Below are 57196 nucleotides of genomic sequence, written 5' to 3' on the forward strand. Positions count from 1 at the left end.
GCAAATGGCGAAGCGTTCAACTGGAGGCGGTCTGTGGCTGGTCTTCGGGGCAGTGATTCTAATCGCCATGGTACCCAAGGGGGTCTGGATTGGGCTTGGCGTGATGGCCAGCATTGCCCTTGTCGCTTATTTAGTCATTAAGCATTTGGGCCAAAAGGCGAGTAATCCCAAGTCTTCCCTGAACGACGATTCCTACCGACACGAACCCACCCTAGCCGAACTGATCGCCACGAATCAGCTGGAACGACCTATCCACAAGCACGTGCGCCCCACCACTCAACCCAAGGGTGCCCTCCCGCCCCAGATGATGAGTCAGGGACCGTCACAATCAGCGGCGCCCAGCCATACGGTACCGCTACCGCCTAAGACGACAGCCTCTGACCGCACAGACCCCCCTGTCGATGCAGACAAGTTCTATGTCTCTCCTGCCTCGCCCCAAAGTCACGCCCCGTCGCACGTCATCCCGAAAGCACCTAGTGGTTTCGGCGATGCGCGCTGGGTTCTCCCTGGCGAGAGCATCGAAGTCGCAGGTGTATGGTTGCCTGGCGGGATGCTCTATGTTGGCGGAAGGCTGAAAGCGCTCAATGGTGACATCGAACCGTGCCTGATAAGTGGCCAGCACACCGTAGCGCGCGTAGGTAACTACCGCGTACGTCAGATGGGCTATTGGCCCAGCTATGCAGAGGCTTCCCCAGAGGAACGGCGTGCCTATCTGAATTGGTTGTCGGAAGGGCGATCGGATCCCGACTGCGACATCGGATACGTGTTCTTGTTCTTCTATGGGCTCGAACGTCGAGTCATCGTGGACGCTCGCGCTGACCCGATGGCGCGAAGTGATTGGCCAGCCATCATCGTCGAGCTCCGACGACTGCTTGCGATCTATGGCGAAAAATCCGGATCGTTCAAACGATACGCCGGTGAACTCTTAAGTTGGGTCGAGTTGGACGGAAAGTCTGGTGAACTCTACAAACAGCCTATTCCGGATTTTCCGAAAACCTATGAGCTACCACCGTATCTTCGACTAGCTCTCGGCCAGGCCGCCGTCAATCGGGCTCCGCTTTCCGCACCGCTCGCGCTGGCCTGGGTCCGCTTGAGTCCAGAATGCTACCTGCGCACCGCAGCCACTCGGTGCCACAGTGAGTTCGGGCGTCTATTCGCTCAGCGCTATCATAAAGTCCTTGGCCAAGGACTGGTGCTTCCGAAAAACCGCACCAAGCTCAAGTTCGTCTACCAGGCCGCCTCGGCGGGACTGCGCGGCGCCAACATCACGATGGCTTTTGGGGATGTTCCGGACGTCACTGCCTTGACCGCTCCAATCAAGAAGCTGATGGAGATTGCGAACGAATGCACGGATGAGCTTGGACCCTATAGCCGCCTCGTCGGAAAGGATCCTGCAGCAGCTGGAGCGCTGGAAGGGCTTTTGCTTCTGCCCATCACTCTCTGGCCCGATGCCACTCAGGAAAAATTGAGCGTACTGAAGGCCCAATTGCGCGAAGGTCGACTCTCATTGTCTCTGAAAGAACTCCTGGCCACATTGGGGGGTGCCAATCAAGTGATGAATCGGGATCACATAAAAGGCCTAGCGCGGGCGCTTGAAAGTGTTGAGATTGGGATGGAGCCGCATATCCTTGCTGGCGCAAGAGTCCCTGGCGAGCAGGACACGGTCGTATTGTTTGCTCAGTCGCAAGCGGATTCGAATATGAGCTCACGTGCCGAATATCAAACGGCGGCGCTGACTCTGCAGCTGGCCTCGGCCGTGGCACAGGCCGATGGAGTTTTCCATGACCGAGAGGTCGCATATCTACGTGCGGAAATCGAAGGATGGTTACACCTCACCCTCGCGGAGCGCCGTAGACTGCACGCGCATCTTCAATGGTTGACCGCATCGCCAATGAATTTGGCGTCGCTGAAAAAGAAGTTGGAGCCCTTGCCCACCTCGGCACGCGAAACGCTCGCCGCCTTCATGGCAACGCTCGCGCAAGCTGATGGCTTTGTCTCTCCCGATGAAGTGAAGTTTCTGGAAAAGGTCTACAAAGCTCTCGGCGTAGAAGCCAGGCGCGTCTTCAGTGATATCCATAGCGCTGGTTCCGGCGGCGTGCCTGTGCCCGCTGCTCGAGCCGAGAACCAGGGCTTCCGCCTGGATGCTGGGCGCATCGCAGCATTGCAAGAAGACACGGTACGAGTCTCGGCATTGCTGTCTAAGATATTTGTTGAGGAGGTTGACTGTACGCCCGCGCCGTCGACATCCGATCCGCAACCGGATCTTGAAGACCGTAAAGATGAACCGCTGGGCTTGGACGAAGATCACTCTGCCCTGCTTCGCCTGCTGCTATCACGACCCGAGTGGAGGCGCGCAGAACTGGAGGACGCGGCTTCCGACTTGAGCTTGATGCTCGACGGTGCAATGGAACAGATCAATGAGGCTGCTTTCGAGGCATTCGACGAGCCATTGTTCGAAGGCGAAGACCCCATTTCCGTGAACACCAAACTACTTGAGAAGATCGAAGCATGAACGCTGCCATTCGCCCGAAGGATCGCGACGCCGTTATCCAATCTCTGCGTGCCGGCGTAGTGCCCCGCGCGGGACAACACTTGATTCAGGTCGCCCGAGGGCGGGAGATCGAAGCGATGGTCGCGGACATCGACCGCGTTGCCGATGATGGCTCATCATTTCGCTTCGTCATCGGCGAGTACGGTGCAGGCAAGACCTTCTTTCTGAACCTGATCCGCGCCATTGCGATGGAGCGCAAGCTTGTCGTGGCGAACGCCGACCTCAATCCCGATCGACGCCTGCATGCGTCTGGTGGGCAGGCGCGATCGCTTTATGCCGAGCTCATGCGCAACTTAGCCACTCGAACCAAACCGGAGGGCGGCGCCTTGTCCGGCGTCGTTGAGAAGTTCATCGCCACCGCCAAGTCCGAAGCCAAAGCGCAGAACCTGCCGACCGAGAATGTCATTCGGTCAAAGCTGGAGCAGCTGACCGAACTCGTCAACGGCTATGACTTTGCCGATGTCATCGCGGCCTATTGCCGTGGCGTTGAGGAAGGAAACGAGCAGCTAAAATCAGGCGCCGCCCGCTGGATGCGGGGCGAATTCGTAACTCGGACCGACGCGCGCACGGCATTAGGTGTTCGTACGATCGTCGATGACGCATCGGTCTACGACCAACTAAAGCTTATGGCCAGGTTCGTGCGCTTGGCCGGATATGCCGGGTTGTTCGTGTGCCTGGATGAAATGGTCAATCTTTACAAACTTCCGAATTCGCAAGCACGCAGTTCCAACTACGAGCAAATTCTGCGTATGCTCAACGACTCTTTGCAGGGCACAGCCGTAGGCCTAGGGTTCGTATTAGGCGGCACGCCGGAGTTCCTGATGGATACGCGTCGAGGGATTTACAGTTACTCGGCGCTCCAAAGCAGGCTTGCTCAAAACGCTTTCGCGACCAATGAGCTTGTCGACTTCTCGGGCCCCGTGCTGCGCCTTTCGAGCTTGACGGTGGAAGACTTCTACCTGCTTCTTGGGAAGATACGCCACGTATACGCTACCGGAGACGCCGCCCGGTATCTACTTCCCGACCAGGCGATCGCGACCTTCATGGAGCACTGCGCCAATCGTATCGGCGACAGCTTCTTCCGCACGCCACGCACGACGATTACCTCTTTCATCAATCTCTTGGCCATCCTGGAACAGAATCCCGGCACCGACTGGAGAAGTCTGATCGGCGAGATACAAGTGGAAATTGATGAAGGCGGCAAGAGTGATATGGCCGTGGATCCGGAAGACGAACTGGCTTCCTTCAGACTCTGATGGCAGCCTCCCAAGCTTTCCTGCAGCTCGATCCGAGGATACAGCGTTATCTGTGGGCTGAAGGTTGGGGCGCGCTTCGTGACGTTCAGGAACAGGCCATTCCGTTGATCCTTCCAGGCAATCAAGACGTCATCTTGGCAGCCAGTACCGCCTCAGGAAAAACTGAAGCTGCCTTCCTTCCTGCCCTGACCCATCTGCTCGGCCGACCAGACGATGGCTTGATCGTGTATATCAGCCCGCTGAAAGCGCTGATCAACGACCAGTTTGAACGCCTGGGCCGCCTTTGCGAGAACTTGGAAGTGCCCGTCTGGCCATGGCACGGGGATATCACCTCAACCGCCAAGCGGAAGTTTGTACAAAAACCCACTGGCGTGCTCTTGATCACGCCGGAGTCTCTAGAGGCCACGTTGTGCAATCGTGGCACGGGCATCGCCGCCCTATTCAAGCAGATGACCTTCTTCGTCATTGATGAACTTCACGCTTTCATCGGCACTGAACGCGGGAAGCAGCTGCAGGCACTGATGCACCGCATTGAAGTGGCACTGGGGCACACGGTGCCTCGTATTGGCCTTTCTGCGACATTGGGCGACATGAGCTTGGCGGCCCAATTTCTGCGGCCCGGCCATGCCGTGGCCATGGTCGATGCATCAACCGAAGGGCAATTGCTGATCTTGGTTAAAGGTTATGAAGAGCTCGCTGCAGTCAACGGAATGAGCGGCAAGAACGATCCGGAAACGGAACGTGCACCACTAGCGATTGCTCAGCATATATTCAAGGCTTTGCGTGGCTCTAATAACCTCATCTTCCCAAATAGTCGCCGAGAGGTCGAGCGCTACACACATCTTTTAAATGAATTGTGTGAGCAGGCCAAAGTCCCCAGCGAATTTTGGCCGCATCACGGCAATCTATCGAAGGAAATCCGCTACGAAACCGAGACTGCACTGAAACAGCGTGACCGCGCGGCAACTGCCATTTGTACAAGCACCTTGGAATTGGGCATTGATATTGGTGCGGTCAAAAGCGTAGTGCAAATCGGTACGCCACCTTCCGTTGCGAGCCTCCGACAAAGACTCGGACGCTCTGGCCGACGCGAGGGTGAGCCCGCAATTTTGCGCAGCTATGTCATTGAGGATGCCTTAGACGGGGGAGCTAGCTTAAAAGCGCAGCTTCGACTAGATACCGTGCAAACCTCGGCCGTCATCACGCTTTTGCTGGAAAACTGGTTCGAGCCGCCCGCTGTCCATGGGACGCATTATTCCACGCTCGTGCAGCAACTCTTATCTTCCATCGCGCAGTATGGCGGCCTTCAAGCCGCCCAGCTGTTCCGCCTCCTTTGCACGCCGCCCGGTCCGTTCGAGCAAATTTCCAAAGACGCCTTTGCCGAACTGCTACGTGCCCTCGGAGAAAGCAAGATTCTGACGCAGGATCACTCAGGCCTACTGCTCCATGGCCCCATTGGCGACAAGATCGTCAATCACTATTCCTTCTATGCGGCGTTCACCAGCGATGAGGAGTTCCGCATCATCTCGGGTGGCAAAACATTAGGGACACTGCCCGTCTCGCAAATAATGACACCCGGCCAGCGAATTGTATTTGGGGGGCGCACTTGGCTAATTGAAGGCATCGACGAAGAACATAAGACAATCCATGTCGCCCCCGCCAAGGGCGGCGCGCCGCCGCTTTTCAATGGAGGTGGCGGGCGTGTACATACTCGCGTGCGGCAGCGCATGCGCGATATATATCTCAAGCAAGACGAGCCGCCCTTTCTCGACCCTACGGCGCGACGTTTCTTGAGAGAGGGGCGCGAAGCGTTCGCCACATTGGCCTTGGACGAGCGCTTGCTGCTGGATCAGGGAAGCCATGCGATCTTATTGACTTGGCTGGGCGATGCGATCAACGAGGCCATCGCTTGTCTTCTGATGCTGCATGGGGTGCAGGCATTCACAGGCCAATTGGGAGTCGAGATCCAACGTGCTGGCCGTAGTATCGAAGAGATAAAAGGGTTGCTTGCGCTGATCGCCACGAAGCCGGCCGTTCCTGTGGACGAGTTGCTCGCGAAAGCAGGCAATCTCGTTCGCCAAAAATGGGACGGATTGCTTTCGCCGAACCTGCTACGGCAGAGCTATGCGAGCTCTAATTTGAATCTTGATGAGGCCCTGTTCTGGTTACGCACAAAGTTTGGATCGCGATCGCAACAAAGTAGCAGTGGCCCCTAGGCTGTCCGGACAAACACGGGGAACAACAGATGATTACCCTCACCACCGACAAAGGGCTGGTGCGCCTAGAGTCATGGGATGACGTGCTGTCCCGGCCAGGCTTCGTCACCGACCTCAACCCGCGGAAGGTCAAACTCGAACGCATCATCGGCAGTTATGCTCTTTTCCCGTTCCTTCCTTGCGGTCTCTCTAGTTGCCACAGGTCCCACGGAAAGGGATACCTAGTCGCCACCAGCGACGGGCGCGAGACCAACATCGGGAAGGACTGCGGCAAGAGGCATTTCGACGTCGTCTTCGAGCGTCTGTCCAAGGCGTTTGATCGAGACCTGCGGAATAAGGAACGCCGGGAAACCCTAGTCGCTCTCCAACACCGCATTCCTGCGATCGAAGAACGTATTGCCGCGCTCATGGATGGGACCTGCGGAGCCAGGTGGATCAACAAATATGCCGGTCGCCTGCGCGACCCTGTGAAAGGGCCACCTACTACGGTCATTGCTATCGTCGACGGCCTGGTGCGACGTCGCAGCGGCGCCCTCACCCGATCGCGGGTCGCGACAGCGGAAGACCTGGATCACATGCGCGCCGTGGGCCAGCGCATCCAGCCAGGCGACAACTACATCGAGGAAGTCGTCGGCCAACTGGACGGCGTGGCAACCCTATACAAGGAAAACGACCTGCGTCGGCTGCTGGTGCTCGGCATGGCCAACCTGGCCACCGTGAAGGCGCTGGACGTTGATGGCGCGAAGGAGAAGACGCTACGGGACCTCGCTAAATGGAACGAGAGCATTGAACCAACCTTGGCTCAGGCCGCGGAAGTCATCGCGCTTGGACGGCGGCTGTTGACTCAAGAGAACCTGCGCCGCCTGCTTCCAATGCTATCGAACAAAGAGGACCGGCAGGGCTTCAATGCGTTTCTGGCTGAACTCCCCGAAGGGGAGATGCTAGAGGCTTGAGCAACGCTAAGCATTACAGGGTTTTGGTTTGGCTTTGAGCGTCGTGTTGGAACAATACTAAGACGCGCACTTCGCTTCATGCTGTGGCTCTGCTTTGCCCGCGTACGCCTTACACCGAACGAATGAGATCATCGACCGACGCGCGCAAGACTTCCCAAGAGGTGCGGCACGTTGCCTCATCAAAATTCGCCTGCATCGACACCTCTACCCAGGGATGCACAGCATTCCTGGACTCCCGCAAGGCATGACTGAACTTCCCGCGATCACTCTTGAGCCAGCCCACATCCACGGCTACGTCCACCAAAGCATTCAACGTCCAGTCCTGGATGGCCGGTGATTTGCCGCCCTTATCCTTAGGGGCTTTCGCCGACTGATAGGCCACGGACGGGTGCAACAGAAAGCGCGCAAGCAGAAGCGCTTCAAGCACGCTGCCCATCATGATGATGCCCGAGGTGAAGCAACCGATGTGCACGCACTTCTGCGCTTCGCGCCATCGACGTTCGACCGACTCTTTGAGTAACGGGACCGTGACGGTCAGCTTGGACACATCGGGCGGCGCGATGATTTGCTTCTTGGCCGGCACAGCGGGCGCCGCGTTCAGAAATCGTTGCGCGCTTTTGATGTGGGTGGCCAGTGCCTCAAGCCGCACCCGCCGACTCGATATTTCGAAGTTAGGGTCGTTGTCGAACTGAGCCAGCATGTTGGGTGGCAACCCATCCACGCCTTCGATGACATGCCGGACCTCCCTAACTTTAGCGTCGACTTCACGCAGGCCGAGGAATGCGTCGGTCGCGGCCCTCCCATCCGGAAGGGTAATGTCGTTCAAGATGGCCGCCAGCAGCACAAGCGCAGTCGTTCGATCCATGCTCCCCCTCCCGGTGACGTGCGGGGATTCGGAGCCGGCCCTACCTCCCCTCGCACACACTACCTCACCAAGTACCCCTTGATGGAATGAGTACCGCATCGCTCTCACCCACGGCCTCAACCGCGATCGGCGCGATGCCCGGCTCGGACACCACCATCACGCCTGCGTCGACGCGCCCATCGGCCATCAGCAATCCCTTAGCCAGTGATAGCCAGCCCACGGCATGGCCTGTGGGCGATTCTGCTCGCCAGCGGGCAGAGCGACGAGCAGGCAATTGATGCCTTCCGGTGCGGGCACGGGGCTTTGTACACCGTCGTGCTGTCCGACGATCACATACGCAGGCCCAGCCTGAGGCATGTCCTTCGCCTCGATATAGCGACTGACGGGCTCGCCGTTTTCCAGCTCGGCAGACAAAGACAGCCAAAGCTGGAAGCCCCGGATGCGCGGCACGTCGTCTGGCGTCATTTCCTTACCGTGCCACACGTCGGCGCGCATCCATTCGACGCCGCCGTAGTCGATCGCGCCCGTGCCACTAGCCGGTTCGTTGAAGTGCATGCGCCCTTCGGTAAAGACCGTGGCAGTGGCATCTCTTTCATCAGCCGCAGCGTCACGCCGCTTGCACTAGAGATGTCGAGGAACACGAACGGCTTCAACAGCCGCCCCAGATCGGAGGGGCTCATTAAGCGGGGCGGCCACGGCTCTTGCTTGCCGTCGATCTCATACAAGAAACCCCATCGTGTCTTGGCCGATGTCCAGCCATCTAGCAGATACCCCCGCGCGAGCGCCAGCATGCCCCCCTGAGATGCGCGGTTACCCCCGCCGCACCCGCGCACCCTTTGGAGGTCGATTTCGACGAAGCTGCCCACCGAGGGCGGAAGGCCCTACGACGCCTACGATGCCCCTTAACCTGTGCGACGCGCGACGCGATATGACGCAACTAAGGGGACGTAGTCATCAAAAGTGAGCGTGGCGGGGCTGACCACTCGACACCACATGCTTTTGTCTCGATTTCGCACTATCTCGAACGCCAAGCAGATGCCCAGGGGATCATACAGAGCTTGCCCAGGCTTAGCTGTCGAGCACGCGAAGCTCACATGTAGGCTCGTAGTGTGAGCGTCTGTGCGGCCTCAAGTGATGAGGGGGTGGACTCTTCGAGACCTCGGCCTATGTGGGCGCATGTCATGTCGGAGGCGTTCGCCGCCGGAGTAGCCCATGAACGAAATGCCCCTGCGCCACCCGGTCGGCATCCCCTGGTTCACCAGCGACGACTACGACGCATTCCGCCTGCTTGTTCCCCAGCGCAGTTGGCACGCGACGTTCGACCATTGGGAGATAGCTGCCACCAAGGTTCTAGATCAGCAGCGGCGTGCCGGTGTCATCGTATTCAAGGTGGAGGTGCAGTCCGGCGCCTTCGCCCTTTGGTGCTTGAATACTGGGCGCGAGGCCGATCGCCAGGCACTCTCAGCGTACGCTAGCGAGTTCGCGCACAGGCTGCTTGCTTCGAATGACAGCGACTGAAACGTCATCTCAGCCCCCCCTTCCATGTGCAACCGCTGCTCGCCTGAGGCAGGCAGCATTTATCGCGACCATCCGCGAGGCATGTGGACCAGCTAGACAGCAATCGAGCACCTGGCCGACATGAGTCATCAATTCAAGACATAGTGGATAAGGCGCAACTGCACGCCATCAACCTCACTGGCCTCCGGAGTTACTTCATGCCTACTAGGGCCAGCTCGATCGAGATCATTGATGAGTGGGGGCTTCGGGACGTCGCTTGGTCGCTCACACTGATGATTCGCGTCGGAACCGTTGCCGATCCGGATGCCATGGAAGAAGGTCCCGTCGGATACCAGCTCTCGGACGGCACCGTGCTTAATGTCATCGACGGCGGTTTCGAGGCCCCTGATGGCAAACGCCGCTTCAAACGCGCATAGCGATCGAAGCCTCAGTTACCGCACACCTGCCTATCGGTAGCGTAAAGCGGTATCCATCGATACCTATCGCGAGACCTCACCCTGTCCAATGAATGCCTTGCCAGCAGCCCACGCCTCCGCTTTGGACAGAAACCCGCGCGCGTGATCGCCGATCTCGCTGTTGAAGCGACCGCCACCAAGGGACATACGAGCGCCAAATCGATATGTAGTAACTCTCGGACTGGTGGAATGCCTGATCTCAGTAAGAGATAGCTCCCAGTCTCCAATCATCTCGCGACGAATAACGCCGTTCATAGCGTCGCCCAGTAAGCTGGACTATGACCCAAGTCACGGCCGCTGAACGAAACTGTCTATGAAAGTTGCGCCTCACACCTTCGGTGCAACTCGCTACCCCTCAATGACGACGTATGGGCAAGCATATGCCGCCATCCGAACCTAACTTCTGAGTTCAACCCGTAGCCGGAGCAAGATCGCTCGAAGCCAGGAACCGGCATGACAGCAGGCTCGGTCGGCAATGACGCCATTCATACCCCTTCAACACGAAGGCGTATTCACTGAATCACTTATGCAAGAGCCTAAGACCCTGCCGCAGGGCAGCCTCTGTACTCAAACTAACCAACTGCCTGCGCGTATATTCACCCCGCGTGTCGGCGCGATGCATCAACGCTGCAAGTTCTTGGCACGCAAAATCCAATGCGATACGTAGCGAACTGCATTCGGTGACCAGTGCCGCGTACTCGGCGTTATCCATTAGCCTTCCAATCTCCGCTCGCACCTTATCTGGGTCGTCTCGGTTCATGGGCAGCCACCCCTGGTAGTTGATCGCCTGATGATCGTAGCACTCCACCAGGAGCATCAGCGCAACCGGTGAATCAAAGACAACTCGCGGAATCAATCTGCGACCTGCGCGTTAGGAAATCAACTTCCATTCTTCCACGCCGGTTCACGCCCCATCAGTTGAAGGACTGGTACGCCCCCGATTCCGTAGACACCTGATAGTGCTTATTGAAGATCGGAGGATCTACGGCCAGCAACGCGCTACAAATGACGCTGATGCCGCGCCAGCCAAGCGAGGAACTGATGACCAAGACATGCATGCAGGCCTGCCAGTAGCAACTGGGCGGAGCTGGCCTTCTGGCCAGCATGCGCCGCAAGGGCATGCCCCCTGCGCAGCCCCCACCCTTGGCGATCGGCCTGTGGTCCGGGAGTGGGGGCGCCCAACCGTATCGACATCACCGTGCTAGCACCTGCGCCAAATGACGCAGGTGCTAAGCGGAGATTTCCGCTCGCCGCCCCTAAACAAGATTTTCACTTTCTAAGCCGCGATCGTGGACAAGACTCCCTTGTGACAGTTTTCTAGAGCCCTGCCCGGGACCTAAAATCGCACTGCCGAACCGCAGTGGAGGAACCTATGCCCTCGGCTAATGACCCGCGACAGAATCGGCTACTCGCCGCATTACCAGAAGCAGAATTGGCGCATTGGCTGCCGCATCTTGAGGCGGTGGAAATGCCACTCGGCAAAGTGCTCTATGAATCTGGTAGCCGATTGACTCATGTGTACTTTCCAACCACCTCGATTGTGTCGTTGCTATACGTGATGGAAGACGGAGCCTCGGCGGAGATTGCTGTCGTCGGCAACGAGGGCATTGTCGGCATTTCGCTCTTCATGGGAGGGGAGTCGACACCGAGTCGCGCCTTAGTACAAAGCGCTGGTCAGGGATATCGGCTTAAGGCTGCTCTCATGCTGCAGGAATTCAGTCGAGCCGGTGCTGTCATGCATCTCCTGCTTCGCTACACCCAGGCCCTTATAACGCAGATGGCGCAGACGGCAGTATGCAATCGCCATCACTCCCTGGATCAACAGCTGTGCCGATGGCTCCTTCTGAGTCTAGACCGACTGCACTCCAAAGAGCTGGTGATGACGCAGGAACTGATTGCCAATATGCTGGGCGTTCGTCGTGAAGGTGTCACGGAGGCCGCTGGCAACCTGCAGCAAGCTGGGCTGATCCAGTATCAGCGCGGCCATATCACGGTGCTCGATCGCGAAAAACTGGAGCGGCGAACCTGTGAATGCTATGCCGTGGTCAAGAAGGAGTACGACCGCCTTCTCCCTCCTCCGATAGCGATGTAAGTGATGCTACGGAATCAACTTCTCGTGCACAGGCAGATCGTGGCGCTACTCAATAGTGGGCGCGCAGTGATCCCGCAAACGTCATGGCGGTAGGCGGCGCGCCAGGCAGCAAAGGCCAGGGGGGCATGACACCGATCATGGCCGCCTCAAACGATCGCAACCTCCAGATATCACGCCGCGCTTCGGCATGCGATGCAATCAGCGAGCCGCAGCAAGGATGACAAAGAGCGCAGAACGATCCATGACAACCAAGCGTAAGCTTTGCCTCATTTGCTGAGGCCTTTCCAAGGCAGCTCACCGGCGACTGACAATCCCATGTGATTCTATGGAATCGATTTGCCGATAAGCTCGCCCCAAAGAGCGTTCCACGGATCGAATCTGCAAGGCACCGGACGGATGCTGTAACAACTCACGCCTCAGTAGCTCGTTCTCTTGCATGATGCGCTGGTTCTGGTCAAGAAGGGTATCAAAACGCTTCTCCAGGCCAGTGAAACCAGCTTCTTTGGAGATCGTCATAGCTGTCCTCGGCGGATTCGATCGACGAACCAACTTGAGCGCCAGCACAGGCTGGCTCACCCAAGGGCCGTACTCTGCGGCGCCGCGGCGATAATGTCGGTGCGCTAGCGTACCTTGCATGTGGGAGCCAGTCTGCGATCGTGCCACTCTTAGCGATGCCGCACCGATCGCGAATGACTGAAATCCACATGGCTCTGCTGATCGCGATCTTTGCCTCTATCCTGTCTGTCGTTACGACGCCCCTCTTCTCAATGTTCGAAGCCGCACATTGCCACTCTGATGTGCGCTGGCGCACCGATGCGAAGCTCTCGGCGCGCTTACTGTTCCCGCGTCGGGAGGAAAAGGGACTTTCCTTCCGGCCTGCGATCATTGCGATTGTCAAGGCGCCCACCGGAGAGATGCTGTATGGCGTTGCCAGTGCCATCAAAAGCCGGCTCTACGCCTGCGCTGAGACGCCTTATCTACTGCAAGAGTTGTCATCGTGCTTTACTACGCACTCATATTCTTTGCTGTTGCACTGGTATCCGGAACCCTTGGCTTCACCGGCATCGCCGGCGCCACCGCTGGTGTCGCCCAGTTCATCTTCTTCGGATCCTTGGCTTTGTGCGTCACTTTATTCATTTTCAATAGGCACGGGCATTCCGTTACGGTCAGCTGGCATGACACTGACGACAAGTCATAGCCCCCATCTACTTCTCGCGGATAGCACTCATGGGGCTGACCAGTAAGTCTCGCTCTATAAATGGCACGACGCCAGGCGATGATGTGATCGCCGAACAAAGGCGGCAATGCCATGCCCACCCCGGGAAGCCGCTTAGAGCTAGCGCTTGAAAGTACGCAACTAGGCAGCTCAGGCACGCCGTGCAAGCGATGAAAAGTGCGTCGATAGCTACTGCATCAAGCCTTGCTGACCCAGGCACACTCAATGCTGTCCTTGATGACCTGCTGCAGATCAGCTATCGACAGTTCAGAGACGTCGAAGACTCTCCCATGCCGTGCCCCCCTATAGTCACCGTCAAGGCGAAACGTCGCCGCCCAGACAACGCTGTTCAAGACAGCTGCGACATACATGGCTGTGTAGTCGAAACCGTCGCTCGTCACCCCTGCAATATCAGACATGGTTGCAACCTCTCCGGGTGAGATGCTGATAGGTAGCCTTGCCGCCTTACAGGCTTGGCTCACTAACTGCGATGCTGGCTTAAGGCATCGATTCCCAAACCTCCGCGTGCGTAGCAGCCTGGGCGCCGATCCGCTTTCGTGTAATGCCTGCCCCGTGGTTCTTCATGCCGATCGACCTGGGATCATCGAGTGTGCCGAGCAGCTCAAATGGCGGCCTGACCAGGCTGCGCACATCATTCGATCTGCCCTCGCCGTGAACACGTTGGTTAGCTTGCCCAGGCTAGTATGCCGAGCTGAACTTTGTTGGCCAGCATCGTCGCGCAGCACACCCCGAAAGTAATGCTTTGGCTAGGCACGGTGTGTGGTTGCGAGATACGTTGGCCGGCGAAAGACAGAGCGTCTTCCAGTCATTGTCGCTATGGCAAGCTGGGCGCCGAAGCAGGCTGCTTGCCAGCCATACGTACCGTGCATATCAGGGCCGCTTGGAAGAAGTCGCTATCCTTGTTTAGTGGGCATCTGGCTTGGCGTGGACGGTGTTACTTCATCATCAGAAGCAAGCGCATGGCCACCCTCTGACACGAGGTCATTCAACGCATGGGCCAAGCTCCACTCCGCCGCCTTAACAGGGCTACGGTTATCTTCGGTCCCGGTGCCGGCAGGGCCATGGATTAAAGTCGATTCGCCGGCGTCGCCATGGCTCTCATCCACATGTACGGTTGCGCCACGCGCGCCTAGCGCCCATGCGAGCGCTGATACCGGGTTCATGCTATCGACCATTGAACTAGGAATGAGGATGGTGGTACCGCGCTCCTTAGTCGTCTCATAGATGATATTCATAGCGCGCAACTGGAGTGCCGTCGGCTGATCGGAATAGACCTTCGCCGCGCTGACGAACTTGCTCGCAATCTCGGCCTCGGCTGACCCAAGGATAATGCGAGCCTGCTTCTCTCGTTCGGCTTGAGCCTGCCTCGACATAGCGTCTTGCAGCGCCACAGGAATAGCTACGTCGCGTATTTCCACTGAGCGCACCGTCACCCCCCATTCGGTGGTCTTGTTCCCGATTTCAGTGCATAGCGCCAGATCGGCGGATTGGCGGTCCGAAAGCAGTGATGCCAGCATCGATGAACCAATCATCTCGCGCAGTGACGTTTGAGCCACACGGGCGATGGCCTTCTGATAATCCGTAATGGCTAACGCGGCTTTTCTGGCGTCATGCACGTGCCAGAAGATGATGGCATCCACGTTTACAGGTACCGTGTCGCGCGTGAGCGCCTGCTCAGCGTTGAAGGCCGTCGTCTGGATGCGCTCATCAATGACCGCTACCACCCGATCGATCACTGGGATGATTAGGAATAAGCCAGGCCCACGCACCCCCAGTAGTTTTCCTGCTCGCAGAACGACAAACTTCTCCCAAGTGTTGGCCATCTTTAGCGATTGCGAAACGATTGCGGCGAAGCCCCAGAAACCAATAGCCATGCCCACATTGCCGCGATACATGAACAGGCCGCCCATGGCGGTCAAGACGGCAACGATGAATAGGGTAATGGTGTTCACGACGTCACCTCGCTTGCCAGTGGCGAGTGAATGGCAGTGACTTACGTTGCCGTCGAAGTGGTCGCCTGTCGGTGCGCTGGCGCACGCACACGCTCTTCCTTACATCGATTCAAATGAATCGGGTCATGGCCTCGGGCCATCGCGCCCTCCCGGTCGTTGCGATTATCCGATGCGTCGAGCCCGACGACTGCATCGACCGCCCAGGGTGAGGCATCGCTCAGACCACGTTGACAGATACGTGGTTCTTTAAGGGGCGCTGAGTGCCTCGCTATAAACCACACTCATTCGGCCAGCCCATGCAGCTGAGGACGCGAACGTCCACATTAACCGCTGAGGAGAGTCAATAACGTTCGATGGGTAGGATCGTACAATCGACGCACCGCGTGGCTTTGTGCTTCGCCTAGCTGGATCGTTCCCAGACAAGCTCAATGTCGTCCATAACGGCTTCTCGAAGCTCGCTAAGCGATATCCCTAGAAGTTCATTGATGCCACCATGTCGCATGCCAAAGAAGATTCCATCACGCCGGTAGGTGGCGCTCCACCTGACACGATCCGAGTGGGTGAGCTCGTATTCGCCGTCGTACGTAAAGCCATTCGTAGTTTTGCCAGATACATTGGTCATGACGACTTCCTTCGACAGTGATCATCCCTGCACCCAGGGTCTCTCGACAGACACGGGCGCAAAGATCAACCATCGTATAGCGACGCGGGCGCCCATCGATCACGATGAGCCACGGGTTGTACTGGGTGCTCCATCGTCGTCCATGCGATCCGAATCGATACGATCTCGGGCCCTGGCCGATGCCAACTGGTCGAGCTTGGGTGCGCCGCCATCTTGTTGGCGCGGCGGCAGAGGTGTCGCCGGGAAGGGTGCCGTCCACACTGAATGGCCCGAAAATCGCTGTGTGCGGCGATCATTATTCGCAACGTCCATGATCGGCGAGAAGTGCATCTTGTGAGGGTAAAAGTAGAGCAAATTAAGTTGATTGAGGATGTACATGGAAAGGCCTCGAGTGCGGACCTGCGTCCTGCAGGGCGTGCGCATGCATCAGCCACAACTCCGATCAGGGCGGAGGAGGCTCAGAGACCTTGGAAGAAAAATCCCGGGCAGTCTGAGGTGCCGGAGGCATGACAGCCTGAGCCGTGGCGCGTCTTCAACATGCGCTTTCTTTCGTTACGCCGCCGTAACGTGTCGTCAAGCCCCTTGCGCCCGGGCTTCGACAGGCATGCAAGGCGATCGCGTCAGATATCACGTCTGCCTCGCCCCTCGCGTTACCCCCACCTAACAACGACAGGAGCATGCTGCGTTGGCGCCAGGTAGACAGCCTCCTCCTTGGCAGGCGCCTCAGTCACGCGGTCCTATCCCTAACGCCACCTGAGTACTTCTCCGATCCTTATCGGAGTTGCGGTTTCGGCCGCTCCAGATCCGCCACTCGGATCACCACTCAAGGCACATGTATGTCCAACCCTGACTTCAATACCGCTCAAGCCCCTGGCAAGAACATCGTCGAGACAGCTGCCGCAAATGGATCCTTCCATACGCTGGGCAAAGCTCTCGAAGCTGCGGAACTCACCCAGACCCTGAAGGAATCAGGCCCCTATACCTTTTTTGCGCCAACGGATGCGGCGTTCAAGAAGCTGCCGGAAGGCACCCTGGAGAACTGGCTAAAGCCAGAGAACAAGGCGGAGCTTATCTCCGTGCTGAAGTACCACGTACTACCTGGAAGGGTATCGTCTACCGACGTCGAGAAACTGACCACACCGAAGATGATGCAAGGCCAGACGGCAGCGATCACGAAAGACGGCGATAAGCTCCGCATCGGTGGTGCGACCATCACTGGGCGAGACATCACCTCAAGCAACGGCATCATCCATGCCATCGATGCGGTGAACGTACCCGCCAAGAAGTAACCACCAGGAACTGGTGGTGGGGCCAGCCTCACTACCAGTTTCATCACGCATCGGCCCACTACCTGACTCCGACTGCTGTTTCGACTTGTAGAGGTTCATCCATTGAGGCGACCGCCATGACCACTCATATTTCACGCACCGCCCATCGTCCCATGTCACTGCTTGGCAAATGGGTCACACACCTGGGTGATCTGTTCGATCATCTGACCAAGACACCTCCTTTGAAACCTTTGCCGGTGATGTCTCGAAGGCAAAAGCTCGCTGCAGTGATAGACGCCGCGAAGCGGATCAAACGAGGCAGCCATCGATGATTCTGGGCACATTTGCGAGATTCACCTACTTCTTCCGCCCTTTCCGACGGGGCGCATACCGTCACGCGCCATCGATTGAAGAGTTGGCCAGGATGCGCCAAAAGCACACAGGATGGATGCGGCAGGCAATTCGCCTGTATCAATCGCCATGGCGCCGGTCAACCTTAGAGCCCGCGCGCGTCGTGAAGTCGCGTCGCGAATAGGAACAAAAGAAGGTCTCGTTCGGCTGAAGGCGCTTCAAGGGTAAGGACGTCGCGACGGCGACTCATTTCTACTCAATGCCACCCAACCGAATTGTCATAGTTCTTCCGGCCGATGTCTGCACTTGACCGGCCTGTCATGCGCCATCTTTTATGATACTCGGGTGTCCAGGTCGTTAGCCGACTCGCCCCCGAGTCACGACGGATGGAGGCCTCTATGAATGGCAATCCACTGATTGATTGGTGTGAAAAAGTGGCAGCACCGGCCCTGGAGGCGGCGGCGGCCGGGCAGCCGATCAGCTTTGCAGCGAAGCAAGCACTTCTTCGCCTATCGGACATACTGGCATCGCAAGATATAAGCGAAGGCGGATCATCCGCCGAAAGCGGTCGTCACCCGCTTGATCAGTTCGGCGTTCTAGAACGGTTATCTGGCACCCGCAAAAGCTGAGTGCCCACTGGAATTAACGCGCTACACATGTCGATAGGACTACACCAAGGAAGGCCTTGGTGCTTATAGGCCACCTGTCACGTGTATGGTCAACGATTGGTATGCCTGACTCGCCTTTGCTTCAGTCGCTGGAGATCTCGATCATGACAGGCATTCAAGGCTCATACCGAGGCTTGATCTACATCGCCATCTACCGCCGAAAGAGGGACGCCGTGAGCTGGTCGGCGAGTCTTGAAGACGACGACGGGGAAGTGACGTTTGTCGCAAACCGCTTCCTCTGCAGCCTTGGAACAGTCGACTGCGAAAGTGCAGTTCGCCAGCGAATTCTGACCAGCATCGACGACTACCATCGCCGCCACGAGACACCGATTCTCCACTAATGCCAGGAGAAGAAGGCCGTCAACGCTTCGGGGCGGCGGCGACATCACCAGCCCGATTCTCGCGGACGACATGACAGACAACGCCTTGCCTCAAGGTAGCCACTAGGTCATCCATCTTCCGACGGACACCACAACCTCCAGTGGTGTCATTTCCAGTACGAGAACGCTCATCGTCGAATCGCGCAGCCGCCTCCATTCTTGCGGAGCCATAGCGCGTCCACGATGGGGTTCGTGGCACCGCCCCCGAAATGAAGCTCCGTGCAGACAAGGCCCACGCCCCGCTGAGCATCAGACTCGAAGCGGCGCGTCAGGAGGGCGCGGATAGAGCAGTTGGGAGGGCGCTTCGACGCTCGCAGGAGAACATGCTCCTGGCCTGCGCGGTTACCCCCGCCGCACCCGCGCACCCTTTAGAGGTCGATTTCGACGAAGCTATCCACAGCCCGCCGGAACCGGCCTGCTGCGGCATGTAGGGTATGAAGTGCGAGACCGTGGCGACGCACTTTGACGCACGCGATAGACGCCGATGCCACCGCACGATCATTCCTGACGGTGAATGCGCAGGTTAGGCACGTGCCAACGAAAACGATCCGCGTCGAGGGGAGTTCCGACAACCCGAGGATCCCGCAGCGGCCGCCTTCTGCCCTGCTTCGGCGAGGCTTTCTAGGCCATCCGTCGCAACGCTTTCCCGTGGGGACCCTGGCTGCACCGGAAACAGGTAATCGAGGTAATCCGCCGCTTTTTGGCGCTCAAACCATTGATTCCACGCAGATCAATGATTACCTCCAAGAGGTAATTCGAGGTGACCCCAAAGGTAATCACTTTCTAAGTGATTGATCTTTCGTGGCCAGCCCCATCTGCATGATTACCTTTTAAGGAGGTAATCCATCACCTTCTAATTACCTCAAAGATTACCGTTCAGACCCGCCTTTATCGCATTGATCTCACGCGAAAAACCTATCTACGAAAAAGCATGATCACCTTGATTACCTTTTTCCGATGGAGTCACACATTTTCCAACTCATGAAAGAGCGACGCGTCCCCATCCATCGTGATCGACGACAATCTCCACGAGCGCGCAGTCGCACGCCGCCGGTGGTACTCGGGTGGCACTCATCAGAACGCCACCGCCCTTTGTCCCATAGCACGCTCCTACCGACAGCGTCGCGTCGTCGCCTCCCTCGCCGCGCCATCGCTTGTGTACACGTCCACTCATACACCTCAACGAGCTTGCCCAGGTGGCTCGCCGTGCCGACGATTGTGGCCTCATCCACCACGCTCCCCCCCCCTATGCCGCACACCCATGGTTCTGGGAGACCTCATTCAGAACGGCCTCTCCTTGCCCAACTTCGCGACGACCGTAATGCTGCTTGTCATCACCATGACCGCGCTCGTGGATGTCACCGCACCTCCCCGGTGACGTCCGCCGAAGCGCTCGTATTCCGTCCCTTCCCCTTGCTGGAGCGTGCATGATCGGCATCCCCTCAACCGGCGGCCTGACTCAGGCTGTCCTTACCGCGGTCTGCTTCGAAGGCCTTTCTGCTGAGACTCGAGAGGGACGGAAAGCGACGCTCGCCATTATCGACGAGAATGGAAAGGTCATCGAAAGAGGCCCCGCCGTTGCGCGGGAGGCCTGGAATGTCACGCTCGCCTGCTACAAGAATTTCCTAGTGGGACAAGGACACCTCCGGGTGTTCTCTGGTCCGCCAAGCGCTGCAAACTGAGACAATATAAAGCGGCCTGATGGCCGCTTTTTTTGTGCTCACGAAAAGTTTATATAGACTTGACTTTGGGCACGCAAAGAAGAAGTAACTCGCCCCGCGGCAGCGGGGCGAAATACTCGCCAACGGCGAGACCCACACGCGACAGCGCATCGCCAGCCCCGTTGGGGTTCACTGCGTTCACCCCAACCTACGCCGGGACGCGGCGCAAAGCCGCGCCGCACAAACTCGGCGGAAGTCAATCTTGCCCCGCCCGCAAGCGCCAGCTAGCCTCCCCAAACTCACCGCGTGAGTCAGAATGACCGTCCGCTTCGCCCACCTCCACCTGCACAGCGAATACTCGCTGGTCGACTCGACCATCCGCATCAAAGCGCTGGTCGACGCCTGCGTGCGCGAAGGCATCCCCGCCGTCGCGCTCACCGACGAGACGAACATGTTCGCGCTGGTGAAGTTCTACAAAGCCTGCAGCGCGGCCGGCATCAAGCCGATCGGCGGCAGCGACCTGTGGCTGTCGATGCCGGACGACCCGCGCCCCTCGCGCGTCACCCTGATCTGCCAGAACCGCGACGGTTATCTGAACCTGTCGCGCCTGGTCTCGCGCGTGTGGCGCGAAGGCCAGGGCAACGGCAAACCGATGGCCGAGGCGGGCTGGCTCACGCCGTCCGCCACCGAAGGCCTGATCGCCCTGATCGGCCGCGAACACGAAGTGGCGCGCATCGCGGTCAACCAGGGCGTCGCTGCCGCCGCGGCGCGGCTGCGCCCGTTCGCACGGCTGTTCCAGGACCGCCTGTACCTGGAGCTGACCCGCTGCGGCCGCGAGGGCGAGGAAACCTGGAACGCCGCCGCGCTGGCGCTGGCCGCCGAACTCGATCTGCCGGTGATCGCCAGCAACGACGTGCGCTTCCTGCGCCAGGACGACTTCGAATCGCACGAGGCGCGCGTCTGCATCCACCAGGGCCGCGTGCTGGCCGATCCCAAGCGCCCGCGCGACTACAGCAACCAGCAGTACCTGAAGACGCCCACGCAGATGGCCGAGCTGTTCGCGGACATCCCGGAGGCGCTGGAAAACACCGTCGAGCTGGCCAGGCGCTGCACGCTGGAACTGAGCTTCGGCACCTATTACCTGCCGAACTTCCCGGTGCCGGAAGGCCACGACCTGGGCAGCTATATCCGCGAGCTGTCGCACGAAGGCCTGAAGGAGCGCCTCGCCACCAATCCGCTGGCGCCCGGCTACACCCTGGACGATTACATCGCCCGGCTCGACCGCGAGCTGGACGTGATCGTCAAGATGGGTTTCCCCGGCTACTTCCTGATCGTGGCGGACTTCATCAACTGGGGTAAGCAGAACGGCATTCCGGTGGGTCCGGGACGCGGCTCCGGCGCGGGCTCGCTGGTGGCCTGGGTACTGAAGATCACCGACCTGGATCCGCTGCCGTTCAACCTGCTGTTCGAGCGATTCCTCAATCCCGAACGCGTGTCGATGCCCGACTTCGACATCGACTTCTGCATGGACCGCCGCGACGAAGTGATCGACTACGTCGCGCGCAAGTACGGCCGCGACCACGTCAGCCAGATCATCACCTACGGCTCGATGGCCGCGAAGGCGGTGCTGCGCGACTCCGGCCGCGTGCTGGGCATGGGCTACAACGCGGTCGACAAGATCGCCAAGCTGATTCCGCCGCGCCCGCTCGACCTCACGCTGTCGTGCGCGCTGGGGCGTTCGGAAAAAGCCAAGAAAGAACCCGACCGCGTCGTCAAGGAATTCTGCGACCTGTACGACCAGGACGAGGAAGCGAAGTCGCTGATCGACCTGGCGCTGAGCCTGGAAAACCTCACCCGCAACGCCGGCAAGCACGCCGGCGGCGTGGTGATCGGGCCGAAGCCGCTCACCGAATTCGCCCCTCTCTACTGCGAAGCCGGCGGCGCCGGCGTGGTGACACAGTACGACAAGGACGACGTCGAAGCCGTCGGCCTGGTGAAGTTCGACTTCCTCGGCCTGCGCACGCTCACCATCATCGACTGGGCGGTAAAGGCGATCAACGCGCGCCGCGCGAAGGAAGGCGGCGAAACGCTGGACATCGCCGCGCTGCCGCTGGACGACGCCGCCACCTACAAGCTGCTGCAGCAGGCCAAGACGGTGGCGGTGTTCCAGCTCGAATCCTCCGGCATGCAGCGCATGCTCAAAGATGCGCGCGCCGACCGCTTCGAGGACATCGTGGCCCTGGTGGCGCTGTACCGCCCCGGCCCGATGGACCTGATCCCCAGCTTCGTCGCGCGCAAGCATGGCCGCGAGGAAGTGCAGTACCCCGACCCGCGCGTCGAACCGATCCTGAAAGAGACCTACGGCATCATGGTCTACCAGGAGCAGGTGATGCAGATGGCGCAGATCGTGGGCGGTTACTCGCTCGGCGGCGCCGACCTGCTGCGCCGCGCGATGGGCAAGAAGAAACTCGAGGAAATGGCGAAGGAACGCGCCAAGTTCCGCGAGGGCGCCGCCAAGGACGGACTCTCCGGCGAAAAGGCCGACGAGATCTTCGACCTGATGGAGAAGTTCGCCGGCTACGGCTTCAACAAGTCGCACGCCGCCGCCTACGCGCTGGTCTCGTACCAGACCGCGTGGCTGAAGGCGCACTACCCCGCCGAGTTCATGGCCGCGACGATCTCGTCGGACATGGACAACACCGACAAGGCGGTGACCTTCATCGACGAGTCCAAGGCGATCGGGCTGACCGTGCTGCCGCCGGACGTCAATGCGTCGGAGTTCATGTTCGTCGCGGTCGAGCCGAAGGTGATCCGCTACGGCCTGGGCGCGATCAAGGGCGTGGGCCAAGGTGCCTGCGAATCGATTGCCGAAGAGCGCAAGCGCGGCGGCAACTACAAGGACCTGGCGGATTTCTGCCGCCGCGTCGATTCCACCAAGCTCAACCGCCGCGTGCTGGAAGCCTTGATTCTTTCCGGCGCGCTGGACGCACTGGCGCCGACCCGCGCCAGCCTGATGCTGCAGCTGCCGGATGCGATCAAGGCGGCAGAGCAGCATCTGCGCGACAAGCAGTCGGGCCAGAACGATATGTTCGGAGCCATGATGGGTGCGGTCGCCCCGGTCGTGCAGATCGACCTGCCCACCGCCCCCGAATGGGCGCTGGAGCAGAAGCTGCAAGGCGAGCGCGACACGCTAGGCCATTACCTCTCCGGCCATCCCACCGACCCGTGGCGCGAAGAGCTGCTGCAGCTGTCGACCTGCCTGCTGGGCGAGATCGCCGACCGCTACCAGCCGCCGCGCCCGCGCAAGGGCGACGAGGACAACCGCTTCCGCCGCGGCCCCGACACGCCCTGGACCGTGGCCGGCATGGTTACCGCCATCCGCAAGCGCGGCGAGAGCGACGCCTTCGTGCGGCTGGAAGACGGCACCGGCATCATCGAGGTGAGCTTCTTCGGCGAGCTGTACCAGCAGGTGGCGCCGCTGCTGACGCGCGACGAAATCCTGGTGGTCGAGGGCGGCCTGCGCATCGACGATTTCTCCGGCGGCGGCTTCGCCGTGCGCGCGCGCAGCGCCCACACCCTGGCCGACGCCTGCCGCCGCTTTGCCCGTGTGCTGCATGTGAAGCTGAACGGGGTCGGCCCCGGCTTCGTCGACCAGCTGCGCCAGATCCTGGCCGGCTACCGCAACGGCCGCACCAGCGTGGTGCTGCACGGCTACCACAACGCCATCGCCCAGGCCGACCTGGAGCTGGGCGACGAATGGCGGGTGGAAGCCATCCCGGCCCTGCTGCGCGCCGTGCGCGCCGTGCCCGGGGTGCAGGCGGCCAAGCTGCGCATCGTGAAGAGCGACGACCGCCCCTCGCGCGGCGACTGAAACCCCTCCGCCGGCGCCCGGGCAAGCCATACGGCCCCGTTCTCCGCCTTTCCCGCCGCCCCGGTATACTGCGCGGCTTCTGCGTCCTTCAATAGCATCGAATGAACCCGAACTTCCTCGATTTCGAACAACCCATCGCCGAACTGGAAGCGAAGATCGAAGAGCTTCGCCACGCCAGCCATGGGCAGGCGTTCAACATCGAGGACGAGGTGGTCCGGCTGCGCGAGAAGCTGAAGGTGAAGACCGCGGAAATCTTCCGCAACCTCAGCTCCTGGCAGATCACCCAGCTGTCGCGCCACCCGGCCCGCCCCTACACGCTCGATTACATCAGCGTGATCTGCGACGAATTCCACGAGCTGGCCGGCGACCGCGCCTACGCGGACGACGCCGCCATCGTCGGCGGCATCGGCCGCATCAACGGCCGCTCGGTGGTGATCATCGGCCACCAGAAGGCACGCGACACCAAGGGCAAGGTGCGCCGCAACTTCGGCATGCCGCGCCCCGAGGGCTACCGCAAGGCGCTGCGCCTGATGAAGCTGGCCGAGCGCTTCAAGCTGCCGCTGCTCACGCTTATCGACACCCCCGGCGCCTACCCCGGCGTCGGCGCCGAGGAGCGCGGCCAGAGCGAGGCGATCGCGCGCAACCTGCTGGAAATGGCCGACCTGCGCGTGCCCATCGTGTGCACCGTGATCGGTGAAGGCGGCTCCGGCGGTGCGCTGGCCATCGGCGTGGGCGACCGCACCGTGATGCTGCAGTACTCCACGTATTCGGTGATCTCGCCCGAAGGCTGCGCCTCGATCCTGTGGAAGAGCGCCGAGAAGGCCAAGGATGCCGCCGAGGCCCTGGGCCTCACCGCGCCGCGCCTGCTCGAGCTGGGCCTGATCGACAAGGTGGTGCGCGAGCCGCTGGGCGGCGCCCACCGCAATCCGCACTCGATGGCGGTGCGCCTGAAGGCCGTGCTGATGAACCAGCTCGACGAGCTGGAGGCGCTGCCGATCGACGAGCTGCTGGAGCAGCGCTATCACCGGCTGCGCGGCTACGGCGCGTACAGCGAATAAAGCGCGTAGGTTGGGGTGAGCCAAAGGCGAACCCCAACAGGCCTCCCACGCCATCGTCATGTTGGGGTTCGCTGCGCTCACCCCAACCTACGCCGCGTTTCCTTAGCGCTATCATCCCCCGGCCCATCCCGCCGGAGGCCGCCATGGCCAGCGACAGCACCAAGCTCGCCGTCCTGATCGATGCCGACAACGCGCAGCCGAATCTCGCCGAAGCCCTGCTAGCCGAAGTGGCCAAGTACGGCACCGCTCACGTCAAGCGCGCCTATGGCGACTGGACCAGCCATCACCTGAAGACCTGGAAGGAGCAGCTGCTCACGCAGTCGATCCAGCCGATCCAGCAGTTCGGCTACACCAGCGGCAAGAACGCCACCGACTCGGCGATGATCATCGATGCGATGGACCTGCTGTACTCCGGCCGCTTCGACGGCTTCTGCATCGTCTCCAGCGACAGCGACTTCACTCGGCTGGCCGCGCGCATCCGCGAATCCGGCCTGATCGTGTACGGCTTCGGCGAGCGCAAGACGCCGGATCCGTTCGTCGCCGCCTGCGACAAGTTCATCTACACCGACATCCTGGTCGCCAAGCCCGACGAGGAGGCGCCGCGCCAGCCGCGCACCGCCGCCCAGCTGAAGCAGGACAGCGGCCTGGTCAACCTGCTGCGCAACGCCGTGGAAGCGGCCTCGGACGACGACGGCTGGGCCGGGCTCGGCGGCGTCGGTTCGATCATCACCAAGCAGCGGCCGAACTTCGATGCGCGCAGCTACGGCTACAACAAGCTCAGCGAACTGATCGCCGCCACTACGCTGTTCGAGATGGACGCGCGCAGCCCCGGCGAGGGTCGGCCGAAGGTGATCTACGTGCGCCATAAGTCGAAGAAACCCGTGACTCGTGAGTAAGGCCGAGCCACTCGCCGCGCGGTTGCGGCAGGCTTTGCGCGAACAACCCGCAGGCGGCCTGTGCGTCGCCTTCAGCGGCGGCCCCGATTCCACCGCACTGCTGCATGCCCTGGCCGGGCTGGAAGAAGCTCGCGCGCGCGGATTGCGCGCGGTGCATGTCGACCATGGCCTGCATGCGCACAGCAGCGCGTGGGCCGAACAGGCGCGGCAGTTCTGCTCCGTGCTGGAAATCGCATGCAGCGTCGTACGCGTAGAGGTGCAACGCCAAGGCGGCGAAGGACTCGAAGCCGCGGCGCGCCACGCACGCTATGCCGCATTCGCCGGCGTGCTGCGCGAAAACGAACTCCTGCTGCTCGGCCATCACCGCGACGACCAGGCCGAGACCGTGCTGCTCAAGCTGTTGCGCGGCAGCGGCCCGGAAGGATTGGGCGGCATGCGTGAGTTGCGTCCGCTCGGCGCGGGCATGCTGTGGCGTCCGCTGCTGCGCACGCCGCGCGAGGTGTTGCGCGATTACGTGCAGCGCCATCGCCTGTCGGCGATCGACGATCCGTCGAATGCCGACACGCGGCTGTCGCGCAACTATCTGCGCCATCAAGTGCTGCCGCGCGTGACCGAACACTGGCCGCACGCGATCGATGCCATCCTGCACGCCGCCGCGCACCAGCGCGCCGCGGCGGACACACTGCGCGAGCAGTGGCTGGCGCAGTTCGAACGGCTGCACGACCGCGCCACCGGCAGCCTCGACGCGGCGGCATGGCTCGCCTTGCCGCCCGCCTTGCGCGATCCCCTGCTCGATCACTGGCTGCGCGCACGCGGGCGCCGCATCCCGACCCTGGCCCAACGCGCACAGATCGAACGCCAGCTGCGCGAACTGCGCGAAGGGCGCGTGCCGTGCATCCACTGGCCGGATACCGACCTGCGCATCTGGAAAGGCCGCCTGTGGGCCGTGCCGCCCGCACAGGCGCCCTCGCCGGACTGGGAGGCCTCGTGGCAAGGCCAGCCGCTGCCCCTGCCCGATGGCGGCCTGCTGGAGTGGCAAGGCACGCCGCTGCGCGAGCCGCTGACCGTGCGCCTGCGCCGGGGCGGCGAACGCCTCCGCCCCAGCGGCGACCGCCACACGCGCGAGCTGCGCGATCTGTTCCAGCAGGGCGAACTGCCACCGTGGCAGCGTGCGGCCTGTCCGTTGATCTATGCGGGCGAAGAACTGCTGGCCGTAGCCGACCGCTGGCGCAGCGACGCCGCCGTGGACTGGTTCCGCGCTGCCGGCGGACAGCCGCGCTGGCGGCCTGCCGGCTGAGCCGCGGCGCTGCGCCGCCAGCCCGGCCGGGCGCTTTCCGACACGCTTTTCAGCCTCGCGCGGATTGATTCCGCGCGGGTGCTGCGTTAATTTTTCCGGCCATGGCCAAGCCCGCACCCGCCCCTGCCGAACCCGCTGCTCCCGCCGATTTCGAACATTCGCTGGACGAGCTCGAACAGCTGGTGGCGCGCATGGAAGGCGGCGACCTGAGCCTGGACGACTCCCTCGCCTCGTTCGAGCGCGGCATCGGCCTGTATCGCCACTGCCAGCAGGCCCTGGAACAGGCCGAACTGCGCGTGCGCCTGCTGCTCGATCCCGAACACCCCGACAGCGCAGAACCGTTTGAACCCGAACTTTGATCTAGGTCCGGCGCTCAAGGCGCTGATCGCCCGCGCCGACCAGGCTCTCGCCCAGGCCCTCCCCGCCGAAGAACGCTCCCCCGCCGACCTGCACCGCGCCATGCGCTATGCGGTCCTGGGCGGCGGCAAGCGGCTGCGCCCGCTGCTGGTCTACGCCGCCGGCCACGCGCTGGGCGAAGACGGCCCGGCGCTGGACGCACCGGCCTGTGCGGTAGAACTGATCCACGCCTACTCGCTGGTGCACGACGACCTGCCGGCGATGGACGACGACGAGCTGCGCCGCGGCCGCCCCACCTGCCACGTGGTGTTCGGCGAGGCCATGGCGATCCTGGCCGGCGACGCGCTGCAGGCGCTGGCCTTCGAACTGCTGGCCAACGACGGCCACACCGACCCGGCCCGCTGCCTGGCCATGCTGCGCAGCCTGGGCCGCGCCTGCGGCGCCGAAGGCATGGCCGGCGGACAGGCGCTGGACCTGGGCGCGGTCGGCGGCACGCTGAGCCTGGCCGCGCTGGAACACATGCACGCCTGCAAGACCGGCGCGCTGATCCGCGCCTCGGTGCGCCTGGGCGCGCTGGCCGCCAGCGCCGACGAAGCCACGCTCGACGCGCTGGACCGCTACGCCCACGCCGTGGGCCTGGCCTTCCAGGTGCGCGACGACATCCTCGACGTGGAAGGCGAGTCCGCCGTGATCGGCAAGACCGCCGGCAAGGACGCGGCCGACGACAAGCCGACCTTCCCTTCGATCATCGGCCTGGACGCCTCGCGCGCGCGGCTGGACGAACTCACCGCCACCGCGCTGCAGGCAATCGCCCCGCTGGGCGAACGCGGCGCGCTGCTGGAACGGCTGGCGCTGTACGCGGCGCGGCGCCATCACTGAAACGCAAAGAGGCAGCCCATGGGCTGCCTCTTTCGTTGGCGCCGGCAAGCCGGCTTACTTGATCAGGCGCAGGCAGAACGGATAGCGGTAACGCTCGCCTTCGTTCGACTTGATCGTCGCCATGATCACCAGCACCAGCCACGCGATGCCGATGATGATGCCGGCCGGCACGGCCAGGATGATGCCTATGCCTAAGGTGAGCACGGTGATCAGCAGCAGCACCACCGCGATGATCGCCATGGTGATGTTGAAGTTCAGCGCTTCCTTGGCCTGGTCGTCGACGAAGGGCATCGTCTCGCGCTTCACCAGCCAGATGATCAGCGGCCCCAGGAAGCAGCCGATGCCGAACCAGGCGCCGGTGACCAGGGTGCCCAGCAGGGCCGACAGGTGGGCCAGCATGGCCCATTGGCGCTCCTCGGCGCTCGGCATGTCCGAGGGCGGTGTCGGATCGGTAGGCTCGACGGATTCGGGTGGGACGCTCATGCGTGCTCTCCTGGCCATGCGGTGATCCGGCCTCGATGCCGGTGGCGCCGATGCTAGCAAGGGGCGCGGCGGTTTGCCGAGCCAACCGTAGACCTAGCCTCAGCCCCCAAACTGGAACCCTTCTCCCCGTTCACCAGTTCTGTGCACGGGGAGAAGGTGGCGGCAGCCGGATGAGGGTCCGGCCGGAGCGGCGCACATCACTCTCGCGCTCCGCCCGTACCCTCACCCCAACCCCTCTCTCCCACAGGGACTACCTTCGGGTCGCCGGCGGGAGAGGGGCTCAAGCCAAAGCTCACTCGCCCGCGATGGTCATTTTGTCCAGCAGGACCGAGCCGGTCAGCAGGTGCGAGCGCGGGTCCACGTCCGTGCCTACCGCCTGGATGCCCAGGTACATGTCGCGCAGGTTGGCGGCGATGGTGATTTCCTCCACCGGGTAGGCGATCTGGCCGTTCTCGACCCAGAAGCCCGCCGCGCCGCGCGAATAGTCGCCGGTGATGGTGTTCACGCCCTGCCCCATCACTTCGGTCACCAGCAGGCCGGTGCCCAGGCGCCGCAGCATGCCGGCGAAGTCGTCGCGGCCCCGGTCGGCGGCGCCGGCTTCCACGATCAGGTTGTGGATGCCGCCGGCATTGCCGGTCGACTCCAGCCCCAGCTTGCGCGCCGAATAGCTGCCCAGCACGTAGCGGGCGAGCACGCCGTCCTCGATCAGCGAGCTGTCGCGGGTGGCCACGCCCTCGGCGTCGAACGCGCCCGAACCCTGCCCACGGCTGAGGAACGGCCGCTCCACGATGTTCAGCCACGAGGGCATCACCTGCTTGCCGGCGTGGTCCAGCAGGAAGCTGGCGCGGCGGTACAGCGCACCGCCGGAGACCGCGCCCACCAGGTGGCCGATCAGGCTGCGCGCAAGCTCCGGCACGAACAGCACGGGGCTCTGGCGGGTGGACAGGCGGCGCGCGCCCAGCCGTGCCAGGGTGCGCTCGGCGGCCTTGCGGCCCAGGGCTTCGGCGCTCATGAAATCGTCGGCGCTGCGCACGCTGTCGTACCAGTAGTCGCGCTGCATGCCGTCCTCGTCGCCGGCGATCAGCGACAGCGACAGCGAATGCCGCGTGCCGCGCTCGCGGCCCAGAAAGCCGTGCGAATTGGCGTACACCGACAGGCTCTCGCCCGCCTGCACGCTGGCACCCTCGGAATTGGTGATGCCGGCCTGCGCGCGGCCGGCCTGCTCCACGCGCTGGCCCAGCTCGATCGCGGCCGGCGTGTCCAGCGCCCAGGGGTGCCACAGGTCCAGCTCGGGGAAGACCGTGGCCATGCGCGCGGGGTCGGCCAGACCGGCGGCGGGGTCTTCCTCGGTATAGCGGGCGATCGCGCAGGCCTGGTCCAGGGTGGCCTGGATCGAGTCCGGATTGAGGTCGGCGGTGCTGGCCGAGCCCTTGCGCTGGCCGAAGTACACGGTGAGGCCGAAGCCGCGGTCGCGGGTGTGCTCCACCGTCTCCACCTCGCCCAGGCGCACGTTCACGCTCAGCCCGGTGTCGATGCTGGCGGCCACCTCGGCCTGGCTGGCGCCGGCGGCGCGGGCGCGGCGGATGACGTCCTGGGCGAGCTCGGCGAGGCGGTCGAGATCCTGCTGGCTGCGGTCGGAGGGAACGGAAATCGCGCTCACATGGGCTTCCTGAAGGCTGGCGGGTAGAATACGCGGCCCATTCCAAGCAGCAGCCGCGCAGCCTCCCGACGTGGGGGCGCCGCGGCCGATGCAAAGCCTCGCCGCGGAGAAAAGCGCCATGGTGCCGGAGACCGGCCTGTACCGTCACTACAAAGGGCAGCCTTACCGCGTGCTCGGCACCGCCCGCCACAGCGAGACCATGGAAACGCTGGTGGTCTACCAGGCGCTGTACGGCGAGCACGGCCTGTGGGTACGTCCCGCCGCGATGTTCTGCGAGACGGTGCAGGTCGATGGGAAAACCGTGCCGCGCTTCGCGCTCGAACGCGCCGAACCCGGCATCGCCATTGGCGCGGCCATCGCCGCGCCCTGAAGCAGAAAGAGACTGAACCCGTGCATCGCACCTATACCGACAATCCCGATCACGACTACGGCCCGACCCGCACGCAGCAGCGCCGCGATGCGCTGGCCGTGCTGGAGCTCGCGCAGCAGCTGGTCGAACTGCCGCCCAGCCGCCTGGCCAAGCTCGACCTGCCCGAAGACGTGCTGCGCGAGATCGCCAACACCCGCAAGATCACCTCGCATATCGCACGCAAGCGCCAGCTCGGCTTTCTGGCCAAGACCATGCGCAAGCACGACAACGAGGTGTTCGACGGCGTGCGCGCCGCGCTCGGCGAGAACCGCGAGCGCCAGCGCCAGGAAACCGCGGCGATGCATCGCCTGGAAGCCACCCGCGACAAGCTGCTGGCCGACGAGGAAAGCGCGCTGCCGGAACTGATCGCCACCTATCCGCAGCTCGACCGCCAGCACCTGCGCTCGCTGCTGCGCCAGGCGCGGCTGGAACGCGAGAAGAACAAGCCGCCGCGCGCGTACCGCGAGATCTTCCAGCTGCTGAAGGATCTGGCCGCCGCGGGCGACGCATGACACGTAGGTTGGGGTGAGCCGCAGGCGAACCCCAACCTACACCGGCAGACACGACAAAGGGGCGCCTCGCGGCGCCCCTTTGCATTTGCACGTGGCGAAACCTCAGAGACTGCTGTTGAGGTTGGTCACGATGGTGCTGCCGAAGCCGCTGGCATAGTCCCAGCCGGCGGTCGCCGTCTCGCCGCCGTTACTGCCGGAGGTGATGTCGTGATAGACCGTCGCCGGCACCTGGTACAGATGCGGACCGGCAAAGCCCAAGGTCGAATGCCCCGCGAGCATGCGCGCCCAGGTCGCCGCGAACAGCGGCGCGGCCAGGCTGGTGCCGCCGTACTGCGCGTTGCTGCCGTTGACGATGATGATGGAGCCGGAGTTCGGATCCGCATCCATCGCCACGTCGGCCACGTCGCGCGTGGTGCCGCCGCCCTGGGTCTGCCAGCTCGGCTTGGGCTCGAGCGTGCTCGGGCTGCCGCCGGCCTTCGCCCACAGCGTCTCGCCGGTCCAGCTGTTGCCGGTGCCGGTGCTCAGCGTGGTGCCGCTCACGGCGACGACGTACGGCGAGCTGGCCGGATAGCTCGGCGTGGTGCCGCGCGGCGCCTTGCTGCACTCGTTCGAACCGGAATCGCCGGTGGAGACCGAGAAGGTCTGCCCCTGCGCGACGCCCAACGCAAAGATCTGGTCGTCGGCGGCCATCGAGCCGTCGCTGTGCGCGGAGGTCTCGCACTCGCCCAGCGACACGTTGATCACGCGCGCCTGGTTGTCGGTCACCGCCCGGTTGTAGGCCTGGGTGAGCGCGCTGTTGGACAGCGAGTTGGCTGCGTAGAAGATCAATTTGCCCACGCCGCCGGACATCGCCACGATGTCCTGGCTGTCCAGGTCCCACTCCGGCGTGCCGCTGGTATCGGTGCCCGCCGTGCCCACCGTCACCACCTGGGTGTTCACTGCCGGCAGGCCGTTGGCGCTGGTGAAGCTGGCCAGGTCCTTCAGCGGCTGGGTCATGTTGCCGTCGCTGATGATGCCGACGGTAATCGTCGATGCGTTCGGTGTGCTGCCCACGTTGTAGATGGTGGGGAACGCGGTCGGATTGTGGCCGGTCACGCCGGTGGTTGCGTTGGTGCCGCTGCGCGCGGCGAGCTTGAGCATGGTGTGCGGGTGCGCGACGGTCTGCAGGCCGACCACGGCCAGCACGGAGTCGCCCAGATGCGCCGGCACTTTGGCGTCGTCGATATTGGCGTAGGCCGCGCGGCCTTCGGCGTCGTGCGCCTTGACCAGGCGCGTGGCGAACGCGTTCTGCGCGGTGCCGGCGTTGCCGTCGGCGGAAACGATCAGGCGGTTGGCCGACACCTGGATGTTGCTGAAGCCGGCGCCGCGCAGATGGTCGACCACCGCCTGCACCTGCGCCTGGCTCGGCGAGAACATCGCCTGCGCATCGGCGGTGCTGAGCCGGGCGTGGAACAGTGCGCTGGCCGGGTCCTGCGAGGCCTTGATGAAGTCGTCGAGCGCCGAGCGGTTCTGCAGCTTCAGCACCACTTCGACGTGCACCGGCAGGCTGGCTTCGGCCAGATCCGCGGTGGTCGCCGTCGCGGCCAGTTCATGCGCGTGCGTGGCGGTGTTCGCCCACGCGTTGTTCGGTCCTGCGGCCATGGCGGGTGCGGCTGCGATCGTCCCCACGATCGCGGCGAGCGCCAGGCACAACGAGGTCTTCTTCATCTGCATGAAAACATCTCCAAAAGGTTGTCTTCGATGCCCGTGATGGGCGTGAGTACCGGCGGCACGCCGCCGGACGCAGGCAACCCGGATACCTCGCCGTTCCTTGTCTGGATGTCCCCCTGTGAAGCTCCCGTTCCCCGGCAACGCACCGCCCCTCCCCGCGTGCCGCTAGCACACGGGAAGAAGCTTTCGTTTGGCTTTTAGAAAGCGAGAAAGTCCTTGCGAATAAAGCGGAATTTCTCGCGAAAGAACGCATGCGCGAACGCGCATGCGCGATGGATCAAGACGCCGTGCCGCCCACCGTCATGCCGTCCACGCGCAAGGTCGGCTGGCCCACGCCCACCGGCACGCTCTGCCCGTCCTTGCCGCACACGCCCACGCCTTCGTCGAGCGCGAGATCGTTGCCGATCATCGACACGCGGGTGAGCACGTCGGGGCCGGAACCGATCAAGGTGGCGCCCTTCACCGGCCGGGTGACCTTGCCGTCCTCGATCAGGTACGCCTCGCTGGCGGAGAAGGTGAACTTGCCGCTGGTGATGTCGACCTGGCCGCCGCCGAAGTTCACCGCGTACAGGCCGCGCTTGACCGAGCGGAGGATCTCCTGCGGGTCGTGCTGGCCGGCCAGCATGTAGGTGTTGGTCATGCGCGGCATCGGCAGCTGGGCGAAGGATTCGCGGCGGCCGTTGCCGGTGGGCTGCATGCCCATCAGGCGCGCGTTGAGCTTGTCCTGCATGTAGCCCTTGAGGATGCCGTCCTCGATCAGGGTGGTGCACTCGGTCGGCGTGCCTTCGTCGTCGATGCTCAGCGAGCCGCGTCGGCCCGGCAGGGTGCCGTCGTCCACCACGGTGACGCCCGGCGCCGCCACGCGCTGGCCGATGCGGCCGGCGAAAGCGGAGCTGCCCTTGCGGTTGAAGTCGCCTTCCAGGCCGTGGCCGATCGCCTCGTGCAGCAGCACGCCGGGCCAGCCGGGGCCGAGCACCACGGTCATGCTGCCGGCCGGCGCGTCGACCGCGTCCAGGTTCACCAGCGCCTGGCGCACGGCTTCGTCGGCAAAGGCCAGGGCGCGGCCGTTTTCCATCAGCTCGCGGTAGCCGTAGCGGCCGCCGCCGCCGGAATGGCCCTGCTCGCGGCGGCCGTTCTGCTCGGCGATCACCTGCACGCTCAGGCGCACCAGCGGGCGCACGTCGGCGGCCAGGGTGCCGTCGGAGGACGCCACCAGGATGGTGTCCATCACCGCGGCGATGCTCACGATCACCTGCTTCACGCGCGGGTCGCGCGAGCGCGCATAGGCGTCCACCTCGCGCAGCAGGGCGATCTTGTCGGGGTTGGGCAGGCTTTCCACCGGGTCGATCGCCGGATACAGCTGGCGCGCGCCGTTGAGCGCCAGCGGCTTGCCGGCGCCGTTGCCGTCCTGGGCGATCGCGCGCGCGGCGCGCGAGGCTTCCAGCAGCTGCGGCAGCACGATCTCGTCGGAATAGGCGAAGCCGGTCTTCTCGCCGGCGATGGCGCGCACGCCCACGCCCTGCTCGATCGAGTGGTTGCCGTCCTTGACGATGCCTTCCTCGAGGATCCACGACTCGCTGCGCGAATGCTGGAAATACAGGTCGGCGGCGTCGATCGACGGCCCCATCAGCTGGGAGAACACGCGGTCGAGATCGGTGGCGGCCAGGCCGCCCGGCGCCAGGAGGCGGCGCTCGGCCTGGGCAATCAATGAATCCATGGGGTGACGGCCTGTGCGATGGGACGTAAGACTGTAGCAAGTGGGGGCCGCCGCCATGCGTTTAAAGCCGTGGTGGAGCGGCACGCCCCCGCCCGGCTACCATGCTCCAGGCTGGCCGGAACCGCCGGCGCCCCACGTGAAGGACCACCGATGAGCGACACCTCCAAACGCGAGCTGGCCCAGAAGGTCATCGACCGCACTGTGAAAGCCCCGCTGGAAGACACCCGCGAACTGCTGCACCGCGACGGCGAGCTGAAACCCGGCCTGGGCAAGATCAGCAGCGTGCTCGCACTGTCGCTCGGCGTGCTCAGCCTGCTCGGCGTACTGGCTTTCCATTTCCCGCAGTACCTGACCACGCCCGACCTGCGCCACAAGTATTCGGTCGACCTGCTGCGCCAGCTGCTGCTGGGCGCGCTGCTGATCGCCGGCGGCATTTCGCTCGGCAACGTGATTCTCGGGCGCCTGCGCAATATCAACATCGTCGCGTTCGCGCTGGTGGTGGCCGCCACCGCGATGGGCGGCTCGCGCGTGCCGGTGGGCAATTTTCCGGATCACACGCCGTATATCGGGCTGGACTGGTTCATCCTCGACCTGCTCGGCTCCACCCTGATCTTCGTGGTGATCGAGAAACTGTTTCCGCTGTACAAGGGCCAGTCGCTGTTCCGCAAGGAATGGCAGACGGACCTCAAGCATTTCGCGGTGAATCATTTCATCGTGGGGCTGGCGCTGCTGGTGGTGAACTTCCTGCTGCACCATCTGTTCGGCTGGCTGGTCAGCAGCGGCTTCCAGCAGACGGTGCGCGACATCGCCTTCGTGCCGCAGCTGCTGCTTTGCATTCTGGTGGCGGACCTGGCGCAGTACTGGACGCACCGCGCGTATCACGAGGTGCCGTTCCTGTGGCGCTTCCACGCGGTGCACCACAGCGTGAAAACCATGGACTGGCTGGCCGGCTCGCGCCAGCACATGCTGGAGCTGATCTTCACCCGCGTCTGCGTGCTGGCGCCGCTGTACATCCTGGGCTTCAGCGAAGGCGTGATGAACGCCTACATCATCGTGGTCGGCTTCCAGGCGGTGTTCAACCACGCCAACGTGCACCTGCCCTGGGGCCCGCTGAAGTACGTGGTGGTGACGCCGGATTTCCACCACTGGCACCACGCCTCCGACGACGAGGCGATCGACAAGAACTACGCGGCGCACTACGCCTTCCTCGACTACTTCTTCGGCACCGCGGTGAAGTCGACGAAGAAGTTTCCGGAGAAGTACGGCGTGGTCGGCGACTACATGCCGGACGGCTTCGTGCGCCAGCAGCTGTTCCCGTTCCGCGGCAGCACCAAGCCGGTGGAACCCGGCGAGTCCTGAAACCGGTTCAGCGCGCCGCGCTGCTCGCCGGCGCGGGTGCCGGCACCGGCGCGGCGGGTGCCGGCGCTGCCGCCGCGGCTTCGGCGGCGGAGAGGTTCTTCTTCTCCACCAGCGAAATATCCGGCTTATCCCAGCTGCCGCCGATGTGATAGCGCGCACTGGCCACGCGGTTGAGGCCGCGTCCCAGCAGGCCCTGCGCGACGAAGCCCGCGGCCGCGCCCAGCGGACCGGCCACCACCGCGCCGACGATCGGCAGGCTGTTGCCCACGTGCGGAATCACCAGCGCCTGCTGGTCGTAGTCCTTGCTGCGCAGGCCGGTGCGGCCCTTGATGGTGATCTCCACCGCAGGGCCGCGCATGGCCAGGTTGTTGGTGGTGGCATTGCCGCCGGCCAGCGCGAAGTCGCCGGTGATCGAATCGAAGGCCAGGCCTTTGCCGAACACGTCGCCGAAATCCAGCGTGAGACGGCGCGGCAGTTCCACCAGCGAGACCAGGCCGAACAGGCGGCCGACGCCGGGCGCGACTTCGGGAATGCTGCCGTCGGTGACCTGCATGCTCAGCTTGCCGTCCATATTGGCCAGCTCCATCGCCGAGGGTGCGCCGGGCCAGGTGGCGTCCAGGTGCGCGCGCGTCTTGCCGCCGTTGAACATGCCGGCGAAGCCGAAGGCGCCGAGCATGTCACCGAGGTTTTCGGCGGCGAAATCGATGCGCAGATGCGTGTGGCTGTTGGTGGCCGTGCCTTCCCAATCGCCGCTGGCATTGATCTGCACGCTGCGCGACAGCGCGCGCAGCTGGTCGAAATGCATGCCGCGGTCGGTCGGCCAGGTTTCCAGGCGCGCCTCGCCGAGCTTGGATTCGCCGAAGCGCAGGTCGCCGACCCATAAATGGAATGGCGGCAGCGCGGACGGCGTGATGCCGGTGTTGGCCGGATCGGTTTTCAGCTGGTCGCCGGGGTTGTTCTTGTTGTCGCCGGACTGGCCATTGGTCTTGGGCCAGTACAAGCGCTGCAGCCGCGCCGTGACGCCGCGTTTATCGAGATCGGCGGTCGGCACCACAAAGCGGCCGACGATGTCCGCGCTGTCCACGTCCACGTTCAACTGGCCACCTTCCGGCGCCGCCTGGATGCGCATGGATGGAAACGCGTGGCCGAACACCTCGGCCTGGTCCGCGCTGACGTCGATGCTCTCCAGCCCCGGGCCATCGCTGCTGCTGCCGGCCGCGGCGCGCTGCACCCAGCCGGTGACGTCCATGCGCGCGGCACGGCCGCGCACGCGGATGCCCTTGTCGGGCACGGTGTCGGGCATGCGCGTGCCGAAGTTGAAGGTGGCGGCGAGCGGACGCTTGTCGTCGGGCAGGCGGAAGCGCTGGCGCATCACCTGGCCCAGCGCGATCTGCAGGTCGGCGCCCGACACCGGCAGGGTCAGCGCCAGATGCGTCGGCAGGCTGCCGTCGGCGGATTTCTTCAGCGGCGCCGGCAGATCCAGCGCCATGCCGGCGAAATTGGTGTCCAGCGTGAGCAGCTGCGCGCTGCTGGCCACGGTGTCCTGGCGCACGATGTCGAAGCCGACGGTGGTATCGCTGCGGCCGCTGGCCACGTCCTTCAGCCAGTCGAGCTGGGACAGCCCCTGCACCAGTTCGGCCATGCCGTAGCGGCCGCTGAGGCGCGCGGAGAACTCGGTATCCGGCCGCCCGGTGGCGGCAGCGATGGCGATGTCCAGCTTGGAGGGCTGGCCGCGGAAGACGGCATCCAGCGGTCCGCCGTGGAAGCCGTGCGCATCGAAGGTGGCCGGGCCGCTGATGTTGTCGAGCTTGAGGTTCCAGTCCGGCGCGTTGAGGTCGACGTCTTTCAGGTCGGCCGTGCCATTGAGGAAGAAGTCCTTGGAGTCCTTCATCGGCAGCGACAGATGGAAATCGAAGCTGCCGGTGCCGCCCAGGCTCAGCTTGTTCAGCGCATCGGCCTGGCGGCTGCCGATCGGGCTGTGCTTGACGAAATCGATCAGGCTCGCGCCGCTGCCGGAGCCGTGCACGTTGAGGTCCAGCACGGTGTGGGCGAGATCGGGAATCAGCGCCACTGCCCGTTCGGCCTTGACCCCCAGCGACTGCCCGTCGCTGGCTTCCACCAGCATGCTGTTGTTGACGAAGCTGGCCACTGCGTTGATGCCTTCGGCACGCGGCCAGTTCTTGCCGTAATCCAGGTTCAGCCCGCTGATTTGGGCGCGCGCTTCGAAACGGCCTTCGTTGGCATGGAAAGGCCAGTCCTTGAGGTCGCCGCGCACCAGCAGGTCGCTGCGCTCGATCTTGCCGGAGACCAGCGCGCGGTCCAGCCATTCGATCGCCTGCGGCGACATCGAGTCGGTCGGCCAGAACAGCTTGGCGGCCTCCATGTCGGCGTGATCGAGCACGGCGTACAGGTCCAGGAACGGACGCCCGCCGGCGTCGGGCAGGCGGATCTCACCGCGCGCATTGCCGCCGAAGCCTTCGCCGTCGAAGTCCAGCGGCTCGATGCCCAGATGCCAGTCGCCGTCCTCGTGCCAGGCCGCGAAGCTGCCGGCCAGGCGCGACAGCACGAACGGTTTGCGGAAGGTGTGCGGAAAGCGCAGCACGGTGGCCTGCGCGGGCAGCTCGATCGAGAGCGCGCCGGCATCGCCGCGCAGGGTGCCGTCGAGATGGTCGATACCGGGCAGCTTGCCCGCCGCATCGATGCCTAAACCGCTGAAGCCGACCGTGGCACTGGCCAGGCCGTCGGCGCGCGTCCAGCGCAGCGCCACGTTGCCCAGCTTGCCGCGCGGCTTGCCGGTGCCCAGCCATTGCGCCATGCCGGGCGAGAGTTCGGGTTTGAGCGCCGCCCACGGCGCCAGCGCGCTGAGCTGCAGGTCGCGCGCGGCGATCAGCGCCTCGTCGGCATGGCCGTCGCCGCCGTTGCGCACGTCCAGCGCCAGCGCGCCGCCGTCGTCCGCGCCCCAGCGCACGCGCAGGCCCTGGTCGGTCTTGTGCAGATCGCCCAGCGCATGCAGCGAGGCGACGCGGGCCTGGCGGCCTTCCGGGTTGGTCAGCGCCAGGCCGTCGAGATCCACGCGGGTGAGGTTGCGCACCACTTTCGCGTCGCGCCAGTCCAGCCAGCTGGAGAAGCTGCCGCTGCCGCTGTCGACCGTATAGCCGCCCATGTCCACGCCGGCGGTAAAGGCGTGCAGGTCGACCTTGTTGCCGCTGATCCACAGGCGGCCGTCGGCGCCGTCCTCGCGGAAATTGCCGGCGCCGCGCAGCTCGCCGGCCACGCCTTCGCGCTGCAGGATCGCGCCCATGCGCACGCGGCCGCCCTGGCGGCTCACGCGCAATTGCCTGGCCAGCAGCGCGTAGTGCTTGCCGGTGGCTTCGTCGGCGATATCCAGGCGCAGGTCGCGCAGCCACAGTTCGACGGAGAGCCGGCCGAAGGAAGGATTCTGCCGCTCGCCGCCGCCGGCCACGCCGATGCCGTTGACGTGCCAGCTGCCGTCCTTGCCGCGCGCCAGGTCCAGCTGCATGCCGCGCACGCGCAGGTTGACCAGGTGGCGCGACGGCATCAGCCAGCCGCCCAGGTCCAGTTTCAGCTCGGTCTCCGGGATGCTCAGCGGACTCTCGCCCGGCCCCGCCGCCACCACCATGTTGCGCATCACGAACAGGGGGCCGGACGGCTCCCAGCGCCCTTCCAGCGAGGTGAACGACACCGGCCGCTCCAGCACCTTGCCCAGCTGCGCCGCCACCCATTGCGGATGGCTGGCCAGGGTCGGCAGCAGCAGCTGGATCAGCCCGGCCAGCACCGCCAGGCTGATCAGGGCCACGCCCAGAATCCAGCCCAGGGCGCGGGCGATCCGGTGCAGGTGGCGCACGGAAACGTTCACCGGCGGCTCTCGCCGCGCAGCGAACTAGAGGAGAACGACATCGAACTGTTCCTGCGAATAATGCTCTTCGGCCTGGAAGCGTATGCTTTTGGAGATGAACTCCTCCAATTCGGCCACGGCCACGGACTCCTCTTCGAGGATGCGGCCGACCACCTTCGGGCTGGCCATCACCAGCAGCTTTTCGGCATTGAACTGGCGGACCGCGCGGGTGATCTCGCGGAAGATCTCGTAGGTCACCGTCTCGGCGGTCTTCACCGTGCCGCGGCCGCCGCAGGCGGGACACGGCTCGCATAGCTGGCGTTCCAGGCTTTCGGTGGTGCGCTTGCGCGTCATCTCCACCAGGCCCAGCGCGGACATCGGATACACCGTGGTCTTGGCGTGGTCGCGCAGCAGGCCCTTTTCCAGCATGCGCAGCACCTGGCGCTTGTGTTCCTCGTCGGTCATATCGATGAAGTCGATGATGATGATGCCACCGAGATTGCGCAGGCGCAGCTGGCGCGCGGCCGCCTGGGCGGCTTCGAGGTTGGTGCGGTAGACCGTTTCCTCGAGGTTGCGCGTGCCCAGGTAGCCGCCGGTGTTGACGTCGATCGTGGTCATCGCCTCGGTCTGGTCGACGATGAGGTAGCCGCCGGATTTCAGCGGCACTTCCTTGCGCAGCGCGCGCTGGATTTCGTCTTCCACGCCGTACAGGTCGAAGATCGGACGCTCGCCGGAATAGTGCTCGACGCGGTCGTCCAGGCTCGGCATGAACTTGTGCACGAACTTCACGACCTTCTCGTAGGTCTCGCGCGAATCCACGCGGACCTTCTCGATGTCGTCGTTGAGCATGTCGCGCAGGCTGCGCAGCGGCAGCGAGAGTTCCTCGTACACGCGCTCGCCGACCTTGGCCTTGGCGATGTTCTCCTGCACCACGCGCCAGACCTTGCCCAGGTAGGTGACGTCGAAGGCCAGCGACTCGGCGGTCTGCTCCTCGGCGTTGGTGCGCACGATGTAGCCCAGCGGGTTTTCGCCGATCAGCGAGGTCATCACCTCTTTCAGGCGCTGGCGCTCGGCCTCGTCCTCGATGCGCGCGGAAATGCCCAGGGTGCGCGCATGCGGCAGCAGCACCAGGTAGCGCGAGGGAATCGACAGGTGGGTGGACAGCCGGGCGCCCTTGGTGCCGATCGGGTCCTTCACCACCTGCACCACGATTTCCTGCCCTTCGTGCACCAGTTCGCTGATGGACGGGGTATGGCCGTTGCCGGCCGGCACCACCACCGCCTCGCCCTCGGCGGCCACCGGCAGCGGCGGGCGCACGATGTCGGAGGCATGCAGGAAGGCCGCGCGCTCCAGGCCGATATCCACGAACACCGCCTGCATGCCGGGCATCACGCGCTGCACGCGGCCCTTGTAGACATTGCCCACGTAGCCGCGGCGGGAAGCTCGCTCGACATGCACTTCCTGCAGCATGCCGTTTTCGACCACGCCGACGCGGGTTTCGCGCGGCGTCACATTGATCAGAATCTCTTCACTCACCGAACACTCCCCTCTCGGAGGGTCTTTATAGCGGCTGGGCGGACGGTCGTCGATGCGCCCGTGCGCGGGCCGCGAACCCGTTCGCGCCGTGGCCGGGCGCCCTGTGCTTTGAGACAGGCGCGGGGGCCGCGGGTTTCACGGCCGGCTAGCGCTCCGCCGGCTCCGGCGCGGCGGCGGCCCCGCCCTCCGGCCCGGGCCGCCAGTCGACCCGGGTCAGCGGCAGGCAGTCCGGGTATTCGCGCCGGACGAAGGCGATCAGGCCTTCGCGGATGCGGCAGCGCAGGTCCCAGCCCTGGCCCGAGTCGGCCGAGCTGACCAGGGCGCGCAGCTGCATGGCGCGCTCGCCGGCGTCCACCACCTGCAGCACGCAGACGCGGCGGTCCCATTCCCGGGTTTCCCGGCACAGCCGCTCCAGCTCGGCGCGCAGGGGATCCAGCGGCAGGCGGTAATCCACCCACAGGAACACCGTGCCGATCAGCTGGGCGCTGCGGCGCGTCCAGTTCTCGAACGGGTTCTCGATAAACCAGTTCAGCGGCACCACCAGCCGGCGCTCGTCCCAGATGCGCACCACCACATAGGTGCCGGTGATCTCCTCGATGCGGCCCCATTCGCCCTTCACGATCACCACGTCGTCCAGGCGGATCGGCTGGGCCAGGGCGATCTGCAGGCCGGCGATGAGGTTGCTCAGCACCGGCTTGGCGGCCAGCCCCAAGGCCAGGCCGGCCAGGCCCGCCGAGGCCAGCAGGCTGGCGCCGAACTGGCGCACGCCGGGGATGGTCATCAACACCGCGGCCAGGCCGGCCAGGATGAACAGCACCATGGTCGAGCGGCTCAGCACGCGCACCTGGGTGACCACGCTGCGCGCGCGCAGGTTGTCGGCCAGGTCGACCGGATGCAGGCGGATGACCAGGTCTTCCAGCGCGCCGATGCAGCGCACCACCAGCCAGGTGATGGTGGCGATCAGCGCCACCAGCAGCAGGTGGCGGACGTCGCCCATGAAGCGCAGCGACTCCACGTCCGGCGTGACGCGCAGCGCCACCGCCACGGTCAGCAGCGGCACCAGCCATTCCATCGGTGCATTGGCGCGGCTGACCATGCCGTAGGCCGCCGGGTGCCGGCGCGACAGCCGCCGCAGCACCGCGCGCGCCACCCGGCGCAGCACGAAGGCGAGCGCCAGCGCGATGGCCACCGTGATGCCGAGGCGGCCGAGCGGATGATCGTTCCAGAAACTGGCGAAATCGATGGCCATACGTCGCGGGGAAGGCGTAGGGGAGACAACGACGTCCTACCGTGCCGCAGGGGATGTCCAGATTCCGTGGTCGATCGATGAACGCACGGTGCCCCGTTACAGTGCGCGTCATGCCCGCGACTCCCCGCCCGCTCGCCGCCGCGCCGGCGCACATCCTTCCCGACGTGCTGCGCCCAGGCCTGGCCCTGGTGTTCTGCGGCACCGCCGCGGGCAAGCGCTCGGCGGCCGAGCAAGCCTATTACGCGCATCCCGGCAACATGTTCTGGCGTGCGCTGCATGCCTGTGGCCTGACGCCGCGCCTGCTGCTGCCAGCCGAGTATCCGCAGCTGCCGGATTACGGCCTGGGCCTGACCGACGTGGCCAAGCTGCACTCAGGCAACGACGACGAACTGCCGCGCGGCGCCTTCGACGCACCGGCCCTGCACGCCAAGATCGAACGCTACGCCCCCGCCCTGCTCGCCTTCACCAGCAAGGCCGCCGCACGCGCGGCGCTGGACCGCGCGGCGGACTACGGCCTGCAGCCGGAGCGCATCGGCGCAACGCGTTTGTTCGTACTGCCCTCGCCGTCCGGACAAGCGCGCGGGCATTGGGATCTGGCGCCATGGCGAACGCTGGCGGACGTTGTCCGCCGCAGCCGCGGCGCGTAGGGTTGCGCATCACCCACCAAGGAGGACTTCCCATGCTCAAAGGCAGTTGCCACTGCGGCGCGATCACCCTGGAAGTCGACAACGCCGAGCCGCCGGAGCAGGCGATGGAATGCAATTGCTCGCACTGCAGCCGCAAGGGTTATCTGCTGTGGTTCGTGCCGCGCGAGCAGGTCCAGGTGCACGGCGGCGAAGACCAGCTCGGCGTGTATCACTTCAACAAGCACGTGATCGCCCACCACTTCTGCAAGCAATGCGGTTGCGCGCCGTTTGCGCTGGGGACGATGCCGGATGGGAAGTTGATTACGGCGGTGAATGTGCGGTGCTTGGAAGGTGTCGATCTGGCGGCGATCAAGCGCGTGCCGGTGGATGGACGCAGTTTCTGATCCGCAACACGGACGTAGGTTGGGGTGAGCGCCAGCGAACCCCAACGCTTCGATGCAGGTGCAGGTGAGGGCGTTGGGGTTCGCTGGCGCTCACCCCAACCTACGCAGGCTCGCCATCAATCGATCGGCGTATGCCGGTACTTGATCACGTCGCGCTCCTGCACCAGCGGCGCGTCGTTCCCCCACGACTGGCGGATGTAGGTGGCCACCGCCGCCACGTCGCTGTCGTTGAGCTGCTGCGCGAACGGCGGCATCGAGTACGGGCGCGGGTTGCCTTGCGTCGCCGGCGCGAAGCCGCCGAGCAGCACCACGCGGATCGCGTTGATGCCGGTCGGCTCGTTCACCGAAGAATTGCCGCGCAGTGGCGGATACACGCCGGCCACGCCTTCGCCCTGCCTGCCGTGGCAATCGGCGCAGCGCTCGGCGTAGACCTTGGCGCCCTGGTCGAGGATCGGCTTGGTATCCAGCGGCGAAGGCTGGTACGACACGCGCGGACGCGCCGGCAGCGACTGCAGATACGTGGCGACCGCTTTCAGGTCCGCCTCGTTCATATGCTGGGTGCTGCGCGCCACCACTTCGGCCATCGGCCCGAATGCGGTGCCTTTGGCGGACTGGCCGGTCTTCAGCAGGTCGACGATGTCCTGCCCGCTCCAGCCGGCGAGGCCGCCGTTGGCCTGCGTGCTGAGATCCGGCGCGTACCAGTTCTGCACCGGGATCTGGCCGCCGGACAGCGACTGGTCGCTGCGCATGCCGCCGAAGGCATCGCGCTCGACGTGGCATTCGTTGCAGTGGCCCAGGCCCTGCACCAGGTAGGCGCCGCGGTTCCACTCCGGCGACCTGGTGTCGTCGGCCACGTATTCGCCTTCGCGGAAATACAGCGCGCGCCAGGCCTTCAGCGTGTTGCGCACGTTGTAGGGGAAACCGAGGCCCGGCTGCTTCGCCGCCTGGTGCACCGGCGCCAGCGATTGCAGATAGGCAAAGATGGCCAGCGCGTCGTCGCGCGACACCTTGGTGTACGAGGTGTACGGGAAGGCCGGATACAGGAACTGGCCGTTGCGGTCGACGCCGTTGTGCAGCGCCTGGCGGAACGCCTCGAAGCTCCAGTCGCCAAGGCCCGTCTCGCGGTCCGGCGTGAGGTTGGGCGCGGGGATGTCGCCGAACGGCGTGCCCACCACGCGGCCGCCGGCAAAGCGCGCGCCGCCCTGCTCGGTATGGCAGGAGGCGCAGTCGCCGACCAGGGTGAGGTAGGCGCCCTTGGCGATCAGCGCCGGATCCTTCAGCGCGGCGGCATCCACCTGGCTGGCCGAGCGCGGCACCGACGGCTGGCCGCCGCGCAGGAACAGCCAGCCGGCCACGCCCAGGCCGGCCAGCACGACGACGGCGAAACCGATGCGGAAGATCTTCATGGCTTGGCCTCCGCGCTCAGCACGCCGCAATGCAGCGGCGGCGTGATCGAACCGGCCGGCTGCGCATGCATGTCCGCCGGCAGCTCGCGGCCGGCCAGCCAGGCCGAGACCGCGCTGATGTCGTCGACACTCAGGCGGCTGGCGATCTCGGCCATGCAGTCCGGCGCCACCGTGGCGCGTGTCTTGGTGCGCCAGGAACCGAGCTGCGAGCTGAGGTAGTCGTACGGCAGGCCGACCAGGCCGGGCACGTCCGGCTGCACGCCGGTGAGCTGGGTGCCGTGGCACGCAGCGCAGGGCGGAATCTGGCGCGACGGGTCGCCCTTGGTGGCCAGTTCCTCGCCGCGCTTGAGCGCATCCGGCGCGATGCGCGGCATCGGCGAGCGCGCGTAGGGCACTTCCTGCGCGGCGAAGTATTCGGCGATCTCGCGCATGTAGTCGGGGGTGAGGTAGCGCGTGGTGTATTCCATCGGACCGTACTTGCGCAGGCCCTGCTGGAAGTCCTTGAGCTGGCGCGCCAGATAGCCGGCGGGCTTGCCGGCCAGGCGCGGGAAAAAGCCGCTTTCCGGCGTGCCTTCGCCATGTTCGCCATGGCAGGCGGTGCAGCTGGCGATGCGCTGCTTGAGCGTGTCCGGCACGTGCGGCGGGTCGTTGTCCGCCGCCTGGGCGTGCACGGCGCCGGCCAGGGCGATGGCGGCGATCAACAGGACGGCGGAGCACACACGCCTGGCATGGCACAGCTGGGCTCGGTTCATCGGCCGATTATAGGCGCCGCCCTTCCTCGCTCCGTGGTCGAAGCCGCTAAGCTGCCGCTTCGCGACATCATGCCGCGCCCAGGAGACACGCCGTGACCCGCCTGACGCTCTCGCTTTCGCTCGCCGCCCTGTTGCTTGCCAGCACGTCCCTGCCCGCACAATCGGCGGATCCCGCCTTGGCCTGGGCCTCGATCAAGGATCTGCACCAGCGCATGGACGCCGGCCAGCTGCGCAGCGAAGCGCTGGCGCAGCTGTTCCTGGAACGCATCCAGCGCATCGACCGCGACGGCCCGGCACTGCGCTCGGTGCTGGAAACCAATCCGGATGCACTCAAGCTCGCCGCGCAGATCGACAAGCAGAAATCCAAGGGCGCGCTGCGCGGCATCCCCGTGCTGCTGAAGGACAACATCGATACCGGCGACCGCATGCTCACCACCGCCGGCTCGCTCGCCCTGGCCGACGCGCCGCCGGCATCGCGCGATGCCGGCCTGGTCGCGCGGCTGCGCAAGAGCGGCGCGCTGATCCTGGGCAAGACCAACTTGAGCGAGTGGGCGAACATGCGTTCCAGCCACGCCAGCAGCGGCTGGAGCGCACGCGGCGGGCAGACGCGCAATCCCTATGTGCTGGATCGCAATCCCTGCGGCTCCAGCGCGGGCTCCGGCGCGGCGGTGGCGGCAGGCCTGGCCACCGCGGCGATCGGTTCGGAAACCGATGGCTCGATCATCTGTCCAGCCGCGGCGAACGGCATTGTCGGCATCAAGCCGACCGTGGGCCTGGTCAGCCGCAGCGGCATCATCCCGATCAGCCACAACCAGGACACCGCCGGCCCGATGGCGCGCAACGTCGCCGATGCGGCGGCGGTGCTGGGCGCGATCGCCGGCAGCGATCCACGCGATCCGGCCACGGCGGAAGCGGACAAGCACGCCACCGACTACACGCGCTTTCTCGACCCGGACGGCCTGAAGGGCAAGCGCATCGGCGTGGTGCGCGGGCTGGCCGGCGCGGAGCCGAATGCCGACCGCATCCTGGAGCAGTCGATCGCGTTGATGAAGGCGCAAGGCGCGGTGATCGTCGACCCGGTGGAGCTGCCGCATCTGAAGGAACTGGGCGATCCGGAACTCACCGTGCTGCTGTATGACCTCAAGCACGACATGCAGGCGTATCTCGCCACGCGCCGCGGCACGCCGATGAAGACGCTGGCCGATCTGATCGCCTTCAACAAGCGCGAGGCCGAACGCGAGATGCCGTGGTTCGGGCAGGAGCTGTTCGAGCAGGCGCAGGCGAAGGGGCCGCTGACCGACAAGGATTATGTGCAAGCGCAGGCCAAGGCGAAGCGTTTCGCGGGACCGGAAGGCATCGACGCCGCGCTGGCCAAGGATCACCTCGATGCGCTGCTGGCGCCATCGTGGGGTCCGACCTTCGTGACCGATCCGGTGCTGGGCGATCACGTGGTGAGCGGCGATCCGACCGTGGGCGGTGCGTCGCAGCCGGCGGCGGTGGCGGGTTATCCGTCCATCACGGTGCCGGCGGGGTTTGCGCATGAGTTGCCGGTGGGCATCGTGTTCTTCGGTGCGAAGTGGAGCGAGCCGACCTTGATCACGATCGCGTACGGCTTCGAGCAGCATGCGCAGGCGTGGCGGGCGCCGAAGTTCCTGGATACGGTGGGTGGGAAGCCGGTGGTGGCCGATACGGCGCCCTGAAGCGCGTCATTCCGTGCGGATAAAAAAAGGGGCGCTGAAGAGCGCCCCTTTTTTGTTGCGGCACCGATGGAATCAGACCGTCTTCTGCGACTTCCGCACGATCAGCATCGCCAGCTCCAGCGACTGCTCGTAGTTGAGGCGCGGATCGACCATCGACTTGTAGGCGCGATCAAGATCGGCCTCGCTCAAATCGCGCGCACCGCCCATGCATTCGGTGACGTCCTCACCGGTGAGCTCCAGATGCACGCCGCCGAGGCGCGTGCCCGCCGCCGCATGGATATCGAAAGCCTGATCCAGCTCGCCGCGGATATTGTCGAAGCGGCGCGTCTTGTAGCCGTTGGAGGTGCTTTCGGTATTGCCGTGCATCGGATCGGCCACCCACAGCACGCGGCGGCCGGCGCGCTTCACCGCGTCGAGCAGGGTCGGCAGCGCCTTGGCGATCTGCGCATTGCCCATGCGGTGGATGAGCGTGAGGCGGCCGGGTTCGTCGTCGGGGTTGAGCGCATCGATCAGCGGCAGCAGCTGGTCCGGCGTCACCGAGGGACCGACCTTCACTGCGATCGGATTGCGGATGCCGCGGAAATATTCCACGTGCGCGCCGTCGAGCGCGGCGGTGCGCATGCCGATCCACGGGAAATGCGTGGAGAGATTGAACCAGCCCTGGTGGCGCGGCACCTGGCGCGTCAGCGCTTCTTCGTAGTGCAGCAGCAGCGCTTCGTGCGAGGTGAAGAAGTCGACGCGGGTGAAGCCGGCGATCGGGCCGGCCAGGGTTTCCATGAAGCGCAGCGAGTCGCCGATGCCGGCGACCATGCGGCGGTATTCGGCGGCCAGCGGCGAATGCTCCACCCAGGCCAGGTCCCAGTATTCCGGGTGGTGCAGGTCGGCGAAGCCGCCGTCGATCAGGGCGCGCACGAAGTTCATGGTCAGCGCGGAATGCGCGTGCGCCTGGATCAGGCGCTGCGGATCGGCGCGCCGCGCGGCGGCGGTGAATTCGGGACTGTTGACCAGGTCGCCGCGAAAGCTGGGCAGGGTCACGCCGTCGCGCGTTTCCATGTCGGCCGAACGCGGCTTGGCGTACTGGCCGGCGAAGCGGCCCACGCGCAGCACCGGCATGCGCAGGCCGTGCACCAGCACCAGGCTCATCTGCAGCAGCACCTTGAGCCGGTTGGAGATCACCGGGCTGGTGCAGTCGGCGAAGCTTTCCGCGCAATCGCCGCCCTGCAGCAGGAAGCGCTGGCCTTCCTGCGCTTCGGCCAGCGCCTGCTTGAGCGCGAGCACCTCCCACGAGGTGACCAGCGGCGGCAGGCTGGCGAGATGCCGCGTGGCCTGGGCCAGCTCGCTGGCGTTCTCGTACAGCGGCTGCTGCAGCGCCGTGCGCTGCTGCCAGGAATCGGGAGCCCACGTGGTCGGCACGGTGGACAGCTGGATATCGGCGTTCATGGACTGCGTTTCCTCTCGAACCTCAGCGTTGGACGCGGCGGGTGGCGGCGATCACCACCAGCGCAAGCAGCGCCACGTACCAGAACAGCGTCCAGGCCGGCATCGGCAGGCCGAGGATGGGTTCGACCTTGGCGCATTCGCCGGAGCCGGTGAACACCATCTTCAGCACCTTGGCCATGGGGAACGCGTCCATCATGTAGCCGAGGTTGGGGCCGCAGGCGGGAATCTGGTCCGCCGGCAGGGTCTGGATCCACAGATGGCGCGCCGCGGTGGCGATGCCGCCGATGGCGCCGAGGATCGCACCCGCCGCATAGACCCAGCGCACACCCTTGCTGCGGGGGCCGTGGATGGCGCCGATCAAAAAGAATACGCCCATCACCATGAAGGCGATGCGCTGGAAGATGCACAGCGGACAGGGCTCCATGTGCAGCCCGTATTCGGCATACAGCGCGAAGCCGAGCAGGCCGGCGCAGATCAGGAAGCCGACGAGGAAGGAGGTGCGGTACGACCAGCGGAGTGGGTTCATGGCCAGCGGGCTGTTGCAGTGCGGAACGGCGACATTACCCGCTCGCCGTGGCGCTGTCAGCACGCTTTCGGCCTATGCGCATGCATAACTTGCGCGGCGTTTTTACGCGGGCGCCGGGCGTGGAACCTAAAAGAAAAACCCCGGTCGGATACCAACCGGGGTTTTCAGGTCCTGCTGAGCCTTGAGCCGGAATTACTCGGCGTCGACGGCTTCGGTACGCGGACGATCCACCAGCTCGACATAAGCCATCGGGGCGTTGTCGCCCGGACGGAAGCCGCACTTGAGGATGCGCAGGTAGCCGCCCGGACGCTGGCTGTAGCGCGGGCCGATCTGCACGAACAGCTTGCCCACGGCTTCCTTGTCGCGCAGGCGCGAGAAAGCGAGGCGGCGGTTGGCAACGCCATCGGTCTTGGCGAGCGTGATGAGCGGCTCGGCGACGCGGCGCAGTTCCTTGGCCTTCGGCAGGGTGGTACGGATCAGCTCGTGCTTGATCAGCGAGGCGGCCATGTTGCGGAACATGGCTTCGCGGTGGCTGCTCGTGCGGTTGAGCTTGCGACCGGATTTCTGGTGGCGCATGACGTTTACTCTCTATGTCTGTTGTTATGAAAAACCGGTCGGAATGACCGGCTTCCCGCGGTTACCCGCTTTTGGAGCCTTGTTGGTTCGGGCTCTTCTTAAGAGACGGGCCAGGACTGGCCGCTTCTGTTGCCCGGCGGATGCGCGTGGCGCTCCGCCGGGACTTGGGTACTGCAGGCGATCAAAGGGAACCGCCAAGTAAAGCGATTAACCCAGCTGCATGCCGTGCGACAGGCCCGGCGGCGGCCAGTTTTCGAGCTTCATGCCCAGGGCCAGGCCACGACCGCCAAGGACGTCCTTGATCTCGGTCAGCGACTTCTTGCCCAGGTTCGGCGTCTTCAGCAGCTCGACCTCGGTCTTCTGCACCAGGTCGCCGATGTAGTAGATGCTCTCGGCCTTCAGGCAGTTCGCCGAACGCACGGTGAGCTCCAGATCGTCGATCGGGCGCAGCAGCAGCGGGTCGAAACCGCCCTTCTCGGCCTTGTCGGTGGCGCTCTCGCGACGCGAGAAGTCACCGAACACGGACAGCTGGTCGTTGAGGATCTCGGCGGCCTTGCGGACCGCGTCTTCCGCACCGATGGTGCCGTTCGTCTCGATGTCCAGCACGAGCTTATCGAGGTTGGTGCGCTGCTCGACACGAGCGGCGTCCACTTCGTAAGCCACGCGCAGCACCGGCGCGAACGAGGCATCCAGCTGCAGGCGGCCGATCGGACGAGCTTCCTCGTCCGGATGCTGGCGCGAGCTGGCCGGCTGGTAGCCGACGCCGCGACGCACCTTCAGGCGCATGTTAAGCGAGATGTCCTTGGTCAGGTGGCAGATCACGTGCTCGGGATTCACGATTTCGACCGTGTGGTCGACCGTGATGTCGCCGGCGGTGACCACGCCCTTGCCCTTCTTGGCCAGGGTCAGCGTGACTTCGTCGCCGGTGTGCTGGCGAATGGCCACTTCCTTGAGGTTGAGCAGGACTTCGATCACGTCCTCCTGCAGACCCTCGAGGGTGGTGTACTCATGAAGCACGCCGTCGATCTCGACCTCGACGATGGCGCTGCCGGGGATCGAAGAGAGCAACACGCGGCGCAGCGCGTTGCCCAGGGTGTGGCCGAAACCACGCTCGAGCGGCTCGACCACGACCTTGGCGCGGTTCGGGGCGAGCTGCTCGACGCTGAGGCCGCGAGGCCGCAGCACGCTAGTTGACGAAACTGCCATGCAGGGCTCCGGTAATTACTTCGAGTAAAGCTCGACGATCAGGCTTTCATTGATGTCGGACGGCAGATCACCACGATCCGGCACAGCCTTGAAGGTGCCTTCGAACTTCTTGGCATCCACTTCGACCCACTGCGGACGCAGGTCCATGGTGTCGAACACGGTCGCCGCTTCCTGCACGCGCAGCTGGGTGCGCGCACGCTCGGTCAGCGCAACCTGGTCGCCCGGACGGACCTGGTAGGACGGGATGTTGACCTTCTTGCCGTTGACCAGCACAGCCTTGTGGCTGACCAGCTGGCGGGCCTGGGCGCGGGTGACCGCGAAACCCATGCGGTAAACGACGTTGTCCAGACGGCTTTCCAGCAGGCGCAGCAGGTTCTCGCCGGTGTTGCCCTTGAGGGTCGACGCCTTGCTGTAGTAGTTGCTGAACTGACGCTCGAGCACACCATAGATGCGCTTGACCTTCTGCTTCTCACGCAGCTGCAGGGCGTAGTCCGACATGCGCATGCGCTTGTTGGCGCCATGCTGGCCGGGCTTGTTCTCCAGCTTGCACTTGGAGTCGATCGCGCGCGCCGGGGACTTCAGGCTCAGGTCCGAACCCTCACGACGCGCGAGTTTGCAGGTAGCTCCACGATAACGTGCCATGGTCTATAGCTCCTTAGACGCGACGCTTCTTGGGGGGACGGCAGCCGTTATGCGGAATCGGCGTGACGTCGATGATGTTCAGGACCTTGTAGCCCAGTGCGTTCAGCGAACGCACGGCCGACTCGCGGCCCGGGCCGGGGCCCTTGATACGCACTTCCACCGTCTTCACGCCGTAGTCGCCAGCAGCGCGGCCGGCCTTCTCGGCGGCCACCTGGGCAGCGAACGGGGTGGACTTGCGGGAGCCGCGGAAACCCGCGCCGCCGGCAGTCGCCCACGACAGGGCGTTGCCCTGGCGATCGGTGATGGTGACGATGGTGTTGTTGAAGGAGGCCTGCACGTGGGCCACGGCATCCGTGACAACGCGCTTGATCTTCTTCTTGGTCTTGACGGGCTTAGCCATGATAGGAATCCGTTACTTCTTGATCGCGCGGCGCGGACCCTTGCGGGTACGGGCGTTGGTACGCGTGCGCTGGCCGCGCACCGGCAGGCCACGGCGATGACGCAGGCCGCGGTAGCAACCCAGGTCCATCAAGCGCTTGATGGCGATACCGACTTCACGGCGCAGGTCGCCTTCGACGACGTACTTGCCGATTTCCTGGCGGAGCTTCTCCACCTCGCCCTCGCTGAGGGACTTGATCGGCGTGGTGGGAACCACGCCAGCGTCCGCGCAGACCTTCTTGGCCCGGTTGCGGCCGATGCCGTAAATGCTCTGCAGGCCAACCCACACATGCTTGTGGACCGGCAAATTGACACCCGCGATGCGCGCCATGATGTACTTTCTCCGATGCGTTTCGTGCGCGGTAAACGCGCAATTCTAACCTGAATTATCCCGACAGGAAAGCCCTGCGGCCCCGAGGTGCCGCCGCTCTCCGATTTAGGCCCTTACTCCGTCGCCCCAGCAGCCTCAGTTGCGGCGGAGATTGGCCTTCTTGAGCAGACTTTCATATTGGTGACTGACCAGATGCGCCTGCACCTGAGCAGTGAAGTCCATCACCACGACCACGACGATCAGCAGAGAGGTGCCACCGAAGTAGAACGGAACGTGCCAAGCCTTTTGCATGAACGACGGCACCAGACAGACCAGCACCAGGTACAACGCGCCGACGCCGGTGAGGCGGGTCATCACGTTGTCGATGTAGTCGGCCGTCGAACGACCCGGACGGATGCCTGGAATGAGCGCACCCGAACGCTTGAGGTTGTCCGCGGTTTCCTGGGAATTGAACACGATCGCCGTATAGAAGAAGGCGAAGGTGATGACCAGGACCGCAAACACGATGTCATACAGCGGCTCGCCCGGCGTCAGCGCCTGGGTGAGCTCCTGCAGCCAGCGCGACTGGTTGCCGGCGGTGAACCAGGTGGCCGCCGTGGCCGGGAACATCAGCAGGCTGGACGCGAAGATCGGCGGGATCACGCCCGACATGTTGATCTTCAGCGGCAGGTGCGAGGTCTGGTTCATGTAGGCCCGCTGCCCACCGGAACGCCTTGCGTAGTTCACGGTGATCTGCCGTTGGGCACGCTCCATGAACACCACGAAGGCAGTCACGGCCAGAATCAGGCCCACCACCATGATCATGCGGATCACGCTGAGCTCGCCATTGCTGGCCATGCCCAGGGTGTGCGCCACCGCGCCGGGCAGGCCCGCCACGATGCCGGCGAAGATCAGCAGCGAAATGCCGTTGCCGATGCCGCGCTCGGTGATCTGCTCGCCCAGCCACATCAAGAACATGGTGCCGGCCGTGAGGCCGACCACCGAAGCCATGATGAAGCCCATGCCCGGCGTATAGACCACCGGCGCGCCGCCGTTGGCGACCTGCTTCTGCAGGGCCACCGCGATGCCGAAGGCCTGGAAGGCCGCGAGGCCGACCGTGCCGAAGCGGGTGTACGTGGTCATCTTGCGACGACCCGACTCGCCTTCCTTGCGCAGTGCCTGCAGGCTCGGGATGACCGCGCCCATCATCTGCACCACGATGGATGCTGAGATATACGGCACCACGCCGAGCGCGAACACCGAGAAGCGGGCCAGCGAGCCGCCCGAGAACATGTTGAACATGTTCATCAGGCCGCCGCCCGATTCAATCAGGCTGGTCATCGCTTCCGGGTTGACGCCCGGAACGGGAATGAACGAACCGAGGCGAAAAACGATCAGCGCACCAATCACGAAAAAGATGCGCTGACGCAGTTCGGTCAGCTTGCCGAGCGATCCGAGCGAAGGGCCCTTGGCTGCCGCCACGTGATTACTCCACGCTGCCGCCGGCAGCCTCGATGGCTGCCTTGGCGCCGGCCGTGGCGAGCACGCCCGACAGCTTCACCGCGCGGCCGATCTCGCCCTTGGCGACGACCTTGACCTTCTTGGCGTGGCTGTCGATCAGGCCGGCCTGGTGCAGGACGACGACGTCGATCACGTCAGCCTTGAGGTTGGCCAGCTGATACAGGAACACTTCCTGGCTCTCGGCCTTCTTCTTGGAACGGAAGCCGACCTTCGGCAGGCGACGCTGCAGCGGCATCTGGCCGCCCTCGAAGCCGTACTTGTGGGTGCCGCCAGCGCGGGCGTGCTGACCCTTGTGGCCGCGGCCGGCGGTCTTGCCCAGGCCCGAACCGATGCCGCGACCCACGCGAAGGCGGGTCTTGCGGGCGCCGGCGGCCGGCTTGATGTCATTCAGACGCATGATGCTTACTCCTCGACCCGGACCAGGTAATAGACCGTGTTGATCAGACCACGCACCTGCGGGCTGTCCTTCAGTTCACGGACGTCGTTGAGCTTGTTCAGGCCGAGCGCCTTGACGCTCAGGCGATGACGGCTCTGCACGCCGCGCAGGCCCTTGACCAGGCGGACGCGGACGGTCTTTTCGTTGTTAGCCATTGCCCAGCACCTCTTCCACGGTCTTGCCGCGCTTGGCAGCGATCTGCTTCGGCGAGGCGACGGCCTGCAGGCCCTTGATGGTGGCGCGCACCAGGTTGATCGGGTTGCGCGAACCGACGGCCTTGGCCAGCACGTTCTTGACGCCGACCACTTCGAGCACGGCACGCATGGCGCCGCCGGCGATCACGCCGGTACCTTCGGAAGCCGGCTGCATGAACACGCGGGCCGCACCGTGGTTGGCCTTCACGGCGTACCACAGCGTGCCGTTGTTCAGGTCAACAGCGACCATGTTGCGGCGGGCGCGTTCCATGGCCTTGGAGATGGCGACCGGCACTTCGCGCGCCTTGCCATAACCGAAACCCACGCGGCCTTCGCCGTCGCCCACCACGGTCAGCGCGGTGAAGCTCATCTGGCGGCCACCCTTCACGGTCTTGGCCACGCGGTTGACGGCGATCAGCTTCTCGAGCAGGCCGTCTGAATTTTCGCGATCGGTAGAAGACATATTCTTTTCCGTCATGCCCGGAACATCCGGGACTTTTGCTTGCGGCTGGGCCGCTTGGAGTTGTAGGTACAGCTGATGGGGCAGGCGCTACGCAGAGCCCTGCCCCTTGGTGCTTAGAACTTCAGGCCGGCTTCGCGAGCCGCATCGGCCAGAGCCTTGATGCGACCGTGGTAGCGGAAACCCGAACGGTCGAAAGCCACGGCTTCGATACCGGCGGCCTTGGCGCGCTCGGCGATCGCCTTGCCCACGGCAGTGGCGGCTTCGATGTTCTTGGTGCCCTTCAGGCCTTCGGCGATCGACTTCTGCACCGTCGAGGCAGCGGCGACCACGTTCTTGCCCGAGGCGTCGAACACCTGGGCATAGAGGTGCTGGCCGGTGCGATGCACGGACAGGCGGGCCACGCCCAGCTTGCGGATGTGCGAGCGGGTGGACTTGGCGCGACGCAGGCGGGATTCGTTCTTGTTCATCGTGTTCTCTCCAGGAAGCGGATAGGCACGCGCTTTTCAGCGCCTTAGGCCTTCTTGGCTTCCTTCAGGGTGATCTTCTCGCCGGCATAGCGCACGCCCTTGCCCTTGTACGGCTCCGGCGGACGATAACCACGGATCTTGGCGGCCACTTCGCCCACGAGCTGCTTGTCCGAACCCTTGATCAGGATTTCGGTCTGCGTCGGGGTCTCCAGCGTGATGCCTTCCGGAGCGTTGAACACGACCGGATGAGAGAAGCCCAGGCTCAGGTTCAGCGCCTTGCCCTGCATGGCGGCACGGTAACCGACGCCGACCAGCTCGAGCTTCCGCTCGTAGCCGTCCGACACGCCCTTGACCATGTTGGCCAGCAGCGCACGCGCGGTGCCGCCGAACTTGTGGTCCGCGCCCTCGGCCAGCACGATGCTCACGTTGCCGTTATCGACGGCCACGGAAACGCCCGGCAGGTTGTGCGTGGACAGGGTGCCCTTCGGGCCCTTGACGGAGATGCCTTCAGCGCCAGCCTTCAGCTCGACGCCCTTGGGCAGATTGATGATCTTCTTGGCTACACGGGACATCGTCGACTCCTTAGGCGACCTGGCCGATGATTTCGCCGCCGAGGCCCTTGGCGCGAGCCTGGGCATCGGTCAGCAGACCGGCGGACGTCGAGATGATCGAGATACCCAGGCCACCCAGGACCTTCGGCAGCTGGTCCTTGCCGCGGTACACGCGGAGGCCCGAGCGGCTGACGCGGGAAATGCTCTCGATGGCCGGACGGCCCTCGAAATACTTGAGCTTGATCTCGAGCACCGGCTTGCCTTCCTGCGAGGAAGTCTTGGCGTCGAGGATGTAGCCCTCGTTCTTGAGAAGGTTGGCGATGGCCACCTTCAGCTTCGACGACGGCACGCTGACAGCCTGCTTGCCCGTAGCCTGGGCATTGCGGATGCGCGTAAACAGATCGGCGATGGGATCAGTCATGCTCATGAAAAACATCCTTCAGAGTGCACCGATATCCGATAAAACCGGAAATCAATATTGAGTTGTAAGCCGGCACAGACGCCGGTCTGCTTTGCGCAGACGGACGACTATATCAGCTCTTTTCCGATTTTGCGAATAACGGCACGCGTTTCGCATCGGCGGCGGCTCTGGAACAGCCCGCCCCCGGACGTATGAACCCGCCCGGGCCAGGCCCGGGCGGGTC

General features: G+C 64.2%; 53 protein-coding genes. 24 read left to right on the top strand and 29 right to left on the bottom strand.

Features of this window, described 5'->3' with window-relative positions; all coding sequences use genetic code 11:
- From KK141_RS21330 to KK141_RS21345, 4 genes are all read left to right on the top strand, one after another.
- Positions 1–2512, top strand: a 2512-nt coding sequence (locus KK141_RS21330; protein WP_345777831.1) for a TerB N-terminal domain-containing protein, incomplete at its 5' end; no start/stop codon positions are given.
- Positions 2509–3807 carry an ATP-binding protein gene (locus tag KK141_RS21335; RefSeq protein ID WP_214573037.1) on the top strand — a complete coding sequence of 433 codons (1299 nt, stop codon included), beginning with the start codon at positions 2509–2511 and terminating at the stop codon, positions 3805–3807. The genes KK141_RS21330 and KK141_RS21335, both read left to right, overlap by 4 nt.
- On the top strand, positions 3807–6023 hold the full coding sequence (locus KK141_RS21340; RefSeq protein WP_214573038.1) for a DEAD/DEAH box helicase: 2217 nt from the start codon (positions 3807–3809) through the stop codon (positions 6021–6023). The genes KK141_RS21335 and KK141_RS21340 overlap by 1 nt, the downstream gene beginning before the upstream one ends.
- A 29-nt stretch (positions 6024–6052) precedes the next feature.
- Positions 6053–6976 carry a hypothetical protein gene (locus KK141_RS21345; RefSeq protein WP_214573039.1) on the top strand — a complete coding sequence of 308 codons (924 nt, stop codon included), beginning with the start codon at positions 6053–6055 and terminating at the stop codon, positions 6974–6976.
- A gap of 109 nt (positions 6977–7085) precedes the next feature.
- Here the strand turns inward: KK141_RS21345 and KK141_RS21350 are convergent, their stop codons facing one another.
- Both KK141_RS21350 and KK141_RS21355 read right to left on the bottom strand, forming a co-directional pair.
- Positions 7086–7841 carry a hypothetical protein gene (locus KK141_RS21350; RefSeq protein WP_214573040.1) on the bottom strand — a complete coding sequence of 252 codons (756 nt, stop codon included), beginning with the start codon at positions 7839–7841 and terminating at the stop codon, positions 7086–7088.
- 186 nt (positions 7842–8027) lie between these two features.
- A complete protein-coding gene (locus KK141_RS21355; RefSeq protein ID WP_214573041.1) occupies positions 8028–8396 on the bottom strand; it encodes a hypothetical protein in 369 nt (122 codons plus the stop codon).
- A gap of 657 nt (positions 8397–9053) precedes the next feature.
- On the opposite strand from KK141_RS21355, the gene KK141_RS21360 reads away from it, so the two are divergent.
- The 3 genes from KK141_RS21360 (at position 9054) to KK141_RS21370 (ending at position 11906) form a co-directional block, all read left to right on the top strand.
- A complete protein-coding gene (locus tag KK141_RS21360; protein ID WP_214573042.1) occupies positions 9054–9359 on the top strand; it encodes a hypothetical protein in 306 nt (101 codons plus the stop codon).
- Positions 9360–9556: 197 nt separating this feature from the next.
- Positions 9557–9775: a hypothetical protein gene (locus KK141_RS21365; protein WP_214573043.1), complete on the top strand. Its 219-nt coding sequence runs from the start codon at positions 9557–9559 to the stop codon at positions 9773–9775.
- 1411 nt (positions 9776–11186) lie between these two features.
- Positions 11187–11906: a Crp/Fnr family transcriptional regulator gene (locus tag KK141_RS21370; protein WP_214573044.1), complete on the top strand. Its 720-nt coding sequence runs from the start codon at positions 11187–11189 to the stop codon at positions 11904–11906.
- A 294-nt stretch (positions 11907–12200) separates the two neighbouring features.
- Here the strand turns inward: KK141_RS21370 and KK141_RS21375 are convergent, their stop codons facing one another.
- Positions 12201–12422 (bottom strand): hypothetical protein, encoded by a 222-nt coding sequence (locus tag KK141_RS21375; protein ID WP_214573045.1) that lies wholly within the window; start codon positions 12420–12422, stop codon positions 12201–12203.
- Between the two features lie 481 nt (positions 12423–12903).
- On the opposite strand from KK141_RS21375, the gene KK141_RS21380 reads away from it, so the two are divergent.
- A complete protein-coding gene (locus KK141_RS21380) occupies positions 12904–13104 on the top strand; it encodes a DUF1328 domain-containing protein (RefSeq protein WP_214573046.1) in 201 nt (66 codons plus the stop codon).
- 215 nt (positions 13105–13319) lie between these two features.
- Here the strand turns inward: KK141_RS21380 and KK141_RS21385 are convergent, their stop codons facing one another.
- From KK141_RS21385 to KK141_RS21395, 3 genes are all read right to left on the bottom strand, one after another.
- Positions 13320–13541 (bottom strand): hypothetical protein, encoded by a 222-nt coding sequence (locus KK141_RS21385; protein WP_214573047.1) that lies wholly within the window; start codon positions 13539–13541, stop codon positions 13320–13322.
- A gap of 495 nt (positions 13542–14036) precedes the next feature.
- On the bottom strand, positions 14037–15095 hold the full coding sequence (locus KK141_RS21390) for a slipin family protein (protein ID WP_345777626.1): 1059 nt from the start codon (positions 15093–15095) through the stop codon (positions 14037–14039).
- Between the two features lie 721 nt (positions 15096–15816).
- Positions 15817–16095, bottom strand: a complete 279-nt coding sequence (locus KK141_RS21395; RefSeq protein WP_214573048.1) for a hypothetical protein — start codon at positions 16093–16095, stop codon at positions 15817–15819.
- Between the two features lie 458 nt (positions 16096–16553).
- On the opposite strand from KK141_RS21395, the gene KK141_RS21400 reads away from it, so the two are divergent.
- The 10 genes from KK141_RS21400 (at position 16554) to KK141_RS21445 (ending at position 28403) form a co-directional block, all read left to right on the top strand.
- Positions 16554–17006: a fasciclin domain-containing protein gene (locus KK141_RS21400; RefSeq protein ID WP_214573049.1), complete on the top strand. Its 453-nt coding sequence runs from the start codon at positions 16554–16556 to the stop codon at positions 17004–17006.
- 728 nt (positions 17007–17734) lie between these two features.
- A complete protein-coding gene (locus KK141_RS21405) occupies positions 17735–17965 on the top strand; it encodes a hypothetical protein (RefSeq protein WP_214573050.1) in 231 nt (76 codons plus the stop codon).
- 101 nt (positions 17966–18066) lie between these two features.
- A complete protein-coding gene (locus KK141_RS21410) occupies positions 18067–18345 on the top strand; it encodes a hypothetical protein (RefSeq protein ID WP_214573051.1) in 279 nt (92 codons plus the stop codon).
- A 1466-nt stretch (positions 18346–19811) separates the two neighbouring features.
- Positions 19812–20066, top strand: a complete 255-nt coding sequence (locus KK141_RS21415) for a hypothetical protein (RefSeq protein WP_214573052.1) — start codon at positions 19812–19814, stop codon at positions 20064–20066.
- Positions 20067–20361: 295 nt separating this feature from the next.
- On the top strand, positions 20362–23916 hold the full coding sequence (gene dnaE / locus KK141_RS21420) for a DNA polymerase III subunit alpha (protein WP_214573053.1): 3555 nt from the start codon (positions 20362–20364) through the stop codon (positions 23914–23916).
- A gap of 101 nt (positions 23917–24017) precedes the next feature.
- A complete protein-coding gene (locus KK141_RS21425; protein WP_214573054.1) occupies positions 24018–24974 on the top strand; it encodes an acetyl-CoA carboxylase carboxyltransferase subunit alpha in 957 nt (318 codons plus the stop codon).
- 143 nt (positions 24975–25117) lie between these two features.
- Entirely contained in the window at positions 25118–25870 is a 753-nt protein-coding gene (locus KK141_RS21430) for an NYN domain-containing protein (protein WP_214573055.1), read from the top strand.
- The gene (tilS, locus tag KK141_RS21435) at positions 25863–27167 is read left to right on the top strand and encodes a tRNA lysidine(34) synthetase TilS (protein ID WP_345777627.1); all 1305 of its coding nucleotides are present in this window, start codon (positions 25863–25865) and stop codon (positions 27165–27167) included. The genes KK141_RS21430 and tilS overlap by 8 nt, the downstream gene beginning before the upstream one ends.
- Before the next feature lie 101 nt (positions 27168–27268).
- Complete coding sequence (locus KK141_RS21440; protein ID WP_167257868.1) at positions 27269–27526, top strand: exodeoxyribonuclease VII small subunit; 258 nt, start codon at positions 27269–27271, stop codon at positions 27524–27526.
- Positions 27510–28403 carry a farnesyl diphosphate synthase gene (locus KK141_RS21445; protein WP_214573056.1) on the top strand — a complete coding sequence of 298 codons (894 nt, stop codon included), beginning with the start codon at positions 27510–27512 and terminating at the stop codon, positions 28401–28403. Before KK141_RS21440 ends, KK141_RS21445 begins: the two co-directional genes overlap by 17 nt.
- Positions 28404–28457: 54 nt before the next feature.
- On the opposite strand, the gene KK141_RS21450 is transcribed toward KK141_RS21445, so the two are convergent.
- Both KK141_RS21450 and pmbA read right to left on the bottom strand, forming a co-directional pair.
- Positions 28458–28886 (bottom strand): DUF4870 domain-containing protein, encoded by a 429-nt coding sequence (locus tag KK141_RS21450; protein ID WP_167257872.1) that lies wholly within the window; start codon positions 28884–28886, stop codon positions 28458–28460.
- A gap of 292 nt (positions 28887–29178) precedes the next feature.
- On the bottom strand, positions 29179–30546 hold the full coding sequence (pmbA, locus tag KK141_RS21455) for a metalloprotease PmbA (protein WP_214573057.1): 1368 nt from the start codon (positions 30544–30546) through the stop codon (positions 29179–29181).
- Positions 30547–30664: 118 nt separating this feature from the next.
- Between pmbA and KK141_RS21460 the strand changes: the two genes are divergently transcribed.
- Positions 30665–30916 carry a DUF1653 domain-containing protein gene (locus KK141_RS21460; protein ID WP_167257876.1) on the top strand — a complete coding sequence of 84 codons (252 nt, stop codon included), beginning with the start codon at positions 30665–30667 and terminating at the stop codon, positions 30914–30916.
- Positions 30917–30936: 20 nt separating this feature from the next.
- Positions 30937–31467, top strand: coding sequence for a ribosome biogenesis factor YjgA (gene yjgA / locus KK141_RS21465; protein ID WP_214573058.1), 531 nt, complete (start codon positions 30937–30939; stop codon positions 31465–31467).
- A gap of 102 nt (positions 31468–31569) precedes the next feature.
- Here the strand turns inward: yjgA and KK141_RS21470 are convergent, their stop codons facing one another.
- Both KK141_RS21470 and tldD read right to left on the bottom strand, forming a co-directional pair.
- On the bottom strand, positions 31570–33180 hold the full coding sequence (locus KK141_RS21470; RefSeq protein ID WP_214573059.1) for a S53 family peptidase: 1611 nt from the start codon (positions 33178–33180) through the stop codon (positions 31570–31572).
- Between the two features lie 274 nt (positions 33181–33454).
- Entirely contained in the window at positions 33455–34894 is a 1440-nt protein-coding gene (tldD, locus tag KK141_RS21475) for a metalloprotease TldD (RefSeq protein WP_167257882.1), read from the bottom strand.
- A 150-nt stretch (positions 34895–35044) separates the two neighbouring features.
- Between tldD and KK141_RS21480 the strand changes: the two genes are divergently transcribed.
- Positions 35045–36253: a sterol desaturase family protein gene (locus tag KK141_RS21480; protein WP_214573060.1), complete on the top strand. Its 1209-nt coding sequence runs from the start codon at positions 35045–35047 to the stop codon at positions 36251–36253.
- A gap of 7 nt (positions 36254–36260) precedes the next feature.
- Here KK141_RS21480 and KK141_RS21485 read toward each other — a convergent pair whose 3' ends face one another.
- The 3 genes from KK141_RS21485 to KK141_RS21495 all read right to left on the bottom strand — a co-directional run bounded on the left by KK141_RS21485 (position 36261) and on the right by KK141_RS21495 (position 42894).
- Positions 36261–40130 carry a YhdP family protein gene (locus KK141_RS21485; RefSeq protein WP_214573061.1) on the bottom strand — a complete coding sequence of 1290 codons (3870 nt, stop codon included), beginning with the start codon at positions 40128–40130 and terminating at the stop codon, positions 36261–36263.
- Between the two features lie 24 nt (positions 40131–40154).
- The gene (gene rng / locus KK141_RS21490; protein ID WP_214573062.1) at positions 40155–41645 is read right to left on the bottom strand and encodes a ribonuclease G; all 1491 of its coding nucleotides are present in this window, start codon (positions 41643–41645) and stop codon (positions 40155–40157) included.
- 145 nt (positions 41646–41790) lie between these two features.
- Positions 41791–42894, bottom strand: coding sequence for a mechanosensitive ion channel domain-containing protein (locus tag KK141_RS21495; protein WP_214573063.1), 1104 nt, complete (start codon positions 42892–42894; stop codon positions 41791–41793).
- A 110-nt stretch (positions 42895–43004) separates the two neighbouring features.
- Between KK141_RS21495 and KK141_RS21500 the strand changes: the two genes are divergently transcribed.
- Entirely contained in the window at positions 43005–43541 is a 537-nt protein-coding gene (locus tag KK141_RS21500) for a mismatch-specific DNA-glycosylase (RefSeq protein ID WP_214573064.1), read from the top strand.
- Positions 43542–43573: 32 nt separating this feature from the next.
- Positions 43574–43924 carry a GFA family protein gene (locus KK141_RS21505; RefSeq protein WP_214573065.1) on the top strand — a complete coding sequence of 117 codons (351 nt, stop codon included), beginning with the start codon at positions 43574–43576 and terminating at the stop codon, positions 43922–43924.
- A 116-nt stretch (positions 43925–44040) separates the two neighbouring features.
- On the opposite strand, the gene KK141_RS21510 is transcribed toward KK141_RS21505, so the two are convergent.
- Positions 44041–45330, bottom strand: a complete 1290-nt coding sequence (locus tag KK141_RS21510) for a c-type cytochrome (protein ID WP_214573066.1) — start codon at positions 45328–45330, stop codon at positions 44041–44043.
- On the bottom strand, positions 45327–46082 hold the full coding sequence (locus KK141_RS21515; RefSeq protein ID WP_214573067.1) for a c-type cytochrome: 756 nt from the start codon (positions 46080–46082) through the stop codon (positions 45327–45329). Before KK141_RS21515 ends, KK141_RS21510 begins: the two co-directional genes overlap by 4 nt.
- Positions 46083–46174: 92 nt before the next feature.
- Between KK141_RS21515 and KK141_RS21520 the strand changes: the two genes are divergently transcribed.
- Positions 46175–47782, top strand: a complete 1608-nt coding sequence (locus KK141_RS21520) for an amidase (protein WP_345777628.1) — start codon at positions 46175–46177, stop codon at positions 47780–47782.
- A 72-nt stretch (positions 47783–47854) separates the two neighbouring features.
- Here KK141_RS21520 and KK141_RS21525 read toward each other — a convergent pair whose 3' ends face one another.
- The 14 genes from KK141_RS21525 to rpsH form a co-directional block, all read right to left on the bottom strand.
- Positions 47855–49222, bottom strand: coding sequence for a 3-deoxy-7-phosphoheptulonate synthase class II (locus tag KK141_RS21525; protein WP_214573068.1), 1368 nt, complete (start codon positions 49220–49222; stop codon positions 47855–47857).
- Between the two features lie 22 nt (positions 49223–49244).
- Positions 49245–49748, bottom strand: coding sequence for a disulfide bond formation protein B (locus tag KK141_RS21530; RefSeq protein WP_214573069.1), 504 nt, complete (start codon positions 49746–49748; stop codon positions 49245–49247).
- Positions 49749–49940: 192 nt separating this feature from the next.
- Complete coding sequence (rplQ, locus tag KK141_RS21535) at positions 49941–50324, bottom strand: 50S ribosomal protein L17 (RefSeq protein ID WP_167257907.1); 384 nt, start codon at positions 50322–50324, stop codon at positions 49941–49943.
- Between the two features lie 207 nt (positions 50325–50531).
- Positions 50532–51530, bottom strand: coding sequence for a DNA-directed RNA polymerase subunit alpha (gene rpoA, locus KK141_RS21540; RefSeq protein ID WP_167257909.1), 999 nt, complete (start codon positions 51528–51530; stop codon positions 50532–50534).
- 15 nt (positions 51531–51545) lie between these two features.
- Positions 51546–52172: a 30S ribosomal protein S4 gene (rpsD, locus tag KK141_RS21545; RefSeq protein ID WP_026635853.1), complete on the bottom strand. Its 627-nt coding sequence runs from the start codon at positions 52170–52172 to the stop codon at positions 51546–51548.
- A gap of 13 nt (positions 52173–52185) precedes the next feature.
- Complete coding sequence (gene rpsK, locus KK141_RS21550) at positions 52186–52572, bottom strand: 30S ribosomal protein S11 (RefSeq protein WP_007513384.1); 387 nt, start codon at positions 52570–52572, stop codon at positions 52186–52188.
- Positions 52573–52584: 12 nt separating this feature from the next.
- Positions 52585–52941: a 30S ribosomal protein S13 gene (rpsM, locus tag KK141_RS21555; protein WP_214573070.1), complete on the bottom strand. Its 357-nt coding sequence runs from the start codon at positions 52939–52941 to the stop codon at positions 52585–52587.
- Positions 52942–53076: 135 nt separating this feature from the next.
- Complete coding sequence (gene secY / locus KK141_RS21560; RefSeq protein WP_214573071.1) at positions 53077–54402, bottom strand: preprotein translocase subunit SecY; 1326 nt, start codon at positions 54400–54402, stop codon at positions 53077–53079.
- A gap of 4 nt (positions 54403–54406) precedes the next feature.
- Positions 54407–54838: a 50S ribosomal protein L15 gene (gene rplO / locus KK141_RS21565; protein WP_214573072.1), complete on the bottom strand. Its 432-nt coding sequence runs from the start codon at positions 54836–54838 to the stop codon at positions 54407–54409.
- 5 nt (positions 54839–54843) lie between these two features.
- Complete coding sequence (rpmD, locus tag KK141_RS21570) at positions 54844–55032, bottom strand: 50S ribosomal protein L30 (RefSeq protein WP_026635849.1); 189 nt, start codon at positions 55030–55032, stop codon at positions 54844–54846.
- Positions 55025–55534, bottom strand: a complete 510-nt coding sequence (gene rpsE / locus KK141_RS21575) for a 30S ribosomal protein S5 (RefSeq protein ID WP_167257917.1) — start codon at positions 55532–55534, stop codon at positions 55025–55027. The genes rpmD and rpsE overlap by 8 nt, the downstream gene beginning before the upstream one ends.
- A 113-nt stretch (positions 55535–55647) precedes the next feature.
- Complete coding sequence (gene rplR, locus KK141_RS21580) at positions 55648–56001, bottom strand: 50S ribosomal protein L18 (protein ID WP_026635847.1); 354 nt, start codon at positions 55999–56001, stop codon at positions 55648–55650.
- A gap of 44 nt (positions 56002–56045) precedes the next feature.
- A complete protein-coding gene (gene rplF, locus KK141_RS21585; RefSeq protein WP_167257919.1) occupies positions 56046–56573 on the bottom strand; it encodes a 50S ribosomal protein L6 in 528 nt (175 codons plus the stop codon).
- A gap of 10 nt (positions 56574–56583) precedes the next feature.
- A complete protein-coding gene (gene rpsH, locus KK141_RS21590) occupies positions 56584–56979 on the bottom strand; it encodes a 30S ribosomal protein S8 (protein ID WP_026635845.1) in 396 nt (131 codons plus the stop codon).
- Between the last annotated feature and the right edge of the window lie 217 nt (positions 56980–57196).

Source organism: Dyella sp. LX-66, from assembly GCF_018599165.1.
Lineage (GTDB): Bacteria > Pseudomonadota > Gammaproteobacteria > Xanthomonadales > Rhodanobacteraceae > Dyella_D > Dyella_D marensis.

Bases quoted from the DNA above. Each gene is read 5' to 3' on its own strand.
- KK141_RS21370 (WP_214573044.1), top strand. From the start codon at position 11,187: ATGCCCTCGGCTAATGACCCGCGACAGAATCGGCTACTCGCCGCATTA.
- KK141_RS21430 (WP_214573055.1), top strand. From the start codon at position 25,118: ATGGCCAGCGACAGCACCAAGCTCGCCGTCCTGATCGATGCCGACAAC.
- rplQ (WP_167257907.1), bottom strand. From the start codon at position 50,324: ATGCGCCACCAGAAATCCGGTCGCAAGCTCAACCGCACGAGCAGCCAC.
- KK141_RS21340 (WP_214573038.1), top strand. From the start codon at position 3,807: ATGGCAGCCTCCCAAGCTTTCCTGCAGCTCGATCCGAGGATACAGCGT.
- KK141_RS21335 (WP_214573037.1), top strand. From the start codon at position 2,509: ATGAACGCTGCCATTCGCCCGAAGGATCGCGACGCCGTTATCCAATCT.
- rpsD (WP_026635853.1), bottom strand. From the start codon at position 52,172: ATGGCACGTTATCGTGGAGCTACCTGCAAACTCGCGCGTCGTGAGGGT.
- KK141_RS21395 (WP_214573048.1), bottom strand. From the start codon at position 16,095: ATGTACATCCTCAATCAACTTAATTTGCTCTACTTTTACCCTCACAAG.
- KK141_RS21515 (WP_214573067.1), bottom strand. From the start codon at position 46,082: ATGAACCGAGCCCAGCTGTGCCATGCCAGGCGTGTGTGCTCCGCCGTC.
- KK141_RS21410 (WP_214573051.1), top strand. From the start codon at position 18,067: ATGCCTGACTCGCCTTTGCTTCAGTCGCTGGAGATCTCGATCATGACA.
- KK141_RS21470 (WP_214573059.1), bottom strand. From the start codon at position 33,180: ATGCAGATGAAGAAGACCTCGTTGTGCCTGGCGCTCGCCGCGATCGTG.
- KK141_RS21355 (WP_214573041.1), bottom strand. From the start codon at position 8,396: ATGCACTTCAACGAACCGGCTAGTGGCACGGGCGCGATCGACTACGGC.
- KK141_RS21495 (WP_214573063.1), bottom strand. From the start codon at position 42,894: ATGGCCATCGATTTCGCCAGTTTCTGGAACGATCATCCGCTCGGCCGC.
- KK141_RS21440 (WP_167257868.1), top strand. From the start codon at position 27,269: ATGGCCAAGCCCGCACCCGCCCCTGCCGAACCCGCTGCTCCCGCCGAT.
- rplO (WP_214573072.1), bottom strand. From the start codon at position 54,838: ATGCGTCTGAATGACATCAAGCCGGCCGCCGGCGCCCGCAAGACCCGC.
- KK141_RS21500 (WP_214573064.1), top strand. From the start codon at position 43,005: ATGCCCGCGACTCCCCGCCCGCTCGCCGCCGCGCCGGCGCACATCCTT.
- KK141_RS21530 (WP_214573069.1), bottom strand. From the start codon at position 49,748: ATGAACCCACTCCGCTGGTCGTACCGCACCTCCTTCCTCGTCGGCTTC.
- KK141_RS21415 (WP_214573052.1), top strand. From the start codon at position 19,812: ATGATCGGCATCCCCTCAACCGGCGGCCTGACTCAGGCTGTCCTTACC.
- KK141_RS21460 (WP_167257876.1), top strand. From the start codon at position 30,665: ATGGTGCCGGAGACCGGCCTGTACCGTCACTACAAAGGGCAGCCTTAC.
- KK141_RS21450 (WP_167257872.1), bottom strand. From the start codon at position 28,886: ATGAGCGTCCCACCCGAATCCGTCGAGCCTACCGATCCGACACCGCCC.
- rpsM (WP_214573070.1), bottom strand. From the start codon at position 52,941: ATGGCGCGCATCGCGGGTGTCAATTTGCCGGTCCACAAGCATGTGTGG.
- KK141_RS21425 (WP_214573054.1), top strand. From the start codon at position 24,018: ATGAACCCGAACTTCCTCGATTTCGAACAACCCATCGCCGAACTGGAA.
- KK141_RS21385 (WP_214573047.1), bottom strand. From the start codon at position 13,541: ATGTCTGATATTGCAGGGGTGACGAGCGACGGTTTCGACTACACAGCC.
- KK141_RS21525 (WP_214573068.1), bottom strand. From the start codon at position 49,222: ATGAACGCCGATATCCAGCTGTCCACCGTGCCGACCACGTGGGCTCCC.
- KK141_RS21510 (WP_214573066.1), bottom strand. From the start codon at position 45,330: ATGAAGATCTTCCGCATCGGTTTCGCCGTCGTCGTGCTGGCCGGCCTG.
- KK141_RS21400 (WP_214573049.1), top strand. From the start codon at position 16,554: ATGTCCAACCCTGACTTCAATACCGCTCAAGCCCCTGGCAAGAACATC.
- dnaE (WP_214573053.1), top strand. From the start codon at position 20,362: ATGACCGTCCGCTTCGCCCACCTCCACCTGCACAGCGAATACTCGCTG.
- rpsK (WP_007513384.1), bottom strand. From the start codon at position 52,572: ATGGCTAAGCCCGTCAAGACCAAGAAGAAGATCAAGCGCGTTGTCACG.
- KK141_RS21350 (WP_214573040.1), bottom strand. From the start codon at position 7,841: ATGGATCGAACGACTGCGCTTGTGCTGCTGGCGGCCATCTTGAACGAC.
- rpsH (WP_026635845.1), bottom strand. From the start codon at position 56,979: ATGAGCATGACTGATCCCATCGCCGATCTGTTTACGCGCATCCGCAAT.
- KK141_RS21365 (WP_214573043.1), top strand. From the start codon at position 9,557: ATGCCTACTAGGGCCAGCTCGATCGAGATCATTGATGAGTGGGGGCTT.
- rpmD (WP_026635849.1), bottom strand. From the start codon at position 55,032: ATGGCTAACAACGAAAAGACCGTCCGCGTCCGCCTGGTCAAGGGCCTG.
- KK141_RS21505 (WP_214573065.1), top strand. From the start codon at position 43,574: ATGCTCAAAGGCAGTTGCCACTGCGGCGCGATCACCCTGGAAGTCGAC.
- rpsE (WP_167257917.1), bottom strand. From the start codon at position 55,534: ATGTCTTCTACCGATCGCGAAAATTCAGACGGCCTGCTCGAGAAGCTG.
- KK141_RS21360 (WP_214573042.1), top strand. From the start codon at position 9,054: ATGAACGAAATGCCCCTGCGCCACCCGGTCGGCATCCCCTGGTTCACC.
- rplF (WP_167257919.1), bottom strand. From the start codon at position 56,573: ATGTCCCGTGTAGCCAAGAAGATCATCAATCTGCCCAAGGGCGTCGAG.
- KK141_RS21405 (WP_214573050.1), top strand. From the start codon at position 17,735: ATGAATGGCAATCCACTGATTGATTGGTGTGAAAAAGTGGCAGCACCG.
- KK141_RS21345 (WP_214573039.1), top strand. From the start codon at position 6,053: ATGATTACCCTCACCACCGACAAAGGGCTGGTGCGCCTAGAGTCATGG.
- tldD (WP_167257882.1), bottom strand. From the start codon at position 34,894: ATGGATTCATTGATTGCCCAGGCCGAGCGCCGCCTCCTGGCGCCGGGC.
- rpoA (WP_167257909.1), bottom strand. From the start codon at position 51,530: ATGGCAGTTTCGTCAACTAGCGTGCTGCGGCCTCGCGGCCTCAGCGTC.
- KK141_RS21480 (WP_214573060.1), top strand. From the start codon at position 35,045: ATGAGCGACACCTCCAAACGCGAGCTGGCCCAGAAGGTCATCGACCGC.
- rplR (WP_026635847.1), bottom strand. From the start codon at position 56,001: ATGAACAAGAACGAATCCCGCCTGCGTCGCGCCAAGTCCACCCGCTCG.
- KK141_RS21375 (WP_214573045.1), bottom strand. From the start codon at position 12,422: ATGACGATCTCCAAAGAAGCTGGTTTCACTGGCCTGGAGAAGCGTTTT.